Annotated in this window: 50 protein-coding genes (1 of these 50 running past the window's edge); 28 read left to right on the top strand and 22 right to left on the bottom strand. The window is 69.1% G+C overall.

What is annotated here, in order from left to right; genetic code table 11:
* Positions 1-5 precede the first annotated feature (5 nt).
* Together C3942_RS13955 and C3942_RS13950 are read left to right on the top strand one after the other, a co-directional pair.
* Positions 6-1,127, top strand: a complete 1,122-nt coding sequence (locus tag C3942_RS13955; protein WP_165797453.1) for an outer membrane beta-barrel protein — start codon at positions 6-8, stop codon at positions 1,125-1,127.
* Positions 1,128-1,327: 200 nt separating this feature from the next.
* Positions 1,328-1,996: a TorF family putative porin gene (locus C3942_RS13950; protein WP_104230965.1), complete on the top strand. Its 669-nt coding sequence runs from the start codon at positions 1,328-1,330 to the stop codon at positions 1,994-1,996.
* Positions 1,997-2,098: 102 nt separating this feature from the next.
* Here the strand turns inward: C3942_RS13950 and C3942_RS13945 are convergent, their stop codons facing one another.
* Both C3942_RS13945 and C3942_RS13940 read right to left on the bottom strand, forming a co-directional pair.
* On the bottom strand, positions 2,099-3,607 hold the full coding sequence (locus C3942_RS13945) for a YifB family Mg chelatase-like AAA ATPase (protein WP_104230964.1): 1,509 nt from the start codon (positions 3,605-3,607) through the stop codon (positions 2,099-2,101).
* Positions 3,608-3,609: 2 nt separating this feature from the next.
* Positions 3,610-3,864 carry an accessory factor UbiK family protein gene (locus C3942_RS13940; protein ID WP_104230963.1) on the bottom strand — a complete coding sequence of 85 codons (255 nt, stop codon included), beginning with the start codon at positions 3,862-3,864 and terminating at the stop codon, positions 3,610-3,612.
* A 138-nt stretch (positions 3,865-4,002) separates the two neighbouring features.
* Here C3942_RS13940 and glnK point away from each other — a divergent pair, with 138 nt between their 5' ends.
* The 4 genes from glnK to C3942_RS13920 all read left to right on the top strand — a co-directional run bounded on the left by glnK (position 4,003) and on the right by C3942_RS13920 (position 7,711).
* Positions 4,003-4,341: a P-II family nitrogen regulator gene (gene glnK, locus C3942_RS13935; protein WP_104230962.1), complete on the top strand. Its 339-nt coding sequence runs from the start codon at positions 4,003-4,005 to the stop codon at positions 4,339-4,341.
* Positions 4,342-4,357: 16 nt separating this feature from the next.
* Positions 4,358-5,878, top strand: a complete 1,521-nt coding sequence (locus C3942_RS13930) for an ammonium transporter (RefSeq protein ID WP_104231053.1) — start codon at positions 4,358-4,360, stop codon at positions 5,876-5,878.
* 136 nt (positions 5,879-6,014) lie between these two features.
* On the top strand, positions 6,015-6,353 hold the full coding sequence (locus C3942_RS13925; protein ID WP_104230961.1) for a P-II family nitrogen regulator: 339 nt from the start codon (positions 6,015-6,017) through the stop codon (positions 6,351-6,353).
* 65 nt (positions 6,354-6,418) lie between these two features.
* Positions 6,419-7,711, top strand: a complete 1,293-nt coding sequence (locus C3942_RS13920; protein ID WP_104230960.1) for an ammonium transporter — start codon at positions 6,419-6,421, stop codon at positions 7,709-7,711.
* Positions 7,712-7,762: 51 nt separating this feature from the next.
* Here the strand turns inward: C3942_RS13920 and C3942_RS13915 are convergent, their stop codons facing one another.
* The gene (locus C3942_RS13915; RefSeq protein ID WP_207766090.1) at positions 7,763-7,993 is read right to left on the bottom strand and encodes a CDGSH iron-sulfur domain-containing protein; all 231 of its coding nucleotides are present in this window, start codon (positions 7,991-7,993) and stop codon (positions 7,763-7,765) included.
* 86 nt (positions 7,994-8,079) lie between these two features.
* Here C3942_RS13915 and C3942_RS13910 point away from each other — a divergent pair, with 86 nt between their 5' ends.
* Positions 8,080-8,487, top strand: coding sequence for a DUF4124 domain-containing protein (locus tag C3942_RS13910; protein ID WP_104230958.1), 408 nt, complete (start codon positions 8,080-8,082; stop codon positions 8,485-8,487).
* Between the two features lie 79 nt (positions 8,488-8,566).
* On the opposite strand, the gene speE is transcribed toward C3942_RS13910, so the two are convergent.
* Positions 8,567-9,421, bottom strand: coding sequence for a polyamine aminopropyltransferase (gene speE, locus C3942_RS13905; protein ID WP_104230957.1), 855 nt, complete (start codon positions 9,419-9,421; stop codon positions 8,567-8,569).
* A gap of 72 nt (positions 9,422-9,493) precedes the next feature.
* On the opposite strand from speE, the gene speA reads away from it, so the two are divergent.
* Together speA and C3942_RS13895 are read left to right on the top strand one after the other, a co-directional pair.
* Positions 9,494-11,518 (top strand): biosynthetic arginine decarboxylase, encoded by a 2,025-nt coding sequence (gene speA / locus C3942_RS22670; RefSeq protein WP_104230956.1) that lies wholly within the window; start codon positions 9,494-9,496, stop codon positions 11,516-11,518.
* Positions 11,519-11,520: 2 nt separating this feature from the next.
* Positions 11,521-12,021, top strand: coding sequence for a DinB family protein (locus C3942_RS13895; RefSeq protein WP_104230955.1), 501 nt, complete (start codon positions 11,521-11,523; stop codon positions 12,019-12,021).
* 463 nt (positions 12,022-12,484) lie between these two features.
* Here the strand turns inward: C3942_RS13895 and gorA are convergent, their stop codons facing one another.
* Complete coding sequence (gene gorA / locus C3942_RS13885) at positions 12,485-13,843, bottom strand: glutathione-disulfide reductase (RefSeq protein ID WP_104230953.1); 1,359 nt, start codon at positions 13,841-13,843, stop codon at positions 12,485-12,487.
* On the bottom strand, positions 13,840-14,082 hold the full coding sequence (locus tag C3942_RS13880) for a DUF1653 domain-containing protein (RefSeq protein ID WP_104230952.1): 243 nt from the start codon (positions 14,080-14,082) through the stop codon (positions 13,840-13,842). Before C3942_RS13880 ends, gorA begins: the two co-directional genes overlap by 4 nt.
* Before the next feature lie 64 nt (positions 14,083-14,146).
* On the opposite strand from C3942_RS13880, the gene C3942_RS13875 reads away from it, so the two are divergent.
* Complete coding sequence (locus tag C3942_RS13875; RefSeq protein ID WP_104230951.1) at positions 14,147-14,878, top strand: sulfurtransferase; 732 nt, start codon at positions 14,147-14,149, stop codon at positions 14,876-14,878.
* A gap of 3 nt (positions 14,879-14,881) precedes the next feature.
* Here the strand turns inward: C3942_RS13875 and C3942_RS13870 are convergent, their stop codons facing one another.
* Both C3942_RS13870 and C3942_RS13865 read right to left on the bottom strand, forming a co-directional pair.
* Positions 14,882-15,574 (bottom strand): hypothetical protein, encoded by a 693-nt coding sequence (locus tag C3942_RS13870; RefSeq protein ID WP_104230950.1) that lies wholly within the window; start codon positions 15,572-15,574, stop codon positions 14,882-14,884.
* Between the two features lie 122 nt (positions 15,575-15,696).
* The gene (locus C3942_RS13865; RefSeq protein WP_133164307.1) at positions 15,697-16,611 is read right to left on the bottom strand and encodes a type IV pilus assembly protein FimV; all 915 of its coding nucleotides are present in this window, start codon (positions 16,609-16,611) and stop codon (positions 15,697-15,699) included.
* 171 nt (positions 16,612-16,782) lie between these two features.
* Here C3942_RS13865 and C3942_RS13860 point away from each other — a divergent pair, with 171 nt between their 5' ends.
* Complete coding sequence (locus C3942_RS13860; RefSeq protein ID WP_104230948.1) at positions 16,783-18,936, top strand: EAL domain-containing protein; 2,154 nt, start codon at positions 16,783-16,785, stop codon at positions 18,934-18,936.
* Positions 18,937-19,050: 114 nt separating this feature from the next.
* Here C3942_RS13860 and C3942_RS13855 read toward each other — a convergent pair whose 3' ends face one another.
* Positions 19,051-20,241 carry an acetyl-CoA hydrolase/transferase C-terminal domain-containing protein gene (locus tag C3942_RS13855; RefSeq protein ID WP_436286242.1) on the bottom strand — a complete coding sequence of 397 codons (1,191 nt, stop codon included), beginning with the start codon at positions 20,239-20,241 and terminating at the stop codon, positions 19,051-19,053.
* A gap of 1,149 nt (positions 20,242-21,390) precedes the next feature.
* Entirely contained in the window at positions 21,391-23,112 is a 1,722-nt protein-coding gene (locus C3942_RS13850; protein ID WP_104230946.1) for a sulfatase-like hydrolase/transferase, read from the bottom strand.
* A gap of 98 nt (positions 23,113-23,210) precedes the next feature.
* Here C3942_RS13850 and C3942_RS13845 point away from each other — a divergent pair, with 98 nt between their 5' ends.
* On the top strand, positions 23,211-24,080 hold the full coding sequence (locus C3942_RS13845; RefSeq protein WP_104230945.1) for an NAD(P)-dependent oxidoreductase: 870 nt from the start codon (positions 23,211-23,213) through the stop codon (positions 24,078-24,080).
* An 18-nt stretch (positions 24,081-24,098) separates the two neighbouring features.
* On the opposite strand, the gene C3942_RS13840 is transcribed toward C3942_RS13845, so the two are convergent.
* Both C3942_RS13840 and C3942_RS13835 read right to left on the bottom strand, forming a co-directional pair.
* The gene (locus C3942_RS13840) at positions 24,099-24,848 is read right to left on the bottom strand and encodes a FadR/GntR family transcriptional regulator (protein WP_104230944.1); all 750 of its coding nucleotides are present in this window, start codon (positions 24,846-24,848) and stop codon (positions 24,099-24,101) included.
* A gap of 3 nt (positions 24,849-24,851) precedes the next feature.
* Positions 24,852-25,442 carry a hypothetical protein gene (locus C3942_RS13835; RefSeq protein ID WP_104230943.1) on the bottom strand — a complete coding sequence of 197 codons (591 nt, stop codon included), beginning with the start codon at positions 25,440-25,442 and terminating at the stop codon, positions 24,852-24,854.
* A gap of 160 nt (positions 25,443-25,602) precedes the next feature.
* Here C3942_RS13835 and C3942_RS13830 point away from each other — a divergent pair, with 160 nt between their 5' ends.
* On the top strand, positions 25,603-26,664 hold the full coding sequence (locus C3942_RS13830; protein ID WP_104230942.1) for an alpha/beta fold hydrolase: 1,062 nt from the start codon (positions 25,603-25,605) through the stop codon (positions 26,662-26,664).
* A gap of 65 nt (positions 26,665-26,729) precedes the next feature.
* Here C3942_RS13830 and argH read toward each other — a convergent pair whose 3' ends face one another.
* Positions 26,730-28,118, bottom strand: a complete 1,389-nt coding sequence (argH, locus tag C3942_RS13825; RefSeq protein WP_104230941.1) for an argininosuccinate lyase — start codon at positions 28,116-28,118, stop codon at positions 26,730-26,732.
* Between the two features lie 109 nt (positions 28,119-28,227).
* Here argH and C3942_RS13820 point away from each other — a divergent pair, with 109 nt between their 5' ends.
* From C3942_RS13820 to C3942_RS13795, 6 genes are all read left to right on the top strand, one after another.
* A complete protein-coding gene (locus C3942_RS13820) occupies positions 28,228-29,319 on the top strand; it encodes a sensor histidine kinase (RefSeq protein WP_104230940.1) in 1,092 nt (363 codons plus the stop codon).
* Positions 29,320-29,322: 3 nt separating this feature from the next.
* A complete protein-coding gene (locus tag C3942_RS13815) occupies positions 29,323-30,069 on the top strand; it encodes a LytR/AlgR family response regulator transcription factor (protein ID WP_104230939.1) in 747 nt (248 codons plus the stop codon).
* 172 nt (positions 30,070-30,241) lie between these two features.
* Positions 30,242-31,165, top strand: a complete 924-nt coding sequence (hemC, locus tag C3942_RS13810) for a hydroxymethylbilane synthase (protein WP_104230938.1) — start codon at positions 30,242-30,244, stop codon at positions 31,163-31,165.
* Positions 31,165-31,929, top strand: coding sequence for a uroporphyrinogen-III synthase (locus C3942_RS13805; RefSeq protein ID WP_104230937.1), 765 nt, complete (start codon positions 31,165-31,167; stop codon positions 31,927-31,929). Before hemC ends, C3942_RS13805 begins: the two co-directional genes overlap by 1 nt.
* Entirely contained in the window at positions 31,926-33,002 is a 1,077-nt protein-coding gene (locus C3942_RS13800) for a uroporphyrinogen-III C-methyltransferase (RefSeq protein WP_104230936.1), read from the top strand. The genes C3942_RS13805 and C3942_RS13800 overlap by 4 nt, the downstream gene beginning before the upstream one ends.
* Positions 32,999-34,186 carry a heme biosynthesis HemY N-terminal domain-containing protein gene (locus C3942_RS13795; protein WP_104230935.1) on the top strand — a complete coding sequence of 396 codons (1,188 nt, stop codon included), beginning with the start codon at positions 32,999-33,001 and terminating at the stop codon, positions 34,184-34,186. The genes C3942_RS13800 and C3942_RS13795 overlap by 4 nt, the downstream gene beginning before the upstream one ends.
* A 65-nt stretch (positions 34,187-34,251) precedes the next feature.
* Here the strand turns inward: C3942_RS13795 and C3942_RS13790 are convergent, their stop codons facing one another.
* A complete protein-coding gene (locus C3942_RS13790; RefSeq protein WP_104230934.1) occupies positions 34,252-35,268 on the bottom strand; it encodes a 2Fe-2S iron-sulfur cluster-binding protein in 1,017 nt (338 codons plus the stop codon).
* Between C3942_RS13790 and C3942_RS13785 the strand changes: the two genes are divergently transcribed.
* The 3 genes from C3942_RS13785 (at position 35,267) to C3942_RS13775 (ending at position 37,340) form a co-directional block, all read left to right on the top strand.
* Entirely contained in the window at positions 35,267-36,136 is an 870-nt protein-coding gene (locus C3942_RS13785) for an SDR family oxidoreductase (RefSeq protein ID WP_104230933.1), read from the top strand. The genes C3942_RS13790 and C3942_RS13785 overlap by 2 nt on opposite strands.
* Positions 36,137-36,236: 100 nt before the next feature.
* Positions 36,237-36,635, top strand: a complete 399-nt coding sequence (gene mscL, locus C3942_RS13780; protein ID WP_104230932.1) for a large-conductance mechanosensitive channel protein MscL — start codon at positions 36,237-36,239, stop codon at positions 36,633-36,635.
* A 303-nt stretch (positions 36,636-36,938) separates the two neighbouring features.
* Positions 36,939-37,340: a hypothetical protein gene (locus tag C3942_RS13775; RefSeq protein WP_104230931.1), complete on the top strand. Its 402-nt coding sequence runs from the start codon at positions 36,939-36,941 to the stop codon at positions 37,338-37,340.
* Positions 37,341-37,365: 25 nt separating this feature from the next.
* Here the strand turns inward: C3942_RS13775 and C3942_RS13770 are convergent, their stop codons facing one another.
* Complete coding sequence (locus tag C3942_RS13770; protein ID WP_104231052.1) at positions 37,366-38,016, bottom strand: TetR/AcrR family transcriptional regulator; 651 nt, start codon at positions 38,014-38,016, stop codon at positions 37,366-37,368.
* Between the two features lie 209 nt (positions 38,017-38,225).
* The gene (locus C3942_RS13765) at positions 38,226-39,692 is read right to left on the bottom strand and encodes a DUF3336 domain-containing protein (protein WP_104230930.1); all 1,467 of its coding nucleotides are present in this window, start codon (positions 39,690-39,692) and stop codon (positions 38,226-38,228) included.
* A 183-nt stretch (positions 39,693-39,875) separates the two neighbouring features.
* Between C3942_RS13765 and mprF the strand changes: the two genes are divergently transcribed.
* The 3 genes from mprF (at position 39,876) to C3942_RS13750 (ending at position 44,394) form a co-directional block, all read left to right on the top strand.
* A complete protein-coding gene (gene mprF / locus C3942_RS13760) occupies positions 39,876-42,467 on the top strand; it encodes a bifunctional lysylphosphatidylglycerol flippase/synthetase MprF (protein WP_207766089.1) in 2,592 nt (863 codons plus the stop codon).
* Between the two features lie 5 nt (positions 42,468-42,472).
* On the top strand, positions 42,473-43,804 hold the full coding sequence (locus tag C3942_RS13755; protein WP_133164306.1) for a virulence factor family protein: 1,332 nt from the start codon (positions 42,473-42,475) through the stop codon (positions 43,802-43,804).
* A 98-nt stretch (positions 43,805-43,902) separates the two neighbouring features.
* On the top strand, positions 43,903-44,394 hold the full coding sequence (locus C3942_RS13750) for a DUF456 domain-containing protein (protein ID WP_104230927.1): 492 nt from the start codon (positions 43,903-43,905) through the stop codon (positions 44,392-44,394).
* Here the strand turns inward: C3942_RS13750 and C3942_RS13745 are convergent.
* From C3942_RS13745 to C3942_RS13735, 3 genes are read right to left on the bottom strand one after another with little or no spacing between them, the layout of a single operon-like run.
* Positions 44,382-44,777 (bottom strand): hypothetical protein, encoded by a 396-nt coding sequence (locus tag C3942_RS13745; RefSeq protein ID WP_104230926.1) that lies wholly within the window; start codon positions 44,775-44,777, stop codon positions 44,382-44,384. The two genes, C3942_RS13750 and C3942_RS13745, sit on opposite strands and share 13 nt — an antisense overlap.
* Positions 44,774-45,127 (bottom strand): iron chaperone, encoded by a 354-nt coding sequence (locus C3942_RS13740; protein ID WP_104230925.1) that lies wholly within the window; start codon positions 45,125-45,127, stop codon positions 44,774-44,776. Before C3942_RS13740 ends, C3942_RS13745 begins: the two co-directional genes overlap by 4 nt.
* Positions 45,128-45,167: 40 nt before the next feature.
* On the bottom strand, positions 45,168-46,892 hold the full coding sequence (locus C3942_RS13735; RefSeq protein WP_243393603.1) for a lytic transglycosylase domain-containing protein: 1,725 nt from the start codon (positions 46,890-46,892) through the stop codon (positions 45,168-45,170).
* Positions 46,893-47,200: 308 nt separating this feature from the next.
* On the opposite strand from C3942_RS13735, the gene pip reads away from it, so the two are divergent.
* Together pip and C3942_RS13725 are read left to right on the top strand one after the other, a co-directional pair.
* A complete protein-coding gene (gene pip, locus C3942_RS13730; RefSeq protein WP_104230923.1) occupies positions 47,201-48,145 on the top strand; it encodes a prolyl aminopeptidase in 945 nt (314 codons plus the stop codon).
* Positions 48,145-49,578 (top strand): FAD/NAD(P)-binding protein, encoded by a 1,434-nt coding sequence (locus C3942_RS13725; protein WP_104230922.1) that lies wholly within the window; start codon positions 48,145-48,147, stop codon positions 49,576-49,578. Before pip ends, C3942_RS13725 begins: the two co-directional genes overlap by 1 nt.
* A gap of 129 nt (positions 49,579-49,707) precedes the next feature.
* Here C3942_RS13725 and C3942_RS13720 read toward each other — a convergent pair whose 3' ends face one another.
* The 3 genes from C3942_RS13720 to C3942_RS13710 all read right to left on the bottom strand — a co-directional run bounded on the left by C3942_RS13720 (position 49,708) and on the right by C3942_RS13710 (position 53,529).
* Positions 49,708-50,229, bottom strand: coding sequence for an acyl-CoA thioesterase (locus C3942_RS13720; protein ID WP_104230921.1), 522 nt, complete (start codon positions 50,227-50,229; stop codon positions 49,708-49,710).
* Positions 50,230-50,841: 612 nt separating this feature from the next.
* Complete coding sequence (locus C3942_RS13715; RefSeq protein ID WP_207766088.1) at positions 50,842-52,434, bottom strand: DHA2 family efflux MFS transporter permease subunit; 1,593 nt, start codon at positions 52,432-52,434, stop codon at positions 50,842-50,844.
* Between the two features lie 27 nt (positions 52,435-52,461).
* Positions 52,462-53,529: an HlyD family secretion protein gene (locus tag C3942_RS13710; RefSeq protein ID WP_104230920.1), complete on the bottom strand. Its 1,068-nt coding sequence runs from the start codon at positions 53,527-53,529 to the stop codon at positions 52,462-52,464.
* A 147-nt stretch (positions 53,530-53,676) separates the two neighbouring features.
* Between C3942_RS13710 and C3942_RS13705 the strand changes: the two genes are divergently transcribed.
* Positions 53,677-54,276: the 5' portion of a TetR/AcrR family transcriptional regulator gene (locus tag C3942_RS13705; RefSeq protein WP_104230919.1), read on the top strand. It continues 24 nt past the right edge of the window; 600 of the gene's 624 nt are visible here — the first part of the coding sequence; its start codon is at positions 53,677-53,679; its stop codon lies off the right edge, out of view.

Here is a 54,276-nt window from a genome sequence, read left to right as displayed (position 1 = left end):
GCGTTATGAGCAAGTACGTTGGCTTGTTGACGGCGGCGGGTCTCGCCTGCCTTCCGATGATGTCTTCCGCTGCTGCACCGACCCTGACCGAAGTGCTGGGCGCTTCGGGCGTCACGCTGGATGGCTACATCTCCGGCAGCTACACCTACAGCTTCAATGATGACAATCCCGCCGGCGCGGACCTGCAGTTCCGCCAGTTCGACGGCAACTCCGACTCGTTCGACCTCAACCAGGCTGCCTTTACGCTGGCCAAGCTGCCGGCGCAGGGCGCGGGCGGTCTGGTCAACGTCATTGCCGGTGAAGATGCCAAGGCGCTGAGCGCCGCCTACGGCGACGGCGTGCAGAACATCAACGTCACCCAGGCCTACCTGCAGTACGCCACCGGTGGCCTGACCATCATGGGCGGCCGTTTCGTCACCCTCGCGGGTGCGGAAGTGATCAACGACACCCAGAACGCCAACATCTCCCGCGGCCTGCTGTTCACCAACGTGCAGACCCTGGTCCACACCGGCGTGCGTGCCAGCTACAAGCTGGGTTCCGCGACGATCTATGGCGGTCTTTCCAACGCCGGCTTCGGCGGTCTGGCCTTCGTCCCGCCCCCGGCGCCGGGCAACCTGCTGGGCCCGGATGCGGACACGCAGAAGACGGTTGAGCTGGGCTTCAGCATCGCTCCTTCCGCCAAGAGCAGCTTCTCGCTGGTGGGCTACCACTCCTCCGACAACACCATCCCGGTGGAGGAAACCCTGATCGATGCGGTGTTCAGCCTGCAGGCCACCGACGCATTCCAGTTCGTCCTGAATGCCGACTACCGCGTGTCCAAGCCGGACGCCGCCGGCGTCGACGACCAGAAGGTCATGGGCCTCGCCGCCTACGGCAACCTGAAGCTGAGCGACAAGACCCGCGGCTCGCTGCGCCTCGAGTACGTCGACATCAGCGACTCGTTTGTTCTGGGCGACGACACCAACGGCCAGAGCTACACGCTCACGCTGGGCCACATGGTCGCCAGCAACCTCGAGATCCTGGGCGAAGTGCGCTATGACACGTCCGACGACGACGTCTTCGTGGACGGCGCGTCGGTTGAAGACAACCAGGGCAACGTGGCGGTCAAGGCGATCTACAAGTTCTGATCGCTGCTTCAGTCACGAAAGAGGGCCGCGCAAGCGGCCCTTTTTTTGTTTGCCCCGAAAAAGGGCAGGATGGCCTCGGGCATGCACCGGATCGGCTGGCATGCTGCTTGCTCTTTCATGCCGGGGGTTCGGCCCGACACCAAGCGGCGCCGTTGCCTTGAACCAACTTAAATTTTGATTTTCCTCAGGAGAGGCGAAGCATGAAACTGAAGCACATTGCCGTTGCGGCTGCTTTGATGACCAGCGGTTCGGCGTTCGCGGGGGCGACGGGCAATGTCGCCGCGTTCAGCAACTACCTGTTCCGCGGCATCACGCAGACCGCTGACGATGCCGCTGTCCAGGGCGGCCTCGACTATTCGCATGCCAGCGGGTTCTACACGGGCGTGTGGACTTCCAACACGTCCTTCGGCTCCTACGAGACCGATCTGTACGCGGGTTTCGCCGGCAAGGCGGGCGAAGTGGCTTATGACGTCGGCTACATCTTCTACGGCTATCGCGATGCCACCAAGGCCAACTTCTCCGAAATCTACGGCGGCATCACCGTGGCCGGCCTGGGCCTGAAGCTCTACTACAGCCCCGAATTCGGCGCGTCCGAAGACGAAGCCTTCTACGTGACGGCGAACTATCCCTTCGCCCTGAGCGAGACGCTGTCGCTGACGCCGCAGATCGGCTACAGCTTCGGCGACGGCGTCGAAACGGGCATCACGCTCACCGATGGCGAAGACACCTACCTCGACTACAGCCTGACCCTGTCGAAGACGGTGGAAGGCGGCTACACCTTCAGCGCTGCCGTGGCTGCCAACTCCGAGGACGACATCCTCGGCAAGGAAGCCTTCTTCGTCGGCCTGAAGAAGGCTTTCGACCTGTAAGCGGTACCGGACGACTCCCAAGTCCCAGGAAGGGCCGCGCAAGCGGCCCTTTTTTCTTGCCCGGAGGTCCTGTCCCCGGCGGCTGGCGGGGGGCAGGCCCGCTCAGGCCTGGCCGCGGTCCAGTTCGCGGTAGCGCACGGCCTCCGCGACATGCGCCTTGCCGATGGTCGCGGCGGCATCCATGTCGGCCAGGCTGCGGGCGACCTTCAGCACGCGGTGGTAGGCGCGCGCGGACAGGGACAGGCGCGTCATCGCCGTCTCCAGCAGCGCCTGGGCGGCCGGCTCCGGCCGGCAATGCTGCTCCAGTTCCTTGGGGCCGAGCGCGGCGTTGGGCTTGCCCTGGCGATCCAGCTGGCGCTGGCGCGCGGCCACCACGCGGGCGCGCACCCGCGCGCTGGACTCGGCGGCCGGAGCCGCGGCGGCGGTCAGGGTCTCGCGCTCCACGCGCGGCACGAACAGCTGCAGGTCGATGCGATCCAGCAGCGGGCCGGAAATGCGCCCGCGGTAGCGCAGCACCTGGTCCGGCGTGCAGCGGCACTTGCCGCTGCTGTCGCCCAGATAGCCGCAGGGGCAGGGGTTCATGGCCGCCACCAGCTGGAAGCGCGCCGGGAAGTCGGACTGCCGGGCGGCGCGGGAGACGGTGATGCTGCCGCTCTCCAGGGGCTCGCGCAGCACCTCCAGCACCTTGCGGTCGAATTCGGGCAGCTCGTCCAGGAACAGCACGCCGTGGTGGGCCAGGGTGATCTCGCCGGGCCGCGGGCTGCTGCCGCCGCCAACCAGGGCCACCCCGGAGGCGGTGTGATGCGGGCTGCGGAAGGCGCGGATGCCCCATTTCCGTGCATCGAAGCCGCCGGGACCGATCGAAGAGATGGCGGCGGCCTCCAGGGCTTCCTCCTCGGTCATCGGCGGCAGCAGGGAGGGCAGGCGCTGGGCCAGCATGGACTTGCCGGAGCCCGGAGGCCCCATCATCAGCAGTGAATGTCCGCCAACGGCCGCGATCTCCAATGCCCGCTTCGCCTGGGCTTGGCCCCGGACCTCGGCCACGTCCGGCTGCGGCCCGCTGTCGGGGCGCTCCGGGCTGGTGCGTTGGACCTGGAGGTTGCCCTCATGCAGGGCGCCGCAGAGTGCACCAAGATGGTGCGAAACCAGGATTTCGGCCGACTGCGCCAAGCTGGCCTCGGCGAAGTTGCCCGCCGGCACCAGCAGGCGGTTGCCCGCCGCCGCCGCCTTGAGCGCGGCGGAAAGCACGCCCTGCACCGGCATGATCTCGCCGGAGAGCGACAGTTCTCCAAGAATTTCAAGGTTTTCCAGGCGCTGCGGCGGCACCTGGCCGGAGGCGGCCAGGATCCCGAGGGCAATCGCCAGGTCGAAGCGGCCGCCGTCCTTGGGGAGGTCGGCGGGGGCCAGGTTGCAGGTGATGCGGCGGTTGGGGAACTGGTAGCCGCAGTTGGCGATGGCCGCCCGGACGCGATCCTTGGATTCCCGCACGGCCGCTTCCGGCAGGCCGACGATGCTCAGGCCCGGCAGGCCGGCGGCCAGATGCACCTCGACCCGCACCGGGTCGGCCGCCAGACCGTTCTGCGCGCGGCTCAGGATCGTCGCCAGGCTCATGCTCAGGCGCCCGGCGCGTTCCTTTTTTCCAGTTCAATCAGGCGCTTCTCCAGGGCCGACAGGCGTGCCTGGGTGCGCGCCAGCAGTTCGGACTGGATGTCGAAGCGCTCGCGCGAAACCAGGTCCCATTTCTCCAGGTTGGCGCGCAGCACGGCCCGGAAGTTGTCCTCCAGTTCGCGCTTCATGCCGCGCAATCCGGGCGGGATCACGGCGCCGAGGCGGCTGGCGAGGTCTTCGAGCTGTCGGGGGTCGATCATCGGCAAATCTCCGGGGGCGACAGCAGTTTAGCGGCAGCCGGCGCCGGTTGGCACGCTCCGTGCTTTTTCGGGCATGACCGCTGGGGGCCTCGGTTTTGCTCCGGCGGAAACACAGTTTTCCGACCCAGGAGTCTTTTCATGAAACTAATCACGGCGATCATCAAGCCGTTCAAGCTGGACGAGGTGCGCGAAGCACTCTCGGATCTGGGCGTTGCCGGCATCACGGTAACGGAGGTCAAGGGATTTGGCCGCCAGAAGGGCCACACCGAGCTGTATCGCGGTGCCGAGTATGTCGTCGATTTCCTGCCGAAGGTGAAGATCGAAGTGGCGGTGGATGACGACAAGCTCGACGGCGCGATCGACGCCATCAGCAAGGCGGCTCATACCGGCAAGATCGGCGACGGCAAGATCTTCGTCTTCAGCCTCGACCAGGCCATCCGTATCCGCACGGGTGAGACTGGCAAGGACGCTCTCTAAGGGAATCATGACAATGATGCGTAAGACTCTAAGTGCATTGATGCTGGCCGCCATGTGCGGCCTCGCCGCGCCCGCCTGGGCGGAGGAAGCACCGGCGGCGGCTGCCGTCGAGGCCGCCGCGACGGCCGAGGCTGCGGCTCCCGCCGAAGCCGCTCCCGCTGAAGCGGCTCCGGCCGAGGCCGCCGCGGCCCCCGCCGAGGAAGCCAAGCCGACCCCGCCGGTCTTCAATGAAGGCAACGTGGCGTGGATGCTGGTTTCCACCGCGTTCGTGCTGCTGATGTCCCTGCCGGGTCTGGCCCTGTTCTACGGCGGCATGGTCCGCCAGAAGAACATGCTGTCGACCCTGACCCAGACCTTCGCCATCTTCTGCCTGATCGGCGTGTTGTGGTGTGTCTACGGCTACTCGGTCGCCTTCAGCGGCACCGGTCCGTTCTTCGGCACGCTCGACAAGATGTTCCTGAAGGGCGTGGTCTATGACGCCAACGGCTTCTTCACCGCGACCGCCACCTTCAGCAAGGGCGTGGTGATTCCGGAGCTGCTGTTCGCCGTGTTCCAGATGACCTTCGCCTGCATCACCGTGGCCCTGATCGCCGGCGCCTACGCCGAGCGCATGAAGTTCAAGGCCGTGCTGATCTTCTCGGTGGTCTGGTTCACCCTGTCCTACCTGCCGATGGCGCACATGGTCTGGTGGTGGGCGGGTCCGGATGCCTACACCAGCCTGGACCAGGTCGACAGCCTCAACGCCACCGCGGGCTACCTCTGGCAGCTGGGCGCGCTGGACTTCGCCGGCGGCACCGTGGTGCACATCAACGCCGGTGTCGCGGGCCTGGTGGCCGCCATCATCGTCGGCAAGCGCTCGGGCTACGGCAAGACCTCGATGGCTCCGCACAGCCTGACCATGTCGATGATCGGCGCCTCGCTGCTGTGGTTCGGCTGGTTCGGCTTCAACGCCGGCTCCAACCTCGAGGCCAACGGCTACGCGGTCCTGGCGTTCGCCAACACCGCCTTCGCCACCGCTGCCGCCGGTATCGCCTGGTTCTTCGCCGAGTGGATCCTGAAGGGCAAGCCCTCGCTGCTGGGCATCATCTCGGGCGCCATCGCGGGCCTGGTGGGCATCACCCCGGCTTGCGGTTTCGTCGGCATCAACGGCGCCCTGGTCATCGGCCTGGTCTGCGGCGTGGTCTGCTTCTTCTCGGTGGCCTACCTGAAGAAGGTCCTGGGCTATGACGACGCCCTCGACGCCTTCGGTGTCCACGCGGTGGGCGGCATCATCGGCGCCATCCTGACCGGCGTGTTCGTCGATCCGGCCAAGGGCGGCGTGGGCGTGTACAACAACTGGGTCGAACTGACCGCCGGCTACTCCTCGGCGCAGATCATGATCCAGGTGAAGGCCGTCCTGATCGCCATCGTCTGGAGCGCCGTGGTTTCCGCGGTGACCCTGCTGGCCCTGAAGTTCACCGTCGGCCTGCGCGTCACCGAAGAGCAGGAATCCGAGGGCCTGGACGTCGCCGAGCACGGCGAGAAGGCCTACAACTAAGCAGAACGACCCCCGCCGGCCTCCACCGGCGGGCTTCCAGGGGCGGGTGCCAAGGCACCCGCCCTTTTCTTTTTCGGCGGGGGGCGGTGGTAGACTTGCCGCTCCAAAAATTCCCGACGGACCCGCGGAGCCAGCCATGAAAATGCTCATCGCCATCATCAAGCCCTTCAAGCTCGACGCCGTGCGCGAGGCGCTGGCCGACATCGGGGTCCAGGGCATGACGGTGACCGAGGTGCGCGGTTTCGGCCGCCAGAAGGGCCACACCGAGCTGTACCGCGGCGCCGAGTACACGGTGGACCTGCTGCCCAAGATCAAGCTGGAAGTGGCCCTGGGCCCCGACATGATCGACAAGGCCGTGGAAGCCATCCAGAAGGCCGCCAAGACCGGCCAGATCGGAGACGGCAAGATCTTCGTCTACGACCTCGACCAGACCGTCCGCATCCGCACCGGCGAGTCCGGGGTCGAAGCGGTCTGAGTCCTGTAGAACAACATACCCCCGTCAACGGCGACGGGGGTTTTTTTATGCTCAAGGGGGAGCAAATGAGGAAACTGATCTGCGCGCTGATCGCGCTGATGCCCGTGGCGGCGTCGGCGCAGGAAGGCATCAATTCCGGCGACACCGCCTGGATGATGACATCGACGGCCCTGGTGCTGTTCATGAGCCTGCCGGGCCTGGCCCTGTTCTACGGCGGCCTGGTGCGGGCCAAGAACGTGCTGTCGGTGCTGGTGCAGTGCTTCGCCATCGTCTGCGTGGTGTCGGTGATCTGGCTGGTCTGCGGCTACAGCCTGGCCTTCGCCCCTGGCAACGGCTTCATCGGCGGCCTGTCCAAGGCCTTCCTCTACGGCGTGGGCGAGAACTCGGTGAACGGGACCATTCCCGAGACCGTGTTCGTGATGTACCAGCTGACCTTTGCCGCGATCACCCCGGCGCTGGTGGTGGGCGGCTTCGCCGAACGCATGAAGTTCTCGGCGATGCTGCTGTTCTCGGTGCTCTGGCTGCTGGCGGTCTACCTGCCGGTCTGCCACTGGGTCTGGGCGGCCGACGGCTGGCTGTTCAAGCGCGGCCTGCTGGACTTCGCCGGCGGCACCGTGGTCCATATCACCGCCGGCGTGGCCGCGCTGGTGGCCGCCATCGTGCTGGGCTCGCGCCGTGGCTTCATGCAGACGCCGATGATGCCGCACAACATGACCATGACCGTGACCGGTGCCGGCATGCTCTGGGTGGGCTGGTTCGGCTTCAACGGCGGCTCGGCCCTGTCGGCCGGCGGCAATGCCGGCATGGCGATCCTGGTCACCCACACCTCGGCCGCCGCCGGTGCGCTGATGTGGAGCGCCATCGAATGGGTCAAGTACGGCAAGCCCTCGGCACTGGGCATCGTCACCGGCATGGTGGCGGGCCTGGGCACGATCACGCCGGCCTCGGGCTACGTCGGCCCCGGCGGCGCGCTGGTGATCGGCCTGGTGGCCGGCTTCGTCTGCTTCTTCGCCACCCACGGACTGAAGCGCGTGCTGAGGATCGACGACTCGCTCGACGTGTTCCCGGTCCACGGGGTCGGCGGCATGCTCGGCACCTTCGCCGCCGGCATCTTCGCGTCCTCGGCGCTGGGGGTGTTCAGCGGCCAGGGCTATGCCGAAGGCATGGACATGGGCTCCCAGGTCGGCGTACAGCTGCTGGGCATCGGCGCCACCATTGCCTATACGGCGCTGCTGACCTGGGTGCTGCTGAAGCTGGTGGCTGCCGTCGCCGGCCTGCGCGTGAACGACGAAGAGGAGACGCTGGGCCTCGATACCACGCAGCACAACGAGCGTGGCTACGACCTGCAGTCGCTCTGATCCGGACGGGCGGCAACGGGAAAGGGCGGCCCTCGGGCCGCCCTTTCCCGTTCAGCTCCGCGGCAGCCGGTTGTGGCTGGCGTCGCAGAAGGGCGGATGCCGGGTGTGCTTGCAGCCGCAGAGCCAGTGCGTGCGCACGCGTCCGGGCTTGATCGTGAAGGGCAGGGGAGAAAAGCCGCTGCCCTCGTGCGAGCCGTCGCAGAACGGCTGGCGGCGCGAGCGGCCGCAGGCGCACCAAAGGTAGTCGCCGGGTTCGAGGTCGAGCGGACAGGCCGCTCTCATGGGGATTTCAGGCTGCATCCGGGGTTCGCTGACAGGCCGGCGGGCAGCGTAATACACTGGCTTCAAGGGGCGTACTGGAGCGAAGCATGCGGATGGCGAGGGTGGTGGTGCTGGGACTGGCGCTGGCGACGGTGCCGGCGATGGCGGCGGAAGTCTACAAGTGGGTGGACCCCAGTGGCCGCGTGCACTACGGCGACCAGCCCCAGCCCGGCTGGAAGCGGGTGGGGGTCAACGCGCCGCCGGCCTCCTCGCCCGGCACACCGGCGCCGGCCGCGGCGACCTATGGCGAGGTCGACAAGGCGGCCTGCGAGAAGAAGAAGCAGGAGCTGGAGTCCTACCAGAAGGCGGCGCGCGTGATCGAGCGCGATGCCCTGGGCCGGGAAAAGGAATACAGCCCCGAGGATCGCCAGAAGCTGATCGAGCTGGCCCGCAAGCAGGCCGACGACACCTGTTCCGGGCGCACGGTGCCTCCCGCCGCGGCGGCACCGCAGTGAATATCTATTGAATTAAATAAAGTTGGTTTACAAATAAAAACGGGCCGCATTGCGGCCCGTTTCTTTTCACCCGGACGTTTCAGAGGCCAGCCAGGGCCTTCTTCACATAGGTCGGCAGCGCAAAGGCCGCGCGGTGGGTATCGGCGTTGTAGAACTGCGTGTCCAGGGCGGCGATGGCTTTCTCGTCCAGGCGCTGGGCCAGGGGCCCGGCCTGCTTGCAGGCGATGGAGCCCGACCACCACCCGGAGGGGTAGATCACCTGCGGGAAGTGCAGCAGCGTGGTCTGGGCGAAGCCGGCCTCCCGCATGGCCTGGTGCATCTCCTTGATCAGTTCCAGGTGCAGCAGGGGCGACTCGGACTGCTGCACCAGCATGCCGTCCGGCTTCAGGGCCTTGATGCAGTCGAGGTAGAAGCGCTTGCCGAACAGGCCCTCGGCCGGGCCGACCGGGTCGGTGGAATCGATGATGATCAGGTCGATGGAGCCCGGGGCGGCGTCCTTCATCCACTGGATGCCGTCGCCGAAGAACAGGGTGGCGCGGGGGTCATTGTTCCGGTCGCAGAGCTCCGGGAAGTACTTCTCGGACAGGCGGGTGACGCGCTCGTCGATCTCCACCTGGGTGGCGGACTTCACCCCGGGGTGCTTGAGCACCTCGCGCAGGGTGCCGCAGTCGCCGCCGCCCACGATCACCACGTTCTGGGGGTTCGGGTGGGAGTTCAGGGCCGGGTGCGACATCATCTCGTGGTAGAGGAAATTGTCGCGGGTGGAGACCATGGTGCAGCCGTCGATGGTCATCAGGTAGCCGAAGGTCTCGGTCTGCCAGATCTCGATCTTCTGGTAGGGGGTCTGCTCCTCGTGGAGCTTCTTGCCCTTCAGGGAGAAGGCCGTGCCGGTGGCCTCCATGGGCTCGGTGAACCAGCTGGAATCAAGTGTCATGGGGATCGCTTCCTGAAGGGGGTAGAATTCGCGGCCGCGAGTATATCGGCCCGAGCCTTGCCAATGAATGACATGACCGCCCCCTGGACCCCTGCCCAGGCCCGCGACCTCTACAACATGCCCTGGTGGGGCGAGGGGTATTTCGACGTCAATGCCGCCGGCCACCTGACCGTCCGCCCCCAGCGGGAGGCTTCCCCGGTCGAGATCGACCTCTACGAGCTAGCCCGCAAGCTGCCGGCCGAGGGCCTGCAGCTGCCGGTCCTGGTGCGCTTCGCCAACATCCTGCACGACCGGGTGGACGCCCTGACCGGGGCCTTCGCCGGGGTCATCGGCGACCTGGGCTACGGCGGTCGCTACACCGCGGTCTACCCGATCAAGGTCAACCAGCAGCGCGAGGTGGTCGAGGAGATCGTCCGCCACGGCGGCGAGCGCGTGGGCCTGGAGGCCGGCTCCAAGCCGGAGCTGGCGGCGGTGCTGGGCGTGGCCCGCCCGGGCAGCGTGATCGTCTGCAACGGCTACAAGGACCGCGGCTACGTCCGCCGGGCCCTGATCGGCCAGAAGCTGGGCCACCAGGTCTACATCGTCGTCGAGAAGCCTTCCGAACTGCCGCTGGTGATCGAGGAATCGCGCCGGCTCGACGTGAAGCCGCTGATCGGCCTGCGCGTGCGCCTGGCCTCGATCTCGGCCGGCAAGTGGCAGAACACCGGCGGCGAGAAGTCCAAGTTCGGCCTGTCCACCAGCCAGGTGCTGGAGGCGCTGGAGCAGGTGCGTGCGGCCGGCTTCGTGGACTCCGTGCAGATGGTCCACTTCCACCTCGGCTCGCAGGTGGCCAACGTGCAGGACATCCAGCGCGGCATGCGCGAGGCCGCGCGCTTCTACGTGGAGCTGCGCAAGCTCGGCGCGCCGATCTCGGTGGTCGCCGTATCATTAAAAAANCAGATGGTCCACTTCCACCTCGGCTCGCAGGTGGCCAACGTGCAGGACATCCAGCGCGGCATGCGCGAGGCCGCGCGCTTCTACGTGGAGCTGCGCAAGCTCGGCGCGCCGATCTCGGTGGTCGACGTGGGCGGCGGCCTGGGCGTGGACTACGAGGGCACGCGCTCGCGCAGCTACTGCTCCATGAACTACTCGCAGCGCGAGTACGCCCGCAACATCGTGCGCACCCTGCAGGACGTCTGCGGCGAGGCCGGCGAGCCCGAGCCCGACATCATCTCCGAGTCCGGCCGCGCGCTGACGGCGCACCATGCCGTGCTGATCACCTCGGTGATCGACAAGGAACTGGCTCCCACCGGTACGCCGGGCGCCCCGGCCCCGGACGATCCGGCCATCCTGCACGAACTGCACGACCTGATCGCCGAGATCGCCACGCGCGGTCCCCTGGAATGCCTGCACGACGCCATCGCCTTCCTGGGCGAGGCGCAGGCGCAGTACACCCACGGCACGCTCACGCTGACGCAGCGCGCCTACGCCGAGCGCACCTACTTCGCGGTCTGCCGCGCCGTGGTGCCGCGCCTGGATCCGAGCATCCGCGTGCACCGCGAGGCGCTGGACGAACTGCGCGAGAAGCTGGTGGAGAAGTACTTCTGCAACTTCTCGGTGTTCCAGTCCGTGCCCGACGCCTGGGCCATCGAGCAGGTCTTCCCGATCCTGCCGATCCACCGCCTCGACGAGCGCCCGGACGTGCGCGCCGGCCTCTGCGACCTGACCTGCGACTCCGACGGCCGCATCGACGCCTACGTCGATCGCGGCGGCCTGGAGCCGACGCTGCCGCTGCATTCGCTGCGCGAGGGCGAGGACTACCTGATCGCCTTCTTCATGGTCGGCGCCTACCAGGAGATCCTGGGCGACATGCACAACCTGTTCGGCGACACCAACGCCGTCAACGTGGTGGTGGAGAACGGCGGCTGGAAGCTGCAGGACGCCGAGCAGGGCGACCGCACCGACGAGCTGCTGCGCTACGTGCACTACGCGCCGGAAGACCTGGCGCGCGCCTACCGAAAGAAGGTCGCCGCCAGCGACATCCCGGCGGCGCAGCGGGATGCGCTGCTGGCGGAGCTGGAGGCCGGCCTGACCGGCTACACCTACCTCTCGGGCTAGCGATGATCAGCCGCGACTGGTGCCGCCGCATGGCGCAGTACAACCGGTGGATGAACCGGAAGCTCTACGCCTGCGCCGCCCAGCTCAGCGACGAACAGCGGCTGGAAGACCGTGGCGCGTTCTTCAAGTCGCTGCAGGGCACGCTGGATCACCTGGTCTACGCCGACACCGCATGGTTGCGCCGCTTCGGTGGACGCGACCTCTCCGGGCTGGATCCGCGCCAGCCGCAGCGGCCGGATTTCGCCTCGCTGCGCGCCGAGCGCGAGCGGCTCGACGAGGAGATCCTGGCCTGGGCGGAGACGCTGGACCAGACCTGGCTGGCCACCACCTTCAGCTTCACCAGCCAGATGAGCGGCAAGACCTTCAGCAGCCCGAGCTGGCAGTTCGTGACGCACTTCTTCAACCACCAGACCCATCACCGCGGCCAGGCGACGACCCTGCTGATGCAGTTCGGCATCGATCCGGGCGTGACCGACCTGCCGGCGATGCCGGACGATGCTTAAGGTCTAACAATGTGGAGCTTAAGGGAAATAATCATCACCACAGGTCGTGTAGTGCGCCAGGAGTGGCTTTTGCTGTCTGCGTTTCTCATTCTCTTTGTCGGGAATGGGATTCACTTGCTGATTGGCGATCCATACTTTGAGCGTGCTCGACCGGAGACGTCGTCGGTTCGTCTTGGATGGATATTCGTTTCCATAGGGGTGGGAGCCATCTCCTTGATCTGGTGGGCCCATCACGAGAATCGAATGACCAAGAAGAAGATTGAGAAGTAGTCCCGGCGGCGGGATCGATCAGGGCGTGACGGACTGGCCGGCGATGCCGGATTAGACCTCCGCCGTCATGCCGGCGAAAGCCGGCATCCAGTCTTGGACAGGAGTGAGCAGGGGCGCGACTGGATACCGGCTTTCGCCGGTAGGACGATGAACAGGCAATGGCCGAGAAACGCGGCTTGCCCGCCTACAGTCTTCAATCCGCTCGCGGCGTCCGCATCGTCACGAACTCCTCCGCCGCGGTCGGGTGGATGCCCAGCGTCTCGTCGAACACCTGCTTGGTCGCGCCAGCGCGCAGCGCCACCGCCAGGCCCTGGATGATCTCGCCGGCGTCGGGCCCCACCATGTGACAGCCCAGCACGCGGTCGTCACTGGCATCCACCACCAGCTTCATCAGCGTCTTCTCGCCCTGTTCGCCCAGCGACAGGCGCAACGGGCGGAAGCGGCTCTCGAACACCTTCACCTCATGCCCGGCCTCGCGCGCGCCCTCCTCGCTGAGTCCCACGGTGCCGATGTTCGGCAGGCTGAACACGGCGGTGGGAATCAACCGGTAGTCGACCGGACGATACTCCTGCGGACGGAACAGCCGCCGCGCCACCGCCATGCCCTCGGCCAGGGCCACCGGCGTCAGCTGCACGCGGCCGATGACATCGCCGATGGCCAGCACCGAGGGCTCGGCGGTGGCGAAGTGCTCGTCCACCTGGATGTATCCCTTGTCGTCCAGCTTCGCCGCGCAGTTCTCCAGGCCCAGGCCCTCGGTCATCGCGCGGCGGCCGGTGGCGAAGAACACGCAATCGGATGCGATCTCACGGCCGTCCTTAAAGCTCGTGGCCAGGCTGCCGTCGCCGCGCCTCATGATCCTCGCCGGCTCGGCGTTGAACTCCAGCTTCAGGCCCTTGGAGAGCAACTCGCCGCGCAGATGTTCGCGCACGCCCTGGTCGAAGCCGCGCAGGAACAGTCCGCCGCGGTAGGCCAGCGTGGTTTCGGCGCCCAGGCCATTGAAGATGGAGGCGAACTCCACCGCGATGTAGCCGCCGCCCACGACCAGCACGCGGCGCGGCAGCTGCGGCAGGAAGAAGGCCTCGTTGGAGGTGATGCCCAGTTCCGCACCGGGGATATCCGGCTTCTGGGGCCAGCCCCCGGTGGCGACCAGGATGTGTTTCGCCTGCCAGAGTTCGCCGCCGGCTTCCACGGTATGCGGACCGAGGAGGCGGGCGTGGCTTTCAAGCAGCGTCACGCCGCTGCCCAGCAGCAGCGAGCGGTAGATGCCGTTGAGGCGCGCGATCTCGCGGTTCTTGTTGGCGATCAGTGTCGGCCAATCGAATCCGGGCTTGCCGGGGTCCCAGCCGTAGTCCGCGGCCAGCGCGAAGTCCTCGTGGAAATGCGCGCCGTAGGACAGCAGTTTCTTGGGCACGCAGCCGACATTGACGCAGGTGCCGCCGAGATAGCGCGATTCGGCGATCGCCACCCGGGCGCCGAAGCCGGCGGCAAAGCGCGCCGCTCGCACGCCGCCGGAGCCGGCGCCGATGACGAAGAGATCGACCTCGCGGCTCATGGCTGGTGATGGCCGACGAAGGCGAAGCGCGGCTGCGGCGCCTCGCCGGGATTCACCACCAGTTCTTCATTCCAGACGCGCAGCTTGCGCGTGCTCATCGGCAGGCCTTCGCGCGGGTAGAGGCGGGTGTAGACCACCACGGTCTCGTTGGTTTCGTCCTCGCGCGCCAGGCCCAGGGCCAGGTAGTAGTTGCCCTTGTAGTGGCGGTAGACGCCGGGGCGGAAGTCGTTTTCGTTCATGGCTGGCCTTTTTTGACGCCGGGGCGGGGGATGGCGTTCCATCTTAGTTAGAATCCGCGCCCTCATGGACAGTATCCTCAACATCGCCGCCTACAAGTTCGTCAGCCTCGACGACCGCGAGGCCCTGCGCGAGACGCTGCTGGCCAGGGCCGGTGAAGGTGGGCTGAGGGGCACGATCCTGCTGGCGCCAGAGGGGATCAACCTGTTCCTGGCGGGGGCGGCGGAGGCGGTGCGGGCATTCCTGACGCTACTGCGCGCCGACCCGCGCTTCGCCGATCTGGAGGCCAAGGAAAGCTGGTCAGCGGCGCAGCCCTTCGGCCGCATGCTGGTCAAGCTCAAGGCCGAGATCATCCGCATGGATCACCCGATGATCCGCCCCGAGGACGGCCGCGCGCCGGCGGTGGACGCGGCGACGCTGGCGCGCTGGCTGGACCAGGGGCATGACGACGAGGGGCGCCCGCTGGTGCTGCTCGACACCCGCAACGGCTTCGAGGTGGACCATGGAGCCTTCGAGAACGCGGTGGACTGGCGGCTCACGAAGTTCACCGAGTTCCCGCAGCGCCTGCGCGAGCATCGTGCCGAGCTCGAGGGGCACACGGTGGTGAGCTATTGCACCGGCGGCATCCGCTGCGAGAAGGCGGCGCTGCTGATGCGAGAGCAGGGCCTGGAGCAGGTCTACCAGCTCGACGGCGGCATCCTCAAGTATTTCGAGGAGGTCGGCGGTCGTCACTACCGCGGCCGCTGCTTCGTGTTCGACGAGCGCGAGGCGCTCGATGAGCGCCTCGCGCCGCCGTAGGCTTCACTCGCCGACCAGCTGCACCGCGTCGATCTCGTTCCAGCCGGGGACAGCGTTGGTGGCCAGCGTGATGCGCGCGCCCTTGGCTTTGTAGTCGGTCTTCTCGAAGCTGCGGACGAACCAGCTGGTGGTGCTCGGCGGGTACGCCGTATCGTCGGATCCTTCCCAGACCGCGTGCTTCGATCCGGCTTCGTCGATCAGCTCGATCTTGATGATGGCGCCGGGGTAGTAGCTCTGACGGATGCGCAGCCCCGTGGCGTTCACTGGCGTGGCAAAACCCAACTCCAGCCATTCGATGCCGGCGTCGGCCTTTTCGCTGGTCCAGGCGCTGCCGGAGTCGCCGTAGGATTCCACGTCGGGCTTGCCGGTGGCCTTCATCGCCGTGTACTCGAGGGTGGCGTCCGGGGCCTTCTCGTAGGAATAGGTGGAGCTGGCGGTGGCGCTCACCGCCCACTGGCCCTTGGCATCCTCGACGATCGACTGTTCCTGGAGGGCGCGTTCGATGGCGGCCTTCTTGTCGGCGGCCTGGCGCGCCGCCTCTTCCTGTGCGGGATCGGACGCGGCGGGAGCGGCGGCCGCCGGAGCCTCGGCGGCAGGTGCCGCGGCACTGGTGCCGGCCTCCTGCTTCTTGCCGCAGGCGGCGACGGTGGCGAGGCCCAGCAGCAGGCAGGGCAGGGCGGCGGTGCGCAGTTTCATCGGCAAGATCCTTTTGCAGAAGGGGCGCGCGGAGTATAGGGCGCTGATCTGCCGGCAAAGCCCTGGCCGTGGCTCCGGATGTGCGCTGCCTCACATCCGGGCCTTGGCCCGGGCGCTGCCGATCAAGCGACGGCTTTTTCCAGGCTGATCTCGGCGGCCGCTTCGCGCATCAGACGCTGCCGCAGGCGGCGGGCATAAGCGAAAATGCCGACCGTCACGGCCAGCAGGGTCAGGAAGCTGCGCCAAGGCGGCGGCGGGGCGTGGGCCTTGGACGGCTCGCCGCTTGCAACCGGCGCGGCGGCGCGGGACGGCTCCGGCGGCGGCAGTGCCGGAATGGATTCCGACTCCGATTCTGGCTCCGACCGTACCTCCGGCGCCTCGGTCGCGGCCGTTTCCGCTCCACCGCCGAACTCACGGCGCAGCCATGCGGTCGTCGCCGCGGCGATCACCACCTGCGCACCGCCCACCGAGCCGGCATAGCGTTCATCCAGCCGGAAGCGCGGAAGCGGAGTCTTGCCTGCCGCCGAAGCGGCGGGCGCGTCGACAGGGGCGGCAGAGGGAGATGGCGTGCGGCGAGCCGCAGGCGCCGCCCGCACGGGAGCCGCGGCCGGCAATGCGGGCTCCAGCGTCAGGCTGCTCAGCAAGGGCGAGACCGGCGGGGCCGCGGGCAGTGGCTCGGCATCCGGCATCGTGGCGGCCGGAGGGTCCACGAAGGTCGTGAACTCCCGGATCAGGCGCGTGTTGCCCTCGCGCACTTCCAACAGCAAGGTGAGGATCGGTTCTGAGACGCGGCTGGAGGAACGCACGCGAATCTGCTCGCGTCCTTCCTCGATCACTTCCCGCTCCACGGTCAGCTCGCCCATCTGCCGCGAAGGAGGGTCGATGCCCAGCCGTGCGTATTCGGCCGCCGGGGCCATGCTGATGCTGGGAGCCTCGCCCTTGGCATGCTGCAGTTCCATGCGCAGGTCCAAGCGCTGGCCGAGACGGGAGCGCAGTTGTGCATCGGAGAGGGACACGGCCTGTGCGCCGGTGGACATGCCGAGGCCCGTCACCAGCAGCAGTGCAGCAAGTCGGTGTGAAAATCCCATGCAGCCTTGCCCCGTCTGTTAGGCTTACATCATGTAGGACATTCTAGACGTACAGGGCCGCTCCTGCAGGTGTAGATAAAATCTCTAGGGGGAGGAAGGCGCGCCGAGCGTCGAACGCACATGACCGTATCCTTGAAGCCTTTCGGGCTGGGCGCCGGCCTGCGCCGCTGGCTGGATGGCCGCCGCCGGCGCTGGGGCGGAGCCCGCTACAACGTCTACGTCGGCCTCTTCACCTTCGGCCTGCTGCTGGAGGCCGCACTGCAACTCACCGTGCGTCTCACGATCCCGCAGGAAGCGCGCTTCCAGGCCGGCAACCTGCTGCTGAGCGGGGCGCAGCTGCAGCACTACATCCTGCTGCCGCTCAGCGGCGCGCTGCTCGTGACGATCGCGCTGATCTACCTGCACCTGGTGCGCATCCTGATCGTGCCGGCGGACGTGATGCAACTTCGTCTCAAGCAGGCGCGTTCGCCGCAAACGCCTCTCCAGGGCGAGGCGCAGCAGGAGTACTCCCGCGAGGAGATCGACCTGCTGGTGATGATGGCGCGCAACTACCAGGACCAGCTGGCCGAGGCGCGCGAGCGCCTGCAGGCGCAGCAGGACCAGGGCGAGGAACTGGCGCAGTCCCTGCGGCTGCAGTCCAACAAGGCTCAGGCGCTGTGGGACGCATCCTCGGAGCGGATCCTCGAGGTGGACGGCCAGGGCATCATCATCGCCGCCACTCCCGCCGTGGCGGACCTGCTCGCGGTTCCTCGGGCGGACCTGGTGGGCCAGCCCTTCGAAAGCGCGATGCAACTGCAGGAGCGCGGCGACAAGGAAGGGGGCGAGGAGCGCTCGCCGATGCCGGGGCTGCTCAATGCCCTGCGCTCCGATTCCGGCCTGCCCCGCATCGAACAGGCCGTGCTGGTGGCGCGCAACCAGGCACGCAGCGAGGTTTCGATCACGGTGCTGCCGCGCAGCCATGCCGACGGCACCCTCAGCAGCATCGTGCGGCTGGACACCCAGCAGCTGGCGGGCGCCGCCGCGCCGGTCTCCGCGTTGCTGGACCTCTCCTCGGGACTGCCGAACACCCAGGCCTTCCGCCAGCGCCTGCTGGAACTGATCCGGTCGGCGCAGCAGTTCGAGTTGCGCCACTACTGCGCGCTGATCGTCATCACCGGCATCCGCGACGAGGACGATCCTTCCGAGTACGTGCGCAACAACATCGCTTCGGCCGTGGGGCGGACCTTGCGCCGCAGCCTGGAGGGTGTCGGCGACGTCTACCGCATCGGCTCCGCCAGCTTCGCCATGCTGTCGGCGCGGGCCGGCATCAAGGAGCTGGAGGCGGCGATGGAAACCGCCCGGGCGCTGTCGCAGCTGGAGGTGGCACGCGTCACCAGCGACGCCGGCCGCGCGGTGGTGCGCTACGCCGCGGTGGAGGTGGACGGCGAGGCGCCGAGCCTGGATTCCGTGGTCAATGCCGCCACCGCCAAGCTGAGCACGCAGGCGATGATCGTCGGCGACGGTTTTGCCGGCGAAGGCAAGGGTGACGACGAGGCGCAGCGTGCGCAGTGGGTGTCGGAACAGCTCGGCTCCGAGCGCCTGCGCCTGATCTCGCAGTCGGTGCTGCCCACCGATCCGGCCTCCGGCCTGCAGCCCTGGCTGGAAGCCTTCGTCCGCATCGAGGACAGCGACGGTCACTGGATCGAGCCGCAGCATTTCCTCAAGGCGGTGGAGCGCGCCGGCGAAATCGACCGGCTCGATACCGAGGTGCTGCGCCGCATCCTGCGCGGCTACCGGGAGCATCCGGAGCTCTGGAGCCGCTACGCCGGCATCAGTGTCAACGTCAGTGCCATCAGCCTGGCCAGCGACCGCTACCTGCGCAGTTTTTCGTCCCTGCTGGCGGAGTACGGCGTGGAGGCGAGCCGCCTGGCAGTGGAGATCAGTTCCACCGAGGATCCGCAGAGGCTGTCGCAGGCGATTCCTGGCCTGGAGGCGCTGGGGTCGCTGGGCGTGAAGCTGGTGATCGACAGCTGCACCGATACGCGCCTGCTGCGCATGGCACGGCAGCTGCGGCCCTACATGGTGAAGCTGTCGCCGGAACTGCTGACCGCGGCGCAGCTGGACCCGCTGGCGGACGCGGAGCTGCAGGCATTGCTGACTTCGGCCAAGACGCTGGGCGCGGCCATCGGCGCCAAGAACGTGGATCGCAAGGGCGATGCGCAGCGCTTCAGCGCGATGGGCATCCGTTACTACCAGGGCCGTGGCGTGGAGGCGATGGGGCCCCTGATGACCTGAGCTTCTCCCCCTCTCCCCGCAGGCGGGGAGAGGGATGGGGCGAGGGGGTTCCCTCATCGAGCAGACAAAGCAGCGACGCCGGCGACATGAACGCTTCGGGACGCAGCTCCCCTCTCAGCCGCCCAACGCCTCCACCAGCAACATCCTCACCACCTTGTCCTGCAGCGTCTTCGGCTGTTCCAGCTTCAGCCGCGCCAGGTAGGGCTGCATCGCCGCCGACGGCTCCCCTGCCCTAAGCGCGCCCAGCAGCAGCTTCCACTTCGGCGTGGAAGCCGCCTTCGCCTTCACCTGCTTCAGCGCCGCCGCCAGCTTCAGTTCCTCCGGCGTGAAGTCGCTGCCCAGCGGGAAGGCGCCGAACAGTCCCTGCGCGCGCTGCGGCTTGAAGCGCCGATCCAGTGACGCTGGCGTGTTGTCGCGGCACTCCGCGGGAATCTGCCAGCCTGCCTCGATCTTCCCCGCCTTCACCGCCTGCTCCAGCAGGCCGGCCTGGAAGCGCGAGTCGGCAATGCAGATCAGGCGCTTGGCGACCTCGGCATCGCTCTGCGAGCGCAGGTCGGCCACGCCGTATTCGGTCACCACGATGTCGCGCAGGTGGCGCGGGATGGTGCAGTGACCGTAGTTGAAGACGACATTGGAGCTGGCGCCGCCGTCGGTCTCGCGCGCGGCACGGATCATGATGATGCTGCGGCCGCCGGGCAGCTGGTGCGCCATCGCCACGAAGTTGTACTGCCCGCCGACACCGGAGATCACCTTGCCGTTGTCGAGCCCGTCGGACACCACGGCGCCGGACAGCGTGACCATGATGCCGGTGTTGATGAAGCGCGCGTTGACGCGCTGGGCCTTGTACAGGCGCGGGTTGTGGTCGAGCTGGTTGACCTTGTAGACGCCGGTCATGCAGAAGCGGCCGCGCTCCTCGTCGCTCATGCCGCGCAGCCAGTCGTAGAAGCGGCGAGGGCCGAGGAAGAAGCCGCCGTGCACCACGATGCCGCGGCGCAGCGCCGTACCCAGGCACTTGCCGGCGATCACCCGGCGTGATTGCGGGTCGGCGACGTTGGCGAGCACGCGCTCGCCGTCGGGTGCCACGATGTGGCCCTGGTCGTAGCGGGTGGCATCGTTGAAGAAGCCGTGATGCTGCAGGATCTCGAAATCGGCGGTGCGGATCACGCGCAGCCCCAGCGCCTCCATGTGTTCCAGCACGACCGGGTCCAGCCGCCGCGGGTCGCAACGGCCGTCGTTGACCAGCTGCTGCAGGGCCCAGAAGTCGTAGACCTCGCGCTTGAGCACGCCGGCCTGGACCAGGTCCATGAAGCCGTCGACGAACATCTCGGTGGTCGCCGTATCATTAAAAANAGCCGCCGCGGGTCGCAACGGCCGTCGTTGACCAGCTGCTGCAGGGCCCAGAAGTCGTAGACCTCGCGCTTGAGCACGCCGGCCTGGACCAGGTCCATGAAGCCGTCGACGAACATCTCGGTGGCGCCGTACAGTCCGGTGGAGAACGGCGAGTCACCGCCGCAGCCTTCCAGCAGCGCGGCGCAGCGCGCCGGCATGTCCAGTGCCGCCAGCGCGGCACGGTAGGCCTCGTTGCTCTGCTGGCGCAGCTGCACCGCGTAGACCAGGGCGTCGCCCAGCGCGCCGATGCCCACCTGCAGGGTGCCGCCGTCGCGGATCAGCGCCGAGGCCTGCAGGCCGATGGCGTAGTCGGCGGTGGCCACCGGCTGCTTGGGCGTGGAGAACAGCGCGCTGGAGTAGCGCGGGTGGTCCACCACGAGGTCGAAGGTCTCGGGCGGGAACTCGGCATCGCGCGCCATGTAGGGCAGCTGCTGGTTGACCACCCCGACCACGGCGATGCGGCGCCGGCCGGCGGCTTCGGCCTCGCGCAGCAGCGCCACCAGCTCCGGTCCGGTGTCGGGATTGCAGGACAGGCTGTAGCGCAGGCCGGCGGCATCCTCGCGCTTGCAGATCATCTGCGCGGCGACGTTGCAGCCCTGGTTGAAGACGTCGCGCGCGGCGAAGGTGTAGTTGGTGCTGATGTAGTGCTGCTGCGCGTGGGCACTGCCCATCTGGCTGCCGGGGCGGAAGAAGAATTCCTTCACCTGCACGTTGGGCGGCAGGGCCTTGCGGCGCAGGTCGGCGGCGTAGTCCAGCTTCGGCACGCCCTCGAAGACGCGTTGCAGGAAGGGGCCGAGAAAGGCCCCTTCGACGCCGGCCGGAAGCTCCGGCTGTTCCAGCGACAGCGCCGTGAGGATCGTCAGCTGCAGCGCCGGGTCGGCCTTGGCGCGGGCGTACAGGGCATTGACCAGCTCCACCGGCTTGCCCAGGCCCAGCGGCAGGCCGATGCGGACATCGGGTCCGACACGATCGAGGATGGCGTCGACGCAGCGCTCGACGTCGTCGAGCATCAGGGGCTTGGCGATGGGCATGCAGGATTCCGTGCTGGGGAACCCGCAGGCTAGCCTAGTGGGCGGCGACTTGCTCGATGCTGTCGTCGAACAGCCCCAGCCGGGGCGAGAAGAGATGGGCCTTGTAGCTGGCCAGCAGGGCCTTGTCCGGGCAGTCCTCGAGCCGGCCGCCGCAAAGCCGGCGCATCGCCGACTGGGCGCGGAAGAAATCGTCCGGCTCCAGGCCCGCGCTGTCGGCGATCAGCGAGGGCAGCAGCGCGATGTCCAGCAGCGGCGGGGATTCCCGGAGCGCCGGTGCCAGGCTGCTGCGCAGGCGGTACTGCGTCAGCAGCTCCGGTGCCGGCAACGGGCTGCGATAGGGTGGGGAAGCTTCCTCGAAGTACGCCTGGTGGTCGCCGAAGTAGGCCCAAAGCGCCGGCCGCGGCCCGGCGGTCAGCTCGCGTTCCAGTGTCCGCAGGCCGCCATCCAGTACCTGGAGCTTGCCGACGTAGTCGGTGAGCTTGGCGGCCAGGCTCTTGCCCACGCCGCTGCGCTCCAGGCGGTACAGCGGCCGGGTGCGGCTCGAGTAGGGGGCGTGTTCCTTGATCGACAGCAGGTACAGGAACAGCGGCCGGTCCGGATGCGCCCGCCGGTGTTCGCGCAGCAGCTTGGCGGCCGCCTCGCCCAGGCGATCGCTGTCGGCGATGTCCCACTCGTCGCCCTTGACGTGATCGTACTCGGGGAAGTCGCGCAGCGTCAGGACGCGGTCGAAGCCGAGTCCCTCGTAGGTGCGGGCGGCGCCGTAGAAGCTCTTCATGGTCGGCATCAGCACCAGGCTGTCGTAGCCGTTGGCTTCGAAGCGGGTCACCAGGTTGCGCTGCATCTGCGGGGCCACGCTGTTGAACACCGTGGTGCGGCGGCCGCCGAAGTCCTCCGGCACCAGGCCGGTCAGCAGCGAGAACTCCGACAGCCAGGTCTTGCCGCCGAAGGTATGCACGCGCAACAGGCCGCCGGCGCGGTCGCGGGGGCTGCGACGGAACATGTCCAGCCGCGGCAGGCGCGCGCCGTTCAGGCGGTAGAGCGCCGGGTCCAGGGTGGATTCGTGCAGCCAGACCACCACGTCGGGGCGCACCTCCCAGGGCGCCGGCAACGGCGCCACGCCGGCGGCGGCGGCCTCGAAGCGCGCCGGGTCGCCGGAGGGCAGGGGCTCGGCGAACTCGAAGACGCTGTAGGAATACAGCAGGCGCGACATCACGCCGCAGGTCTTGATCGTGCCGCAGTCGGCATCGTCGCGGAAAACCTCCCAGGTATGGTGGTGGCGGCCGGCCCAGGCGCCGGCGCACCAGCCAGCGAGCACCAGCGCCGCCGCCAGCCGCGCCTTGGCGCCCCAGCGCTGCTGCCGGCGCTGCCGGGCGTGGAGGATCAGCACGGCGACCAGGGCGAGGTAGCCTGCCAGCATCCACTGCAGCCGCGGATAGCGCTGCACGATGCTCCAGTTGGCTCCCTCGGACAGGAAGTAGAAGTCGATCAGCGCCAGGCGATTGCCGAAGTAGCGCAGCTTCATCTCGCCCACCGCCCAGAGCAGCAACGCCAGCGCCGTGGCGGCGGCCAGGGCGATGGCCGGCCGCCCGGTCGCCGCACCCAGCAGCAGGAAGGGCAGCAGGAACAGCCCGGCGTTGATCAGCGCGCAGGCAGGGTCGTCGCTGAACTGCAGCGAGACCCAGACCGCGTAGATGGCGGCAGCGGCCTGCACGGCGGCCGGAGCCAGCGCGCCGAGGCGAAGGAAAGCGGGGGACATCCGCCCATTTTACCCCGGCGACGAACCCGCGGCTTTGTGGCATTGTCGGACCACGGAGACATCAGGGCTTCAAGGCGCTACCAGGAGAGGGGAAACGCATGAAAGTGGGATTCATCGGTCTCGGTGCGATGGGCTGGCACATGGCGGCGAACCTGGCCGGCAAGGGCTTCCTCCAGGCGGTCTACACCCGCCAGCGGCAACAGGCCGAGGACTTCGCCGGGCAGTACCACGTGCGCGCCGCCACCTCGGCCGTGCATCTCTGGGACGACTGCGATGTGGTGGCGATGTGCATCCCCGCCGACCGCGACGTCATGGAAACCGTCGAGGCCCTGGCAGTGCCGGCGGCCAAGGGACGGCTGGTGATCGACTCCTCCACCGTGGCCCGCGAGACCGCGATCGACGCGGCGGAACTGCTGGCCCGTACCGGTACCCGCTTCCTGGATGCGCCGATCACCGGCGGCACCGAGGGTGCGCGGCTGGCCCGGCTGACCTTCATGGTCGGCGGCCATCCGGAAGACTATGTCGCCGCCCTGCCGTTGTTCGAGGCCATGGGGCAGCGCCACATCCACATCGGTCCGCACGGCAGCGGCCAGGCCACCAAGGCGGTCAACCAGGTCATGGCCGCGGGCGTTGCCCAGGCGGTGACCGAGGGCCTGGCCTTTGCCGCGGCCCTGGGGCTGCCGCTGCACCTGGTGGTGGACGCAGTGGGCACCGGCGCCGCCGGCTCCTGGTTCGTGCAGAACCGCGGCCGCGGCATGATCAACGGCGAATATCCGCCGGGCTTCAAGGTCTCGCTGCACCACAAGGACCTGATGATCTGCCAGCAGATGGCCGCCCAGCTCGGCGGAGACCTGCCCTGCGTGGACACCACGCTGGCGCAGTACCAGACCCTGATGGCCGAGGGCCACGGCGACGAGGACATCTCCTCGCTTTACCGGCTCAACAAGCGGCTGTTCCCGCAGCACTAGGCCGCGCCGCGGCCCGGATCAGGACGGCCGGAGGCCGCCGGCTTCCACGGTGGACAGCGCCTGCTCGAGCGCACGACGGCCGATCTCCACGTGCAGGCGGCCGTGGCGCTGCGCCGCCTCGGCATCGCCGCGGCGGACGGCGGCGGCGATGCCGGCGAAGTTCTCCAGGTCGCGCAACTCGCCCTGCAGCACCGGCGCCAGCGCGTTGCGGATCGGGACGTAGGTCTGCGTCATGGAGTTGAAGGCCAGGCGGAAGGCGATGTTGCCGCCGTGCTCCACCAGCCGGCGCCAGAACGCCAGGGCATGTTCCTGCAGCGCGCCGAGCTGACCGGCGTCGCGGCGCATGCTGTCCAGCAGGGCGTCCAGCGTGTCGGCCAGCGCCACTCCCCCCTTTCGCGCGGCGGCGGCGGCGATGTCCGGCGCCAGTGCCGAGCGCATCGCCATGATCGAGCGCGCCACGCCGATGTCGAGCTGGCCCTTGCCGTCCACCAGCAGGCTCGGCAGCAGTTCCAGGCCGGCCTCGGCCAGGTAATCCAGCACCACGCTGTTGCCGCCCTGGCGCACCGCCACCAGCCGTGCCTGCTGCAGGCGCTTGATCGCCTCGCGCACGGCGCCGCGGTTCACGCCCAGCGCCTCGGACAGTTCGCGTTCGGCCGGCAAGGGCTCCCCGGGGGGCAGCTCCCCGCGCAGGATCTTGTCGGCCAGCTGGCGGTAGACGGAGTCCGACAGCGACTCCTTGCGGACGGCGGAGAAGGAGGAGCGGGCCATGGCTCAGGCCTCCTGTTCCAGCGTCCGCGGCGCGGGCGCCGGGTGCTCGATGCCCAGGGTCTCCGGCGGAGGCAGCCGCCGCGAGAGCCAGCCCGGCAGCCAGGGCAGCCCCAGCACATTGCTCTCGCGCGGGCTGCCCGCGGTGAACTCGCGCGTGCCCATCACGTAGTCGAACCAGGGGCGGGTCACGCACCAGTTGGCGCTGGGATTGCGGCCCATGTGATGGTCGTAGTGCCAGGGAATGCGCTGCTGGCCCCAGGCCGGGTCCAGGTGCGAGCGCTTGTGCACCCGGTAGTAGTTGGCTGCCGAGTACCACAGCGTGCCGACGAAGAACGGCGCCACCGGGAACAGCGGGGCCACGGCCACCCCGGCGCCGATCAGCGCCCAGGCTTCCTTGCCCTGGGCATGCAGGCCCAGCGGGAAGCGGTGGTAGTTGGGGTCGTGGTAGCCGTTCTGGCGCACCAGGCGATGATGCTCGTGGAAATGGAAGGACCAGAAGGTGCCGCGCGTGCGGCCCCAGCCGTGCAGTACATGCTTGTGCATGACCCACTCGACGGCGTTGGCCGTCACCAGGCCCAGGGGAATGCCGATCATCTGCAGGTGTCCTCGGCGGTTTTGGTCGTATGGTCAACTTATCATACCAGTTGAACGCGCACAAATCTGACAGCCGAGTCATGCAATTCGGGTAGGTGCCGGCAAAACGCAGGCTGCTAGGATCGCCGCCGGTCCGACAACTTAACCGGCGTTCAATGCTATGAAGCGTTCCCTCGTGGTGGTGCTGGCGCTGCTCCTGCTGCTGGTGGGGTTGCCGGCGGCGTATGTGGCCGCCAGCTGGGCACCGGACCGGCCGGTGGCGGAGTTGCGCGCGCGCTGGGCCAAGCCGCCCTCCTCCTTCATCCAGATCGCCGGGATGGACGTGCACGTGCGCGACGAGGGGCCGATCAACGACCGCGTCCCGGTGATCCTGCTGCATGGCACCTCGGCCTCGCTGCACACCTGGGACGGCTGGGCGGAGGTGCTCAAGGCGCAGCGCCGCGTGATCCGCGTGGACCTGCCGGGCTTCGGCCTGACCGGACCGGCGCCGGACGGGGACTACAGCATCGCCGCCTACATGCGCTTCATGGAGAAGCTGTTCGAGCACTACGGTGCCGAGGGCTACATCGTGGCGGGCAACTCCTTCGGCGGCCGCCTGGCCTGGGAGTCGGCGCTGGCGCTGCCGTCCTACGTGCAGAAGATCGTGCTGGTGGACGCGGCGGGCTACCCGCTGCCGCCGGATTCGGTGCCGCTGGGCTTCCGCATCGCCCAGATGCCCTGGCTGGCGCCATTGATGGACCGCACCATGCCGCGCAGCGTGATCGCCTCCAGCGTGCGCAACGTCTACGGCGATCCCTCCAAGGTCAGCGACGAACTGGTGGACCGCTACTACGAGCTGTCGCTGCGCGCCGGCAACCGCAAGGCGCTGCGAGAACGCTTCGCCCAGACCGGCGGCGACACCTCCAGCCGCATCCGCGTGCTCAAGCTGCCGACGCTGATCCTCTGGGGAGGCCGCGACCGCCTGATCCCGCCGGCCAGCGCCACGCGCTTCCATCGAGAGATTTCCGGCAGCCAACTGGTGATGTTCGACGACCTGGGACACGTGCCGCAGGAAGAGGACCCGAAGCGCACCGTGGAGCCGGTGCTCGGCTTCCTCGGGCCGGCGCTGCCGTTCGTGCGGGTGGAGGCCGCCGCCGAAACGGCGCCGGCGGCCGGGGGCGAGGCGCCCCCGGAGGCCGCGCCTGCTGCAGCGGAGGCGGCGCCCGCTCCGGCAACGCCCTGAGGCCCCCAACCGGCGCAACAAAAAAGCCCGCTCGCGCGGGCTTTTTTCGTTTGCGGCCGTGGCGGCTAGGCGCCGCGCGCGGCGCGGGCGCGGGCGATCGCCGCCCGCACCTGTGCCGGGGCGGTGGCGCCGTAGTGGTTGCGGGCGTTGAGCGAGCCTTCCAGCGTGATGCGCTCGTAGACATCCTTTTCCACCAGCGGCGAGAACTGGCGCAGTTCCTCCAGCGACAGCTCGGACAGGTCGCAGCCCTTCTGCGCGGCATAGCCCACCGCGCTGCCGACGGCATGGTGGGCGTCGCGGAAGGGCAGGCCCTTCTTCACCAGGTAGTCGGCCAGGTCGGTGGCGGTGGAGAAGCCCTTGGCGGCCGCGGCGCGGCAGTTGTCCCGCTTCACGGCGATGTGCGGCACCATCTCGGCATAGACCTGCAGGCACATCGACACCGTGTCCACGGTGTCGAACAGCGGAGGCTTGTCTTCCTGGTTGTCGCGGTTGTACGCCAGCGGCTGGCCCTTCATCAGCACCAGCAGGGCCTGCAGGTTGCCGATCACGCGGCCGGTCTTGCCGCGCACCAGTTCCGGCACGTCCGGGTTCTTCTTCTGCGGCATGATGCTGCTGCCGGTGCAGAAGCGGTCGGGCAGATCGACGAAGCCGAACATCGGCGTGGACCAGAGGATCAGCTCCTCGCTCCAGCGCGACAGGTGCACCAGGATCAGGCCGGCGGCCGCGCAGAATTCGATGGCGAAGTCGCGGTCGCTGACCGTGTCCAGGGAGTTCTCGGTGACGCCGTCGAAGCCCAGCAGCCCGGCCGTGTAGTGGCGGTCGATCGGGTAGACCGTGCCGGCCAGCGCGGCGGAGCCCAGCGGCAGCAGGTTCAGGCGCTTGCGGCAGTCGAGCAGGCGGCTGCGGTCGCGCAGGATCTGCTCGCGCCAGGCCAGCATGTGGTGGCCGAAGGTCACCGGCTGGGCGATCTGCAGGTGGGTGAAGCCGGGCATGACCGTGTCGGCCTCGCGCTCGGCCAGGTCCAGCAGGGCGCCTTCGAGGCGGCCGATCAGCTCGGCGAGGTCGTCGATCACGTCGCGCACGTAGAGGCGCAGGTCGGTGGCGACCTGGTCGTTGCGCGAGCGGCCGGTGTGCAGGCGCTTGCCGGCGTCGCCGATGTCCTCGGTCAGCCGGGCCTCGATGTTCATGTGCACGTCTTCGAGCTTCTCGCTCCACTCGAACTGGCCGGACTCGATGCGCTCCAGGATCGCATCCAGCCCGGCGACGATGCGCTCGGCATCCTCGGTGCCGAGCACGCCCACCTTGGCCAGCATGCGGGCATGGGCCTGGGAGCCGCGGATATCCTGGCGGTACAGGCGCGAATCGAAGCTGACCGACTCGGAAAATTTCTCGACCAGTGCGGAGGTGGACTCGGCGAAACGTCCGCCCCAGAGTTTTGCGTTGCCGGAGGACATGCTGTGGCTCGGTAAAAAGTGCGCGATTATAGGCGCGCGGGCGTTGCCCGTCCCGGCAGGCCGGTTACGATTAATCCATAGAAGACAATAAAGTTATATAAAAAGTCACGTGGAACGCATCACGCCCCAGCAATCGCTGCAGCTCACCAGCATGATTCCCAATTTCTGCCAGGGATCGTCGGTGCTGGCGCTGGCCTTCACCATGGAGCTGGTGGCCATCGTGCTCACCCTGGGACGCGGCAACGGCGGGGACGAGGCGCTGGAAACCTTCACCATGCTGTCGCTGTACCTGCAGTGGATCGCCCTGTGCTCCGCCGCCGTGCTCTGCTGGTCGCGGCGCTGGTTCCCCCTGGCGCGGCCGGGGGTGGTGTTCTTCTACTGCTGGGGCCTGCTGGTGGTGGTGGTCATGGCCGTGTCGGCGGTGGCGCACAAGGTCTTCACCGAGGTGCTGCGCTGGGACGGGCTGATGGCGCAGGAGCCCCGGGTCTACTTCGTGCTGCGCCATGTCGCCATCGCGGCGATCGTGGCCATGCTGCTGCTGCGCTACTTCTGGGTGCGCCACCAGTGGCGCCTGCAGGTCAAGGCGGAGGGCGAGTCGCGCTACCAAGCCCTGAACGCCCGCATCCGGCCGCATTTCCTGTTCAACAGCCTCAACAGCCTCGCCGCGCTGATCCATGTGCAGCCGGACGATGCCGAGTCGATGGTGGTGGACCTGTCCGACCTGTTCCGTGCCAGCCTGGAGAAGCGCGGCCAGATGGGGCCCCTGGCCGACGAGATCGGACTGTGCAACGCCTACCTGCGCATCGAGAAGCTGCGCCTGGGCGAGAAGCTGGAGATCGAATGGGACATTCCCGACCGGCTGCTGGAGTGGCCGGTGCCGATGCTGGTGGTGCAGCCCCTGGTGGAGAATGCGGTGCACCACGGCATTTCCAAGATGGCGGGGCGGGGCGAGGTGCGCATCGCCGGCCGCGAGATCTTCGGGCGGCTCGTGATCGAGGTCACCAATCCCATCCCGCAGGGCGAGTCCCTGCAGTCGCAAGGCAACCGCATTGCGGTGGACAATATTGCCCAGCGCCTCAACCTGATTTACGGTGACAGCGCGCGGCTGGAACTGGGCCGCGACCTGCGGCTGGAGGGCGGTGTGTTCAGGGCCCGCCTGGTGCTGCCGCGAGAACCGAAGAAAGAGCCGGAAGGAGACTGAAGCATGCGTGTCGTGATCGTCGATGATGAGCCGCTGGCCCGCGAGCGCCTGAAACGCCTGCTGTCGGAGTTCCCCGGCTACGAGGTGGTGGGCGAGGCCGGAGACGGCGAAAGCGCGCTCGACGTGATCGACGACGAGGAGCCGGACCTGGTCCTGCTGGACATCCGCATGGGCGGCATGGACGGCATCCAGGTGGCGCGCCAGCTCGCCGAGCTGGAGGTGCCCCCCGCGGTGATCTTCACCACGGCCTACTCGGAGCACGCGCTGTCGGCCTTCGACGCCGCCGCCCAGGCCTACCTGCTGAAGCCGATCCGCGTCGACAAGCTCAAGGAAGCGCTGATGCGCGTGCGCAAGCCGACCCGCGCGCACAAGCCGGCCGCCGTCGCCGTCCCGCTGCCGGGCGGCAAGCCCAAGCGGGAGTTCGTGCTGGCCACCAACCGCGACGGCCTGGTGCGCGTGCCGGCCGAGGACATCATTTATTTCCTGGCGGACCAGAAGTACACCACGGTGAAGCACCTGCACGGCGAGGTGCTGATCGAGGAATCCCTGAAGACCCTGGAGCAGGATTTCGCCCCCTGGTTCATCCGCATCCACCGCAAGGCGCTGGTGGCCACGCGCTTCATCGCCGGCCTGGAGCGCGACCGGCACGGCGACCAGCACCACTGGCTGCGCATGAAGCACGCCAACGACCCGCTGCCGGTGTCGCGGCGCCGGCTGGCGGAAGTGCGCAGGTTCCTGACGGAGGCCTGAGCGGGGGTTGGGTTGCTGAAGAAGGCCGGAGCGATCCGGCCTTCTTCTTTTGCCTGCTCCCCCATGCTTTCGCTCCCCCTCCCCGCTGGAAGGGGCTCCATCAAGGACAGACCCCTCTCCCGGCAGAAAAGCGGATAATCCCCGCCAACTCCCCCCGGAACGCCGCTCCACCATGCAACTCCGCATCGCCACCCGCGAATCTCCCCTGGCCCTCTGGCAGGCCGAGCACGTCAAGGCAAGGCTTGAGGAGGTCCATGCGGGGCTCGCGGTCGAGCTGGTGCCGATGACCACGGCCGGCGACCAGCTGCTGTCCAGCCCGCTGGCGAACATCGGCGGCAAGGGCCTGTTCGTGAAGGAGCTGGAGCAGGCGATGCTGGAGGGGCGCGCGGATATCGCGGTGCACTCCATGAAGGACGTGCCGGTGAAGCAGCCGGACGGGCTCTGCCTCAGCGCCTTCCTGGCCGGCGAGGATCCCTCGGATGCCTTCGTCTCCAACACCCATGCCTCGCTCGACGCGTTGCCGCAGGGCGCGGTGGTGGGCACCTCCAGCCTGCGCCGGCAGGCGCAGCTGCGTGCGCTGCGCCCGGACCTGGTGATCCGCGACCTGCGCGGCAATGTGGGCACGCGCCTGCGCAAGCTCGACGAAGGACAGTTCGAGGCGATCATGCTGGCCAGCGCGGGGCTGATCCGCCTGGGCCTGGCTCAGCGCATCCGCGAGCGCATGTCCGCGGACCGCTTCCTGCCGGCCATCGGCCAGGGCATCGTCGGCATCGAGTGCCGCGAGGACGACGAGCGGACCCGGCGCCTGCTGATGCCGCTGCACGACGCGCGCAGCTACACGCGCCTGATGGCGGAGCGGGCGATGAACGCGAAGCTCGGCGGCGCCTGCCAGGTGCCGGTGGCGGGCCATGCCGAGGTGCTGGGATCGGAAGTGCGCCTGCGCGGACTGGTCGGCGCCCCCGACGGCAGCCGCGTGGTCCGTGGCGAACTGCGCGGCGCCCAGGCGCGCGCCGAAGAACTCGGCGAGGAGCTGGCGCAGCGCCTGCTCGACCAGGGCGCGGGCGATATCCTGCGGCAGCTGGGGATTCCGGTGTGATGCAGGCGCCGCTGGCGGGGCTGGGCGTGATGGTGACGCGCCCCGCGGAGCAGGCCGAGCCGCTGTGCCGGCTGCTGCAGGAGCAGGGGGCCGAGGTGCGGCGGCTGCCGCTGCTGGCGATCGAGCCGGCGCGTCCCGCGCCGCAGCTCCTGGATCTTTTTGCGAATGCGCGCGATGCCGACGGCTGGATCTTCACCAGCCGCAATGCCGTGCGCTGCGCGCGGCGTCTCGACGGCGGCCGCTGGCCGCGGCGCCTTTACGCGGTGGGTGCCGCCACCGCGTCGGCGCTGGAGGAACTCGGCCTGCTGGCGGCGATCCCTCCGGCGGGCCTCTATTCCGGCGAGGGCCTGCTGGCCCATGCGGCCCTGCAGCAGGTCGAGGGCCAGCGCTTCCTGCTGGTGACCGGCGCCGAGGGGCTCGGCAGCATCGCCGCCGGCCTGCGGGCGCGCGGCGCCACGGTGGAGCTGGCCGAGGTCTATCGGCGCCAGCCGGTCGCCCATCCCCCGGCGCAGGTGGCCGAGGCCCTGCGCGCCTCGGCCGCGATCCTGCTCACCAGCGGCGAGGCCCTGCGGCAACTGCTGGCCCTGACCCCGGAGCCCCTGGGCGAATTGTTGCGCCGGCGCAAGCTGGTCCTGCCGTCGGCGCGTGTGGTAGAACAGGCCCTCGAGTCCGGGTTCGAGTCGCCGCTCATCCCCGAACAGGTTTCCGATGCTGCCTACCTGCGCTGCCTGGAGCGCTGGTGGGCCGAGCAACCGCCAGCATGACCACGCCGACCGAATCCGCGGAACCGACGTCCCCGCCTCCCGCCCTCCCGGCTCCCGCTGCTCCGCGCCGCCGCCGCGGCCTGGCGCTGTTGCTGCTGCTGATCGTGGTGGCCGCGGTGGCTGCCGCGGCTTTCTGGGTCTGGCAGCAGCAGCAGCGGCTGGTGAAGGACAATGCCCGGCACGAGGAACTGATCGGCCGCCTGTCGCGCAATCTCGCCCGGCTGGAATCCGAGGCCAAGGCCATGGACACCCGCCAGGCCGACCTGGCGGCGGTCATGCAGCGCAACAGCTCGGAGATCGCCGAGTTCGGACGCCGCATCGACGAGCACGACCAGGTCGTCGGCAACCTCAACGAGCAGGTGGCGGGCGGGCGCAACCGCTTCGTGATGGCCTCCATCGAGAACCTGCTGCTGCTGGCCAACGACCGCCTGCAGATCGCGCGCGACCCGGCTTCCGCGCTGGTGGCGCTGCTCGAGGCGGACCAGCGCATCGCCGGCATGCGCGACCCGCGGCTGTTCAACGTGCGCCAGGCCATCGGCGAAGAACGGGCGGCGCTGCTGGCCGTGCCGCAGCCGGACTACGCCGGCGCCGCGCTGGCGCTGTCGAGCCTGTCCAATCGCGCGGCACAGCTGCCGCTGCGCGCGCGGGCGCCGGACCACTATGAATCCGCCATGCGCGAGCCGGCTGCCGCCGTGGCCGACCGTACGCGCTGGGAGCGCTTCAAGGCTTCCGTCGCGCAGGCCCTGCGCGGCATGTTCACGCTGCGCCGCAACCAGGGGCCCGCGGCGCGACTGCTGGCGCCCCAGGACGAGGCATTGGTACACCGCGTGCTGATGCTGCGCCTGGAAGCGGCGCGCGTGGCGCTGCTGCGCGGCGACACCGTGTCCTTCCGCGATGCCTGCGCCGGCGCGGGGGACTGGCTGCGCCAGCATTTCCGCGCGGACGATCCGGCGGTGCAGGGTGCCCTGGCCGAGCTGGAGCGCCTGAAGCCGCTGGAGCTGTCGCCGCCGCTGCCCGAGATCACGCGCAGCCTGGCGCTGCTGCGCGCCCACATGGACGTGCCCGCAAGATGATCCGCTGGCTGCTGCTGGCCGTGCTGGCGCTGGCCCTGGGCAGCGCCGCTGCCTATCTGCTGCGCGCCGACACCGGCTACGTGATGATCACCCACGGACGCTGGGTGCTGGAGACCTCCCTGTTCGGCCTCGCCGGCGCGCTGTTCGTGATCGTCTGCGGCCTGTACTACGGCTACCAGCTGCTGGTGGCCGGTGCCGGCCTGCCCTGGCGCGTGCGCCGGGCGATGGAGCGCCGCCGCGCCGACCTGGCCCGCGACTCCTTCGAGGACGGCATGCTGCGCCTGATGGAAGGACACTGGCGCGAGGCGGAGATCGAGATGGTGCGCCGGGCGGCCGACCACCGGGCCTCGCACCTGAACTACCTGGCTGCGGCCAAGGCCGCCCAGCAGCTGGGTGCGGCCGACCGCCGCGAGCACTACCTGCGGCTGGCCGCGCAAGGTGACCCCGAGGCGCGCTTCGCGGCGTTGCTGACGCGCGCGGAGCTGCAGCGAGCCCGCGGGGACTACGCCCAGGCGCGCGACAGCGCGCTGCAGCTGCGCGAACAGGATCCGCGGCATCCTTATCCGCTGGAGCTGCTGGCCGAATGCCATTTCGCGCTGGCCGACTGGGACCGGCTGGCTGGTGTGCTCCAGCAGGCCGATGTCGCGGCGGCGCTGGCGCCCGCGCGCCTGCGGGAACTGTCCGCGGAAGCCTTGCGCCGCCGCCTGCAGGCGGCCGTGCAGGCCGCCAACCTCGACCAGCTCAAGACGCTGTGGGAGCAGGCCGGCCGCGAACTGCGCGAGGAGCCGTCGCTGCTGCGCGAGTATGCACGCGGCCTGGTGCGGCTCAATGCCGGTGCCGAGGCGCTGGTGCTGATCGCCGCGGCGCTGAACCGCGGCTGGGATGCCGAGCTGATGCGGCTCTATGGCGGCCTGCAGGCCGCCGACTCCCTCGGCCAGCTGGCCACGATCGAGCAGTGGCTGGGGCGCTACGGCGAGTATCCGGAAGTGCAGCTGGCGGCCGGCCAGGTCTGCCTGCGCAACAAGCTCTGGGGCAAGGCGCGCAGCTACCTGGAAGCGGCGATCCGCCAGCAGCCCAGCGCCACCGCCTATCTGGAACTGGCCCGTGTCTGCGAGGCCACGCAGCAGCGCGCCGAGGCCGAGAAGTACCATCGCCTGGGCCTGGAGCTGGCGGCGATGCTCTGAGGTGCGCCGCCTAGGGCCTGTTAACACTACGGCCGTCGCAGCGACGGCCGTAGTGTTAACAGGCCCTAGTTGTTCGCGGGCCAGGTCTCGAAGGCGTAGTCGAAGGAATCGTAGAACAGGTGGTCGGCGTCCAGGCCCGCCGCGATGAAGGCGTCCTTGCCGCTGCGCACCATCACCGGCGGGCCCGACATGTAGATCTCGTGACCGTCCAGGCGGGGGTAGGCGCGCAGGAGGGCCTCGTGCACGAAGCCGCGCTCGCCCTGCCAGTCCGCATCCGGGTCCGACAGCACCGGCGTGTAGCGCAGCCCTGCATGCTTCTGCGTCCACTGCTGCAACTGCGCGTCGAGGTAGAGGTCCTCGCGGCTGCGCACGCCCCAGAAGAGGTGCGCGGGACGCTGAAGGCCGCGGGCGAGCTGGCTTTCGAGCATCGCCTTGATGGGGGCCATCCCAGTGCCGCCGGCCATCAGCAGCATGGGGCGTGGCGAGTCCTCGCGCAGGTAGAAGGCGCCCAGCGGCCCCTCGATGCGCAGGATGGCGCGCTCCGGCATCTGGTCCCGCACCCAGTGGGCAAAGCGTCCGCCCGGGGCGATGCGCAGGTGCAGTTCCAGGGTTTCGCCGTTGGGCGCGTTGGCGATGGAGAAGCTGCGGCGCTTGCCGTCTTCCAGCAGGAAGTCGAGGTACTGGCCGGGCATGTAGTCGAAGCGCTCGCCCCGCGGCAGCTTGAGCGTCAGGCCGATGACGTCGTGCGACAAGGGCATACGCGCCTGGGCGCGCACCGGCAACTGGCGCGGGCGCAGCCGCTCCAGCCGTGCCGGCTGGTGCAGGTCCAGCACCAGGTCGCTGCGGGCCTCGGCCAGGCACATCAGGATGTAGCCGGCGTCGAGCTCCGCCTGCGACAGCGCCGGCGGCGGCAGCCGATGCTGCACCTCGCCCTGCAGGAGGCGCACGCGGCAGGAGGCACAGCCGCCGGACTTGCAGCCGAAGGGCAGGGTCAGGTGCTGGCGCAGCCCGGCTTCCAGCACGGTTTCCTCCGCGCCGGCAGCGAAGGAGTTGTCGCGTCCGGCCAGATAGACTTGATGCATGAAGACTCTCGAAGAAATCCTGCCGCGCCGGGCGGCCATCGTCGGCTGCGGCGACATCGGCCTGCGCGTGGCGCAGCGCCTGCGGGCGTTGGGCGGCGAGGTTACGGCAATCGTCCGCTCGCTGCCAGCCGCGCAGGCGCTGCACGCGCAAGGCCTGGCCGTGCAGCAAGCCGACCTGGACGCCCAGGCTCCCCCGTTGGACACGCCCCTGCTGTTCTGGTTTGCCCCGCCGCCGGCGGGCGGCGAGCAGGACACGCGGCTGCGGCGCTGGCTGGCCACGCGGCCGGCGCTGCGGCGGCTCGTCTATATCTCCACCTCCGGGGTCTATGGCGACTGCGGCGGGCGCTGGATCGACGAGGACGAGGCGCCGAGGCCGGTCAGCGCGCGTGCGCGCCGCCGGCTGGATGCCGAGACGGTCCTGGGAGAGTACGCCGCCGCTTCGGGGGCGGAGGTGGTGATCCTGCGCGTGCCCGGCATCTATGGCCCGGGCCGCTTGCCTCGCGAGCGCCTGGCGCAGGGACTGCCGGTGGTGCGCGAGGCCGAGTCGCCCTGCACCAACCGCATCCATGCCGAGGACCTGGCGCAGGCCGCCCTGCATGCGGCGGCCTGGGGGCGGCCGGGCGCCGCCTACAACGTCGCCGACGGCAATCCCACCACGATGTGCGACTACTTCACGCGCTGTGCCGTCTTGCTGGGACTGCCGCCGCCGCCGCAGGTTTCCCTGGAGGAGGCGAAGCAGGTCTTCACGCCGGCGATGTGGTCGTTCATGGAGGAGTCCAAGCGCCTGCGAACCGATCGCCTGCGCGAGGAGCTGCATTTCATGCCGAGTTATCCGGACCTGGCGGCGGGATTGCCGTCCTGTCTCTAGGGTCATGCTCACCGTCCGCTTTCGCCGCTACAATTGAGCCGCTGTTCAGACTGAAACATTCGCTGCTGACACCCAAGGACGAAGGACTTAAGGAGCCCCCATGAGCATGGTCAAGGAATTCCGCGAATTCGCGATGCGCGGCAACGTGGTCGACCTGGCGGTCGGTGTCGTGATCGGTGCCGCGTTCGGCAAGATCGTTTCCTCGCTGGTCGGCGATATCGTGATGCCGATACTGGGACTGCTCGTCGGCGGCGTGGACTTCACCAAGCTCGGGCTGGTGCTGCACGAGGCGGTGGGCGAGACGCCGGCGGTGGTGCTGGCCTACGGCAAGTTCATCCAGGCGGTGTTCGACTTCACGATCGTGGCCTTCGCGATCTTCATGCTGGTCAAGATCATCAACCGCTTCCGTCGCCAGGAAGCGGCTGCTCCCGCCGCGCCGCCGGCACCGAGCACCGAAGAGAAGCTGCTCACCGAGATCCGCGATCTGCTGAAGAAGTAGGGCAACGGATCGAGGGGAGGAGCGATGGCCCGCGGTGGCCTGGCCCGATGCCGGGCCGCCGCAAGCCATCGCCCGCCCGGCGTGGAGATTCCCGGCGTTGTGTGCGGCGGCGGCTCCGGTCCGCGAGTGATGCGCACGATGCTGGAGCCCTTGCCAAGGGCCTTGCGCGCCTGCCATTCGGCAGGCTTTTCACCCCTTCCGTCCCCGGTGGATAAAACCCCTACAGGCAGGCAGGGTCTGCTGCGCTAAGGTGACGGCCATCGGGCTGAAGCCAGGATGGCGGCAAGGTTTCTGGAGTGGCAGGTGAGCGTGGATGAGGATGTGATCGAGGCGGCGGTGCTGCAGATCTTTGCGGATCGGCAAGTGCCGGTCGGCGGCCATCTGTCGCTGGAGGTCCTGCGGGCCGAATGGCCGCAGACGCAGCTGCGGCGAGCGGACCTGGCGCAGGCCGTCCGCGGACTGGTGTTCGACGGCGAGCTCGAACTCGATGAGGAGTCCGAAGGGCCGGTCCTGATCCTGACGCCCCGCGGCCATCAGCGGCTGCGCGGAGGACTGAAGAAGGAAGAGCCTCCGCGGGGCATGCTGGCGACGCTGCTGTCGCCCTGGAAGCCGGCCCCCGCGCCCGCCGCGCCCGCGGCCGCGAGCCTGCGGCACACCCCCACGCCGGAACCCGGCTTCGGGCGGCGCAAGACGGATCTCTTCTAGGGCTCGTTGACGCTCCGCGCTCGCATCAGAAGGACGGCAGCGTCTCTCCCTGGGGCGAATTCAATGCGCGGGCGATGAACCGCGTGACATCGTCCAGCACCTCGGTCTCCGGCAACTGTCCCTGCCACAGGCAGTAGCGCAGCCCGAGGAAATGGGTGATGCCGATGATGGCCCAGGCGCGCACCTCAGCATCGCCGCCGCCGATGTAGCCGCGCTGCTGCGCCTCCATCAGGCCGGCGCGATAGCCCTGTTCCAGCAGATGGTAGTACTCGCGGTAGGTCGGCTCGTCGACGAACTGCGACTCCTGCACGATGCGGAACAGGCCCGGATGCTGCTGGGCAAAACCGAGGAAGGCGCTGATGCCGCCATGGGCGGCTTCTTCCAGGGTGGTGGAGGCGGTGACGGCGATCGCCATCCGCCGGCGCAGCTCGTGGCCGATTTCCCGGACCAGCATCGCGAAGATCTCTTCCTTGCTGCGGAAGTAGAGGTAGAAGGTGCCCTGGCCGACGCCCGCGCGGTGCGTGATGGAACTGACCGAGGCGGCGTGGAAACCCTTCTCGCCGAAGTCCTTTTCCGCTGCTTCCATCAGCTTGCGGCGGGTTGCTTCGCCGCGTGCCGTGGCCGGCACGATGGGTGCGGCGGCGTCCCGCACCGGTGAGACCGAAAGGTCCGTCATCTCCGCCCCCGTACCGCCTTTGTTCTTGCCTGCTGCGGCCATGCCGCGATTCATCCCTGGTCTGCAGGACCGCCCCCCAAGGCGGTACCCCGCTTTGATCCTAGCAGCGGGGTCTGCGGGATTCTGGGCCAAAAGTCTCGATTTTCACGGCCTCTTGCAGGACCGGCGGCGGAACGCCTGTCACTTTTCCGGCCATGGCGGCCGGGGGCTCAGCCGAAGGCCTGCAGCCTTGCCGACGGATGACGATCCTTCAGCAGCTTGAGGCAGTCCTCGAAGGCACGCGAGATGCGCGTCTGGTAGCGGATGCGTTCGATCTGGCGCCAGGTAGCGCGTTCGCCCTCGCGGATGTAGGACTGCAGGTCGTCCTGGCTGAGGTTGGCGAAGAGCTTGAGCAGGTGCCGGGGCGTGTGCCGCGGCAGGATGTTGATGTCGCCGCTGTAGCGCTGGCGCATCATCGCGTCGACCTTGTTGATGACCCGGCCGCTGCCGTAGGGGTCCAGGTGCTTGCGCGCCAGCTGCAGGGCGCCGCGGCTGCCTTGCGCGATCAGTTCCTTGGCCAGCGGGGCGATGCCGCGCTTGGGCTCGAGGATCTTCTCCGACATGAACGGCACGATGTGCGGATTGGTCTGGCTGACGATGTAGTGATTGACGTTGTGCAGGCGCGCCACGCGCAGCATCGGCAGGTCGTTGGACAGGGTGCCGTCGATCCAGCGCTTGGCCGGCATGTAGGGCACGACCTGGTCGTCGTAGTTGCGGGCTTCCAGCATCACCGGCGGGAACACGCCCGGCACCGCGCAGGAGGCCATCACCGCCTTGCGCATCAGCACGTGCGGCGCCGACAGGTAGTTGAGCAGGCGGCCCTGGTGGTGCGGATCGGCCGGCGAGATGGTGATGCCGACGATGCGCCGGGAGCGCTCGAAGGCTTCCAGGAAGCTGAGGTCGCCGATGTTGACGCCGACGCAGCGTTCGAGCTGGGCCGGGTCCATCAGGGCCTTGCCGCTCAGGGCGTTGCGCAGGCCGAAGCGCTGGAAGGCGGCGATGTCCAGGCCGCCGGGCTCGAACACGCGGCCCAGCTCGGCGTCGGTGCGCGAGCCGACCACGCTGGCGATGATCGAGCCGGCCGAGGAGCCGGAGATCACGCGCGGCAGCAGGCCCTGCTCGTGCAGCGCCTTGATGACGCCCAGGTGGAACATGCCCAGGGTGGCGCCGCCGGACAGCATCAGGGCGGACCGCCCGAACACCGTGCCGGTGCGCTTGAAGAAGACGATCTTGTCGTCGTGGCTGAAGTTGGCGAAGTCGCCGGCGCAGAGATAGTCCAGGCAGCGGGCCACCTCGTCCAGGTATTCCTCCACCAGGCGCTTGGTGCCGACGCGGGCCACCTGGTACAGCACCGGATTGGAGATGTTGCCGAGGTTGCCGTGCAGGCCCTCGTAGAGGTTGAAGGCCAGCTGCCGCGCGTCGCCCTGGCGGCGCAGTTCGCGCATGCCGGCCAGGCGCTCCTTGATCAGCAGGTGGTCGAAATCCTCGCAGGTATCGTCCTGGCGCCAGGCTTCGCCGCCCTCCAGGCGATCCAGCTCCTCCGCGATCTGCTTCCAGGCGGCATAGTCGGCGGCCCGGTCCAGGTCCTGGCGGAGGCGCTGGATCAGCTGCTCGGAATGGCGGGGCGGGTTGCGCATGGGGCGGCAGTCTAGGCGAGGCGGGCGGGTGGCGGCAGTCAACAAAACGTAAGGGGCCCGCGGTCCGTCGCCGCCCGGGCACAGTATCGCTTGAATCGCAGCCGGTCATACAAACCCTGTGCCCGCAGTGCCAGAATAACGGTCTTCGCCGGCCTGGCCGGTCCGATGACCGCCGTTCGCCCCATGTCCGCAAGGCCCGCCGCGCCCCCGCCGACCCCCGCCCCTCTCCCTGCCGAAGGACTCTGGCCGCGCCTGCGCGGCTGGCTGCCCGCCCTCGGCGCCCTGTTCCTGACCGTCCTGGTGCTGGCGGCCATCCGCCTGCTGCTGCGGGAGGTGAGCTATGCCGAACTGGCGGCGGTGGTGCGCGGCACCCCGGCCAGCCATATCGGCCTGGCCCTGCTGGCGACGGTCGCCAGCTACGTCGCCCTGATGGGCTACGACTGGTCCGGCCTGCGCTACGTCGGCGCCCGGGTGCCGGCGAGGGTCCTGGCCCTGGCCTCCTTCAGCGGCTATGCCCTGGGCAATACCGTGGGCCTGGGCGTGCTGACCGGCGGCGCGGTGCGCATGCGCCTGTATGCCGCTGCCGGCATCGACGCCGGCCGCATCGGCCAGCTGATCGCCTTCATCGCCCTGGCCTTCGGCGGCGGCATCGTCGCCGTGGGCGCCGCCGCCCTGCTCTGGGGCGCCGGCCAGATCGAGCCGATCGCGCGGATTCCCGCCGCCGGCCTGGAGCTCATCGCCGCCGCCATCCTGGTGCTGACCGCCGCCTTCATCGCGCTCTGCGCCTGGCGGCGCGAACTGAGCCTGTTCGACCGCTGGACCCTGCGCCTGCCGGGGCCGGGCCTGGCGGCGGCGCAGCTGCTGTTCTCGGCCCTGGACATCCTGGCCGCGGCGGCGGCGCTGTGGTTCCTGATGCCGCAGAGCGACGTCGGCTTCCCGGCGCTGACGGCGTTCTACGCCATCGCCATCACGCTGGGCGTGATCAGCCATGTCCCCGGCGGCCTCGGCGTGTTCGAGGCGGTGATCCTGCTGGCCTACCGCGGCCATGCCCCGCTGGAACAGGTGGCCGGCGCACTGGTGCTGTACCGGGCCATCTACTTCCTGCTGCCGCTGTTCGCGGCCGTCGGCCTGCTGGCCTGGAACGAACTGCGCGTGGGCGTGGCCCAGCGCGTGGGCCGCGCCGCGACGCAGCTGACGCCGCTGTTCCTGTCGACGCTGACCTTCGTGGTCGGCGTGATGCTGCTGGTGTCCGGCGTGACCCCGGCGACCGACGAAGCCACCGAACTGCTGGCGCTGAAGGTGCCGCTGGAGGTGGTGGAAGCGGCGCACTTCCTCGGCAGCATCGCCGGCCTGGCCCTGCTGTTCGTGGCACGCGGCCTGCTGCACCGCCTCGACGCCGCCTGGTGGACCGCGGTGCTGATCACCGGGCTCAATTTCTGGCTGGCGCTGCCCAAGGGCGTGGCGCTGAGCGAGATGGCGGTGCTGGGTTTCCTGCTGCTGGTGCTGCTGGCCAGCCGCCGCGAGTTCGACCGCCGGGCCTCGTTGTTTGCCGGCGTGCTGGGCTGGCCCTGGCTGGTGACGGTGGGCATCGTCGTGGCCGCGGTCTCCTGGCTGCTGTTCTTCGTCTATGACGACGTGCCCTACACCAGCCAGCTCTGGTGGCAGTTCCAGTTCGACGCGCATGCGCCGCGCGGCCTGCGCGCGCTGCTGGCCGTCGTGCTGGCGGGCCTGGGCTTCGCGCTGTGGCAGCTGTTCCGCCCGGCCTCCGGCCGCGTCGCCGCCCCCAGCGCTGCCGAACTGGAGCGCGCCGCGGCCGTGCTGCAGGCGCAGCCGGTGGTGTCCGCCTGCCTGGCACTGACCGGCGACAAGAGCTTCCTGTTCTCGGAGTCGGGCCGGAGCTTCATCATGTATGGCAAGCGCAACCGCAGCTGGGTGTCGCTGTACGATCCGGTCGGCGCGCAGGAGGAGTGGCCGGAGCTGGTGTGGCGCTTCATCGAGATGGCCGACGAGCATGGCGGGCGGGCCGTGTTCTACCAGGTGCCGCCGGAGCAGCTGTCGCTGTATCTCGACGCCGGCCTGCGGGCCTACAAGCTCGGCGAATACGCCAGCGTCGACCTCAGGACCTTCTCCACCAAGGGCCCGAAGCTGGCGCACCTGCGCCATGCGGTCAGCAAGGGCGAGCGCGACGGCCTGTCCTTCCAGCTGCTGTCGCCCGGCGAGGTGCCGGCGCTGCTGCCGCAGCTGCGCCAGATCTCCGATGCCTGGCTGGAGCACCACCAGACCCGCGAGAAATCCTTCTCCCTCGGCGCCTTCCTGCCCGAGTACCTGCAGCGCTCGCCGGTGGCGCTGGCGCTCAAGGACGGCAAGCCGGTGGCCTTCGCCAACCTGCTGGTCACCGGCCAGCGCGAGGAGATCGCGGTGGACCTGATGCGCTACGGCGCGGAGGCCCCGCGCGGCGCGATGGACTACCTGTTCGTGCGCATGCTGCTGCACTACCAGGCCGAGGGCTACGCCCGCTTCGGCCTGGGCATGGCCCCGCTGTCGGGCTTCGCCAAGCATCCGCTGGCGCCGCGCTGGCACCGTTTCGGCAGCCTGCTGTTCGGCCACGGCGAATCCTTCTACAACTTCCAGGGCCTGCGCGCCTTCAAGGAAAAGTTCGCCCCCGAGTGGGAGCCGCGCTACCTCTGCGCGCCGGGCGGCCTGCAACCGCTGCTGGCGCTGATGGACATCGCGGCCCTGGGCAGCGGCGGCCTGCGCGGAGTGATCTCGAAGTGAGGGCCGTGATCGCGTCGCTGCTGCTGGCCGTCACCCTGCTGCAGCCGGCCTCGGCCGGCGAGAAGCTGTCGCATGGCCGCTTCGACGACTTCACCCTGGAGCGTCCGCAGGGCGCGCCGCGCAGCTTCGCCTTCCTGTTCACGGCGGACGGCCGCGACCCGCGCGGCCTGGCGCAGGCGTTGACGCAGGAGGGGGCGCTGGTGGCGGTGATCGACACCGGCGCCTTCTTCCGCCGGATGGAAGCCGACGGCGGCGACTGCCAGTTCGCCAACGGCGACCTGGAAAACCTCAGCCGCCACATGCAGGGCTATGCCCAGGTCAACGGCTACTATCCGCCGATCCTGGTGGGCGAGGGCATCGGCGCGGGATTCACCTACGGCCTGCTGGGGCAGTCCGACGGCAGTACCTTCACCGCCGCGCTGGCGCTGGACTTCTGTCCCGAGCTGGCGATGAAGCAGCCGCTGTGCAAGGGCGACGGCGGACTGCGCTCCGCGCGCAACCGGCAAGGCTGGGCCTACCGGCCGGGTGCGCTGCGCGATCCCTTCGCCGTGCTGCAGCCGCCGGAGCCGGCCTGCGACGCTGCCGCGGTGCAGGGCTTCCTGAAGCGGGTGCCGCAGGCCGCGGTGCGCACATTGAAGGCTCCTGCCGGCCCCGTGGCGGTGCGCGCCGCCTATCGCAGCCTCGCCTCGGGCCTGCCGCCGCCGCCCGCGGCGCGGCCGGCGGATGTGGCCGACCTGCCGCTGCTGGAGATGCCGGCGAAGACGGCCGGCAAGGCCTTCGCCATCTTCCTGTCCGGGGACGGCGGCTGGGCGGGGCTGGACCAGGACGTGTCCGACGCCCTGGTGGCCAAGGGGATTTCCGTGGTCGGCTTCGACTCGCTGCGCTACTTCTGGAAGGCGCGCACGCCGGAAGGGCTGGCGGCCGACATCGGCCGCGTCATCCGCCACTACCAGGCCGCCTGGCAGCGCCCGGAGGTCTGGCTGGTGGGCTTCTCGCAGGGCGGCGACGTGCTGCCCTTCGCGCTCAACCGCCTGCCTGCGCCGATGCGCGGGCAGGTCAGGCTGGCCGTGCCGATGGCGCAGACCGAACAGGCGCATTTCGAGTTCCATCTCAGCAACTGGATCGGCGCCAGCGGCACGCATCCGATCCTGCCGGAGATGGACCGGCTGGCCGGCGATGCCGCGATGACCGTGATCTGCGCCAGGGAGGAGGACGAGAGCGTCTGCCGTCAACTCGATCCCAAGCGCCACCGCATCGTCTGGCTGCCGGGCGGGCATCACTTCAACGGCGACTACGCCAAGCTGGCGCAGGTGATCCTGCAGGCAGGGAAGAAATGACGGTCGTCATGCCGGCGAAAGCCGGTATCCAGTCGCGCCGCCGGTCACTCACGTCTCGACTGTGTGCCGGCTTTCGCCGGCATGACGGGTTGGCTTGAATGGACGCGACGCTCTCGCCCTGGCTCTGGATCGCCGTCTTCCTGCTGGTGGGCGTCGGCCTGGCCGGCACCGTCCTGCCGATCCTGCCCGGCGTGCCGATGATCTTCATCGGCCTGTGGCTGGCCGCCTGGATCGACGGCTACGAGCGCGTCGGCGGCTTCACGATGGGCCTGCTCGGCGTGCTGACCCTGCTGTCGGTGGCGATCGACTTCGCCGCCAGCGCGATGGGAGCAAAGCGCGTCGGTGCCAGCCCGCGGGCGATCTGGGGCGCCGCCATCGGCAGCATCGTCGGCCTGTTCTTCGGCATCCCGGGACTGCTGCTCGGGCCCTTCGCGGGAGCCGTGCTCGGCGAACTGTCGGCGCGCAAGGGCGCGGGGCAGGCCGCCAAGGTCGGCATCGCCACCTGGCTCGGCCTGCTGTTCGGCACGCTGGCGAAGATCGCGCTGTCCTTCGCGATGGTCGGAATCTTCGTGCTGGCCTATTTCCTCTGAGAAATCCGGGCCTCGGCGCCCAGGCGTCGGGCTTTCGCCTGGTAGTCCGCGAAGCGGGCGCCGGACAGGTGGCCCGAGCGGCGCACGTTGCGGCCGACGCCGAGACGGTAGAGCAGGGCCTGGGCGTGTTCCGCTACCTCCGGTTCAGGATCCTCCCTTGCGCTGGCCAGCAACAGGGTTTCGGCATCCGCCCGCTCCAGCAGGGCGATGAGGCCCAGGGCCTCCGCGCGCAGGGCCGGATCGTCCTGCTCGCGCGCCTCCTCGATCAGCAGGTCGTATTGCGCGGCGGCCATCGGCAGGGCCTCGTCCTGCGCGCGCAGGTAGTCGTCCGCCGAAGGCGCCTGTGCGATGCCGGACAGGAAGGGGACCAGGATCGAGTTCATGCCCGGCCGCGGGTCCTCGCGGCCAGCCGTGCTTCCACGATGCGCCGGATCAGGTCGCAGGGAACCGGCCGGTCCAGCGGGAACCGCAGGTTGCCCTTCGCTCCGGCATAAGGGGCGGCGTCGCGCAGCAGCTTCGCGTCGCCGCTCACGGGCGGATAGAGGCCGATGTGCTTCCGGAAGCCTCCGAAATAGGCCAGCACGCCATCCTGGAAGAAGGCGGGCATCTGGTAGCTGATCCTCTCGGTGGCCCGTGGCGCCGCCGCGCGGATCGTGGCGCGGACCTGCTGCAGGGCCTTCTGCACCTCGGGCGGGAAGCCGGCGATGTAGTCGTCGATGTCGCGGGCGGCCATGCGGCGGGTCTCCTGTCTGCTCCGCCGGCCTGCGGCGGACTTAGTTCGGCACCTTCAGCTTCTGCCCGGTCCTGATGACGCTGCTCTTCTTCAGGCCGTTGGCGGCGCGCAGTTCGGCGACGCTGACGTCGTAGCGTGCCGCGATGCTCGACAGGGTCTGTCCGCTGGTGACCTTGTGCACGCGGTACGGCGGCTTCTTCGATTTCTTGGAGGGCTTGGGCGTGGCGGCACGCTTCTCCGCCATGGCCTCGGCCTGCTTCTGCTCGCGCGTCTGCTGCGGCTTGGATTCGCCCAGCGCCACGGTGACCGGGCCCGGGCGGGACTCGGCATGCGGCGGCACCTTGACCACCTGGCCCAGGCGCAGCTTGCTGTTCTTCTTCAGGCCGTTGGCGCGGATGATCTCGCCCTGGCTGACGCCGTACTGCCTGGCGAGCTTGCCCAGCGTCTCGCCACGCTTCACGCGGTGCAGCAGGAACATCAGGCGCTGGTTGTCGAAGCGCTCGCCGGCATCGAGCCGGGAGTAGGCCACCTCGAAGGTCTTGGCGCTGCCGGCCGGCACGCGGATCAGGTGGCCCGGCGGCACGTAGAGCTTGCCTTCGATCACTTCCGGCCGGTAGGCCGGGTTGAGCTTGCGGAACAGTTCATCGTCGGCGCCGCAGAGGCGGCGCAGCGTCTCGTAGGGGACGTAGTGCTTGGTCTCGACCACGTCGAAGGCCATCGGCGTGTTGCGCGTGACTTCGCCGAAGTGCTTCTGGTGGTTGCGTTCGACGTCGGCCGCGGCCAGGAACTCGGCGTAGAAGTTCTTGGAGGCAAAGCCGAAGCTCTTGGCCTTGTAGTCGCGGATCAGGTCCGGCAGCACGGCGCCGCCGGTCTCGCGCAGTCCGCGGGCGATGCCGCCGCGGCCGTGGTTGTAGGCGGTGACGGCCAGCGGCCAGGCGCCGAGAGCGCGGTAGTCGTCGCGCAGGTGGCGAGCGGCGGCATCGGTGGAGGTCCAGGGGTCGCGCCGGTCGTCCACGAGATTGTCCAGGCGCATGTAGATCTTCGCGGACGAGGGCATGAACTGCCACAGGCCGGCGGCGCCCACCTTGGAATAGGCCTCCACGTTGAAGCTGGATTCCACCAGCGGCAGGCGCGTCAGCTTCACCGGCAGGCCATAGCCGCGGAAGATGCGCTCCATCTCCGGCAGATACTTGCCCGAGGTGGCCAGGGCGGCCTCGGTGCGCTCGTGCAGGCCGCGCTGGGCGCGGGTCGTGCCCATGGCCTTCTCGAAGCGGTCGTCGTCCTTGATATCGGCGTAGAGATCGTAGATGCGGCGCTCGTCGGCGTTCATCGTCTCGGGATTGCGGCGCTTCTCGTGCACCGACTTCAGCAGTCGCTCGACCTGCGCCTTGACGCGCTCCTCCTCGCTGCTGCGCCACTTGGCCAGCGCGAAGCGGTCCATGCGCACGGCGTCGCCGCGGAAGTCCAGCACGGCGTAGACCTTGTCGGTGTACTCGGCGGAGTGCACCACGCTCTGCAGTTCGGAGTACTGGCCGAAGACCTTGGTCCAGAACTCGACGCGCGGCTGCATCGAGGCGTAGCGCGGGAAGGGGGAGGCCGGGTCGTCCGCGACGGTGACCAGGGGCTTGGCGGCCATCGCCGGGATCGCGCTGGGCGGAGGAGGTACCGGGATCGCGGCCGGATTGGCCGCCGTGGGCGGCGTGGACGGCGCCGCGGCCGGACCGGCCTCGGCCGCGGTCGGCGGCAGCGACAGCGTGGGCGACAACTCCAGCGTTGCGGGAGGCTCCGCGAATGCGGCACCGCAGCAGAGAGCGGAAACGATTAAGATGCTGCCACGCGTTCTGGAATTTCTAGCCGACATTGCTGCTGGGAGTCCGGGCCGCGCGGTGCGCAGCCATCTCTGCGACGATGTTAATGCTCCGGTCCCGTGTGCGCCAAGGCGAAACCGGCGCGGACCGTGACGGCCTGCCGCATCGTCGCATGCGGCTGCCGTCGGTTGTTGTGAATATATATTATAACGCAAGTAATATTCAATACTTTATAACATCCGGCCTCCCGGAGGGATCCTGACGCATGACGCAGCCCTACCCCGCCATCGAGCCCTATCGCACGCAGCGCCTGCGGGTGTCGGCGCTGCACGAGATCTACGTCGAGGAATGCGGCAATCCGCAGGGACGGCCGGTGGTCTTCGTCCATGGGGGGCCCGGCGGCGGCAGCGAGCCCTGGCAGCGTCAGTTCTTCAATCCGCAGAAGTACCGCATCGTGCTGTTCGACCAGCGCGGCTGCGGCCGCTCGACGCCGCATGCGGAGCTGCGCGAGAACACCACCTGGGACCTGGTGGCCGACATGGAGAAGATCCGTGAGCTGCTCGGCATCGAGCGCTGGGTGGTGTTCGGCGGGTCCTGGGGATCGACGCTGGCGCTGTCCTACGCGGTGACGCATCCGCAGCGCTGCCTGGGCCTGGTGCTGCGCGGCATCTTCCTGCTGCGACGCGCCGAGATCGACTGGTTCTACCAGGAGGGGGCCAGCTGGATCTACCCGGATGCCTGGGAGCACTACGTCAGCGCCATCCCGCCGGCGGAGCGCGGCGACTTCGTCCGCGCCTACCACCAGCGCCTGACCAGCGAGGACCCGGCGGTGCGCCGCGCGGCGGCCAAGGCCTGGAGCATCTGGGAGGGAGCCACCAGCAAGCTGTTCCCGTCCACCGACCTGGTGGCGCGCTTCGGCGAGGACCGCTTCGCGGAGGCCTTTGCCCGCATCGAATGCCATTACTTCGTCAATGCCGGCTTCTTCGACAGCGACAACTGGCTGCTGGAGAACGTGCACCGGCTGCGCGACGTGCCCGGCGTGATCGTGCAGGGCCGCTACGACGTGGTCTGCCCGATGAAGTCGGCCTGGGACCTGCACCGCGCCTGGCCGCAGGCGGAATTCCATGTGGTGGCCGATGCCGGCCATGCCGCCAGCGAGCCCGGCATCCTGTCGCGGCTGGTGGAGGCCACCGACCGCTTTGCGGGCTGATGAATCGCGCCGGCACCACGATCGCGATCATCGGTGCCGGCTTCTGCGGCACCGCCCTGGCCGTGCAACTGCTGCGGCGCCCTCCGGTGCTGCCGCTGCAGCTGGTGCTGGTCAACCGCTCCGGCCTGATGGCGCGCGGCGTGGCCTACGGCACCCGCGTGGAGAACCACGTCCTGAACGTGCCGGCCGCGCGCATGGGCGTGCTGCCCGGCGAGGAAAGCGGCTTCCTGGAATTCGCGCAGCGCCACGATCCGCGCGTGACCGGCGGCAGCTTCGTGCCGCGCCGCCTGTACGGGGACTATCTCGAGACCCTGTTGACCGAGGCGGCGGTGAACGCGCCGGCAGGCTGCCACTTCCGCGCCGTGGTCGGCGAGGTGGAGCGCATCATGCCGGCCGGCGGCGGCGGCGAACTGTGGCTGGCCAACGGCGACCGCCTGCGGGCCGACCAGGTGGTGCTGGCGCTGGGCCACTACTCGCCGGCGGATCCGCCGGTGCCGGACGCGCAGCGGGGCTTCTACAGCAGCCCGCGCTACGTGCGCGATCCCTGGCGGCCCGACGCGCTCTGGGGCGTCAAGCCGGACCAGCCGGTGCTGCTGGTCGGCAGCGGGCTGACCATGCTCGACATCGTGCTGGACTTGCGCGCACGCGGCCACCAGGCGCCGATCCATGCGTTGTCGCGCCGCGGCCTGCTGCCGCTGGCGCACCGTGAACTGGAGCTGCCTCCGGTCTATGACGAGGCCCTGCCCCGGCACATGCTGGCGCGGCCCGGCGCGCGCCACTACCTGCACTGCCTGCGCGCCGCGGTGGCGGACGCCGCCGCGCAGGGCGGCGACTGGCGCGACGTGGTCGGTGCGCTGCGCGCGCCCACGCGCGATCTCTGGCGCGCCCTGCCTGCGGCCGAGCGCCGCCGCTTCCTGCGGCACCTGCGGCCGTACTGGGAGGTGCATCGCCATCGCTGCGCCCCGCCGCTGGGCCGGCGGCTGGAAGCCGAGCGGGCCGCGGGCGGCCTGCAGCTGCTGGCCGGGCGCATCCTCGGCTTCGACGAGCGGCCGGATCGCGTCGTGGTCGAGCTGCGGCGCCGCGGAGCGGCCGCGCCGGAGCGCCTGGAGGTCGGCGCCGTGGTCAACTGCAGCGGTCCCGAGGCCGACACGCGCCGTTCGCGCGAGCCGCTGCTGGCCGCGCTGCGCAGCGACGGGCTGGCGCTGCCCGACGAACTGGGCCTGGGCCTGGAGATCGACCTGGAGAGCTACGGCCTGCGGGACCGGCAGGGCGTCGCCTCGTCCTGGCTGCGCTATGTCGGTCCCTTCCTGCGCGCGCAGGACTGGGAAGCCACTGCGGTGCCGGAACTGCGCCAGCACGTCACCCGGCTGGCGGGCCGCCTGCGCGGCGATCTGGCGCAGCCGGAGCCGCAGCGCCTGCGCTACCTGCTCTAGGGAACCTCTGAAAAGGTCCGTTCGTGCTGAGCCTGTCGAAGCGCGGGCGGATTTTCCCACTGCCGGTCAACGAGTTGCCCCCCACCCTTCGACAGGCTCAGGGCGAACGGCAACTTTTTCAGAGCGTCGCTAACCGCGCTCGCTGCCGGAGCGCAGCACGCGGATGTTCTCCGCGTGCGCCAGGCGGTTCTCGCGGCGCAGCTGCGCCTCCTCGTAGCGCAGCTTCTCCACCGCGGTCTCCGGCTGCAGCGGCGCTACCGGGCGCGGCTTGCCGGCGCCGTCCAGCGCCACGAAGGTGAGATAGGCGGAGAGGATGTGGCGGCGGTTGCAGCCGTCGTAGCTCTGCGCGTCGACCTTCACGCCCACCTCCATCGAGGTGTTCCAGGCACGGTTGACCGAGGAGTTGAAGATCAGCACGTCGCCGCGCCGCGCCGGCGCCACGAAGTGCACCGCATCGACGCTGGCGGTGACGCAGACGCCGCCGGCGTGACGGTCGGCCACCACCGCCGCGAAACGGTCCATCTGCGCCATGATCAGGCCGCCGAAGACGGTGTCGTTGGCGTTGAGGTCGTTGGGGAACACCATGTAGACCTGCTCGCGCACGGCGGAGAAGGACACGGGGCGGGCGGGGAGGGCGAGGGACTGGTTCATGTCGATATCCTATCTCTCTGCTGAGCATACAGCCTTGAGAATCCGAGTCTTCAGATTTTGCTCCCTCTCCCCGCTTGCGGGGAGAGGGTTGGGCGAGGGCATGGATGCCCGAGGTAGGGCGACGCATGGAGCGGTTGCCGAGTGAGGGGCGGGCCTTCGCTCAGAAACCAAAGCGGTGATGCCGGCGACTACGCCGGTCAGGCATCCGTGCAACATGGGCCCGACCATCAAAAACATTCGCTTCCGCTCACCAAGATTCGGAAGAGTGATTCCAAACTAACCTGGGCTGATCTTTCCCAGATCAGAGAAAAGCTCTAAGCCCCTCTGCCCTGAGCCTGTCGAAGGGTGAACGCGTTCAGTTAGCCAGCCCAGCGCGCAAAGAAATACGGAACTCCGTTAGGAGCCCAGCCACCTCAAAACTAAAATATCTCCACGAGCCCAGGTGCACCTCGGGCTACAGGCGCAAGGCTCCGCGCCGACACAGGAGGTTCGGCAGACAACCGGGTAGGGCTCTGCCGCTGCAACCGCGAAAGGGTACTGGGACCGCCTGTCTCTTTTACAAGATAGACGTACTGCCCGCCGGGCCCGCAAGGGCCCGGTGCGGCAGCTTGTTCAGTGCGCGCCGCCCTCGGCACCCGGCGGTGCGCGCGGCTTTTCGATCAGCGGCAGCAGCAGCGCCAGGCTGGCCACCAGGATGGCCAGGATCAGCAGCAGGTCGTTGAAGGTCATCACCAGGGCCTGCTGCGCGACACGCCGGGCGAAGATGCCCACCGCGGCCGGCTGGGCATCGGTGCCCAGCATCGGCGACAGCGTGCCGGTGGCGGCGATGGCGGCCTCGCGCACCGGCGTGCGCGACAGGTTCACGGTCTCGGCCAGGTGCGACCAGTGCATGGACTGGAGCCGCGACAGCATCGTGTTGATCACCGCCAGGCCGATGGCGCCGCCGAGATTGCGCATCAGGTTGAACAGGCCGCTGCCGTTCTTGATGTCCTCCGGCGGCAGCGTGCCCAGGGCCAGGCCGGTCATCGACACCATGCAGAACATGAAGCCGTGGCCGCGCAGCAGTTGCGGCAGCAGGAACTGGTCGAGGCTGGACTGCGCCGTGAGGTTGGCATTGAGCCAGGTGCCCAGGGCCACCGCGAACAGCCCCCAGGCCAGCATGATGCGCAGGTCCAGGCGCTTCTGCGCCTGGCCCGCCAGCGGCGCGGTCAGGAACATGGCGATGCCGGTCACCATCATCACGTGGCCGATCTGCAGCGAGCTGTAGCCGCGCACGGTGCCGAAGAACAGCGGCACCAGGTAGACGATGCCGTAGAGCATCACGCCCACCACGAAGGCCACCACGGCGCCGGCGGCGAAGTTGCGGTTGCGGAACACCCGCAGGTCCACGATCGGTTCCTTGTGCGTCAGCGAGCGCCAGAAGAACAGCGCGCCGGCGACGATCGCCACGAAGAACAGCGGGCGCACCGTGTCGTCCTCCAGCCAGTCGTGGCGCGGGCCCTCGTCCAGCACGTATTCCAGGCTGCCGAGGAACATGGCCATCAGCGCCAGGCCGATAAAGTCGATGCGGCGTGCCAGGCTCCAGTCGGGCTGGTCGATGTGCACCAGGTTCCAGACCACCAGGGCCACCAGCAGTCCCGGGATGAGGTTCACCAGGAACAGCCAGTGCCAGGAGAAGGCGTCGGTGAGGTAGCCGCCGATGGTCGGGCCCAGGGCCGGCGCCAGCGTCGACACCAGGCCCAGCGACACCAGCGGCACGGTGCGCTTCTCCGGCGGGAACACCATGAACATCGCCGCGAAGGTGGTGGGGATCATGCCGCCGCCGAGGAAGCCCTGCAGCGCGCGGAACACCACCATGGACTCGATGTTCCAGGCGAAGGCGCAGGCCAGCGAGGCCAGCGTGAAGCCCAGCGCGCTCATCACGAAGTAGACGCGCGTGGACAGCAGGCGCGACAGGTAGCCCGACAGCGGGATCGCGATGACCTCGGCGATCAGGTAGCTGGTCTGCACCCAGGTCAGTTCCTCGGCGCTGGCCGACAGGCCGGCCTGGATCTGGTTGAGGCTGCTGGCGACGATCTGGATGTCCAGGATCGCCATGAAGTTGCCGAACACCATCGCCACGAAGCCGATCCAGGCGCGCAGCGCCAGCGCGCGCTGCTCCGGGCTGCCGGGCGGCGGGGCAGGAGTGTCGGCGACGGTGTTCACGGCGGTGCCGGAGCGGTCGGGGAGCGGCTACTGCGCGCTGGCGGTGCTGACGGCGTCCGGGCCGGTGCGGGTGTCCACCGATACCTCCACCGACATGCCCGGGCGCAGCAGGCCGGCGAGTTCGCCGGCATTGTCGAACACCAGCTTCACCGGCACGCGCTGCACGATCTTGTTGAAGTTGCCGGTGGCGTTGTCCGGCGGCAGCAGCGCGAACTCGGCGCCGCTGGCGGGCGAGACGCTGTCGATGCGCGCGGTCAGCGGCTTGTCCGGGAAGGCATCCACCTTGATCTCGGCGGACTGGCCCACGCGCATGCCGGTGAGCTGCGTCTCCTTGAAGTTGGCTTCCACGAACACCGCCTGCAGCGGCACCAGCGACAGCAGGCGCAGGCCGGCGTTGACGCGTTCGCCGACGCGGGCGGCGAGGTCGCCCACCACGCCGTCCACCGGGGCGCGCAGTTCGGTGGCGGCGAAGTCGATCTCGGCCAGCTTGAGCATGGCGCGGGCCGCTTCCAGTTCGGCTTCCTGCCGGGCGCGGTCGGCGTCCAGCGTCGCCGACTGCTGGCGCGCGGCGGCCACGCCGGCCTGCGCGCGTTCCACCTGGGCGCTGCCGGACTTGTAGGCGGCGCTGGCGGTGTCCAGGCGCGCCTGGTTGGCCACGCCCTCCTTCACCAGGCGGTCGGCGCGCTGCCAGTCCTTCTCCAGTCGCTGGCGGTCGGCGCTGGCGGCCACGGCGGCGGCCTCGGCCTCGCGGATCATCGCGGCCTGGTAGCTCTTCTGCTCGGCGTTGGCCTTGAGCGCGGCCTCGCGCACGGCGACGGCGGCGCGGGCGTTCTCCAGCTTGGCCTCGTAGTCGCGCGGGTCGATGCGGGCCAGCAGGTCGCCCTTCTTCACCGTCTGGTTGTTGCGGACCGCCACCTCGACGATCTCGCCGCTGATGCGCGGCGTGATCGCGGTGATGTCGGCGCGCACGTAGGCGTTGTCGGTGGACTCGATGAAGCGGCCATGCAGCCACCAGCGCGCGCCCAGGGCGATGGCACCGACCAGCAGCGTGCCCAGGATGATCAGGCGCAGGCCCCGGCGTTTTTCGGCAGTCATGGTGCAGCTCCTCGGTGTCTCGGTCCGCCGGGTGCCGGGCTGGGTACCGGGCTTGTCGGGGGGCGGGGTAGGGTGGTAATGTACTGAACGTTACAGTTCATTCTCTGCCTGCCCGTGCCGAAAGTCAAACCGCAAAAGACCCCCCCGATGCCGGCCACCCGGCGGGGCGAACTGCGCCGGGCGGCCCTGCTGGATGCCGCCCGCGATGTCTTCCTGGAGCAGGGCTATGCCCGCGCCAGCATCGACGAGGTGGTGCAGCGCGTGGGCGGGTCCAAGGCCACGGTCTACCAGTACTTCGGCAGCAAGGAGGGCCTGTTCGGCGAGATGATCGCCCACCAGTGCCAGCAGCTGATCGACAGCGCCGAGTTCCCGGGGCGCGGCAGTGCCCCGGGAGCGGACATCGAGCAGGTGCTGCTGCAGTTCGCGCGCCGCGTCGTGCAGCTGTTCCTGGCTCCGGGCCGCATCGCCATGCACCGCGCCATGATCGCCGAGGCGGGCCGTTTCCCCGAGTTGGCGGAGCGCTTCTACGATGCGGGCCCCAAGCGCGGCCTGGCACTGTTGTCCGGCTACCTGCGCGGCCAGCACGAGGCCGGCGTGCTGGACTGCCCCAAGCCCGACTGGTCGGCGGTGCAGTTCATGAACCTGGTCCGTACCTATCCGATGTTCCGCGCCCTCCACGGCATGCAGCCGATGCCCGAGGGCGACGATCTCGACGAATTCCTGCAGCACGCGGTGCGCCTGTTTCTC

It is taken from the genome of Solimonas fluminis (assembly GCF_002930645.1).
Lineage (GTDB): Bacteria > Pseudomonadota > Gammaproteobacteria > Nevskiales > Nevskiaceae > Solimonas_A > Solimonas_A fluminis.
Note: the sequence above shows the minus strand (reverse complement) of the source record. Positions and strands in the feature narration are given on the sequence as shown.

What these genes read in the sequence shown, in the direction of transcription:
- C3942_RS13830 (WP_104230942.1), top strand. Translation starts at nt 25,603, where the DNA reads ATGAAGCGTTCCCTCGTGGTGGTGCTGGCGCTGCTCCTGCTGCTGGTG.
- gorA (WP_104230953.1), bottom strand. Translation starts at nt 13,843, where the DNA reads ATGAGCCGCGAGGTCGATCTCTTCGTCATCGGCGCCGGCTCCGGCGGC.
- C3942_RS13720 (WP_104230921.1), bottom strand. Translation starts at nt 50,229, where the DNA reads ATGAACCAGTCCCTCGCCCTCCCCGCCCGCCCCGTGTCCTTCTCCGCC.
- C3942_RS13750 (WP_104230927.1), top strand. Translation starts at nt 43,903, where the DNA reads ATGGACGCGACGCTCTCGCCCTGGCTCTGGATCGCCGTCTTCCTGCTG.
- speE (WP_104230957.1), bottom strand. Translation starts at nt 9,421, where the DNA reads ATGACACTTGATTCCAGCTGGTTCACCGAGCCCATGGAGGCCACCGGC.
- C3942_RS13790 (WP_104230934.1), bottom strand. Translation starts at nt 35,268, where the DNA reads ATGCATCAAGTCTATCTGGCCGGACGCGACAACTCCTTCGCTGCCGGC.
- C3942_RS13740 (WP_104230925.1), bottom strand. Translation starts at nt 45,127, where the DNA reads ATGGCCGCCCGCGACATCGACGACTACATCGCCGGCTTCCCGCCCGAG.
- C3942_RS13745 (WP_104230926.1), bottom strand. Translation starts at nt 44,777, where the DNA reads ATGAACTCGATCCTGGTCCCCTTCCTGTCCGGCATCGCACAGGCGCCT.
- C3942_RS13855 (WP_436286242.1), bottom strand. Translation starts at nt 20,241, where the DNA reads ATGGACCTGGTCCAGGCCGGCGTGCTCAAGCGCGAGGTCTACGACTTC.
- C3942_RS13925 (WP_104230961.1), top strand. Translation starts at nt 6,015, where the DNA reads ATGAAAATGCTCATCGCCATCATCAAGCCCTTCAAGCTCGACGCCGTG.
- C3942_RS13915 (WP_207766090.1), bottom strand. Translation starts at nt 7,993, where the DNA reads ATGAGAGCGGCCTGTCCGCTCGACCTCGAACCCGGCGACTACCTTTGG.
- pip (WP_104230923.1), top strand. Translation starts at nt 47,201, where the DNA reads ATGACGCAGCCCTACCCCGCCATCGAGCCCTATCGCACGCAGCGCCTG.
- C3942_RS13875 (WP_104230951.1), top strand. Translation starts at nt 14,147, where the DNA reads ATGGACAGTATCCTCAACATCGCCGCCTACAAGTTCGTCAGCCTCGAC.
- argH (WP_104230941.1), bottom strand. Translation starts at nt 28,118, where the DNA reads ATGTCCTCCGGCAACGCAAAACTCTGGGGCGGACGTTTCGCCGAGTCC.
- C3942_RS13805 (WP_104230937.1), top strand. Translation starts at nt 31,165, where the DNA reads ATGCAGGCGCCGCTGGCGGGGCTGGGCGTGATGGTGACGCGCCCCGCG.
- C3942_RS13725 (WP_104230922.1), top strand. Translation starts at nt 48,145, where the DNA reads ATGAATCGCGCCGGCACCACGATCGCGATCATCGGTGCCGGCTTCTGC.
- glnK (WP_104230962.1), top strand. Translation starts at nt 4,003, where the DNA reads ATGAAACTAATCACGGCGATCATCAAGCCGTTCAAGCTGGACGAGGTG.
- C3942_RS13795 (WP_104230935.1), top strand. Translation starts at nt 32,999, where the DNA reads ATGATCCGCTGGCTGCTGCTGGCCGTGCTGGCGCTGGCCCTGGGCAGC.
- C3942_RS13770 (WP_104231052.1), bottom strand. Translation starts at nt 38,016, where the DNA reads ATGACGGACCTTTCGGTCTCACCGGTGCGGGACGCCGCCGCACCCATC.
- C3942_RS13955 (WP_165797453.1), top strand. Translation starts at nt 6, where the DNA reads ATGAGCAAGTACGTTGGCTTGTTGACGGCGGCGGGTCTCGCCTGCCTT.
- C3942_RS13785 (WP_104230933.1), top strand. Translation starts at nt 35,267, where the DNA reads ATGAAGACTCTCGAAGAAATCCTGCCGCGCCGGGCGGCCATCGTCGGC.
- C3942_RS13845 (WP_104230945.1), top strand. Translation starts at nt 23,211, where the DNA reads ATGAAAGTGGGATTCATCGGTCTCGGTGCGATGGGCTGGCACATGGCG.
- C3942_RS13895 (WP_104230955.1), top strand. Translation starts at nt 11,521, where the DNA reads ATGATCAGCCGCGACTGGTGCCGCCGCATGGCGCAGTACAACCGGTGG.
- C3942_RS13870 (WP_104230950.1), bottom strand. Translation starts at nt 15,574, where the DNA reads ATGAAACTGCGCACCGCCGCCCTGCCCTGCCTGCTGCTGGGCCTCGCC.
- C3942_RS13800 (WP_104230936.1), top strand. Translation starts at nt 31,926, where the DNA reads ATGACCACGCCGACCGAATCCGCGGAACCGACGTCCCCGCCTCCCGCC.
- C3942_RS13835 (WP_104230943.1), bottom strand. Translation starts at nt 25,442, where the DNA reads ATGATCGGCATTCCCCTGGGCCTGGTGACGGCCAACGCCGTCGAGTGG.
- mprF (WP_207766089.1), top strand. Translation starts at nt 39,876, where the DNA reads ATGTCCGCAAGGCCCGCCGCGCCCCCGCCGACCCCCGCCCCTCTCCCT.
- C3942_RS13850 (WP_104230946.1), bottom strand. Translation starts at nt 23,112, where the DNA reads ATGTCCCCCGCTTTCCTTCGCCTCGGCGCGCTGGCTCCGGCCGCCGTG.
- C3942_RS13710 (WP_104230920.1), bottom strand. Translation starts at nt 53,529, where the DNA reads ATGACTGCCGAAAAACGCCGGGGCCTGCGCCTGATCATCCTGGGCACG.
- hemC (WP_104230938.1), top strand. Translation starts at nt 30,242, where the DNA reads ATGCAACTCCGCATCGCCACCCGCGAATCTCCCCTGGCCCTCTGGCAG.
- C3942_RS13910 (WP_104230958.1), top strand. Translation starts at nt 8,080, where the DNA reads ATGCGGATGGCGAGGGTGGTGGTGCTGGGACTGGCGCTGGCGACGGTG.
- C3942_RS13840 (WP_104230944.1), bottom strand. Translation starts at nt 24,848, where the DNA reads ATGGCCCGCTCCTCCTTCTCCGCCGTCCGCAAGGAGTCGCTGTCGGAC.
- C3942_RS13940 (WP_104230963.1), bottom strand. Translation starts at nt 3,864, where the DNA reads ATGATCGACCCCCGACAGCTCGAAGACCTCGCCAGCCGCCTCGGCGCC.
- C3942_RS13880 (WP_104230952.1), bottom strand. Translation starts at nt 14,082, where the DNA reads ATGAACGAAAACGACTTCCGCCCCGGCGTCTACCGCCACTACAAGGGC.
- mscL (WP_104230932.1), top strand. Translation starts at nt 36,237, where the DNA reads ATGAGCATGGTCAAGGAATTCCGCGAATTCGCGATGCGCGGCAACGTG.
- C3942_RS13765 (WP_104230930.1), bottom strand. Translation starts at nt 39,692, where the DNA reads ATGCGCAACCCGCCCCGCCATTCCGAGCAGCTGATCCAGCGCCTCCGC.
- C3942_RS13930 (WP_104231053.1), top strand. Translation starts at nt 4,358, where the DNA reads ATGCGTAAGACTCTAAGTGCATTGATGCTGGCCGCCATGTGCGGCCTC.
- C3942_RS13815 (WP_104230939.1), top strand. Translation starts at nt 29,323, where the DNA reads ATGCGTGTCGTGATCGTCGATGATGAGCCGCTGGCCCGCGAGCGCCTG.
- C3942_RS13865 (WP_133164307.1), bottom strand. Translation starts at nt 16,611, where the DNA reads ATGTCCACCGGCGCACAGGCCGTGTCCCTCTCCGATGCACAACTGCGC.
- C3942_RS13860 (WP_104230948.1), top strand. Translation starts at nt 16,783, where the DNA reads ATGACCGTATCCTTGAAGCCTTTCGGGCTGGGCGCCGGCCTGCGCCGC.
- C3942_RS13945 (WP_104230964.1), bottom strand. Translation starts at nt 3,607, where the DNA reads ATGAGCCTGGCGACGATCCTGAGCCGCGCGCAGAACGGTCTGGCGGCC.
- C3942_RS13920 (WP_104230960.1), top strand. Translation starts at nt 6,419, where the DNA reads ATGAGGAAACTGATCTGCGCGCTGATCGCGCTGATGCCCGTGGCGGCG.
- C3942_RS13950 (WP_104230965.1), top strand. Translation starts at nt 1,328, where the DNA reads ATGAAACTGAAGCACATTGCCGTTGCGGCTGCTTTGATGACCAGCGGT.